Consider the following 56125-nt stretch of genomic DNA (forward strand, 5'->3'; position numbering starts at 1 on the left):
ACATAATGAACTCCTTAAGATTTTAATTAGGCTTGGTAGCTCAGTCGGTAGAGCAAAGGACTGAAAATCCTTGTGTCGGCGGTTCGATTCCGTCCCAAGCCACCATTTGCGGATGTAGTTTAGTGGTAAAACCTCAGCTTCCCAAGCTGAAGTCGAGGGTTCAATTCCCTTCATCCGCTCCAGCGAAACCGGGCCTATAGCTCAGCTGGTTAGAGCGCACGCCTGATAAGCGTGAGGTCGGTGGTTCGAGTCCACTTAGGCCCACCATGTATTCCGCAGTAGCTCAGTGGTAGAGCAATCGGCTGTTAACCGATCGGTCGTAAGTTCGAGTCTTACCTGCGGAGCCATTTGGAGAAGTACTCAAGAGGCCGAAGAGGCGCCCCTGCTAAGGGCGTAGGTCGGGTAACCGGCGCGAGGGTTCAAATCCCTCCTTCTCCGCCACTTATTGGCCCCTTGGTCAAGCGGTTAAGACACCGCCCTTTCACGGCGGTAACACGGGTTCGAATCCCGTAGGGGTCATTATAAAAGAGCAGCCAACCTTTACAGGGTGGCTGCTCTTTTTTGTTTCTTCAATTTTTATTCCTCATCAATCCGCTTGCCGGTGTAGCTGTCAATCGCTTTGTCGGGGATATCGCCGAGTGGGGACTCGATTCCCGCATCGTCCAGGTCTTCCTGGTAGTCCTCCAATGTATCAGAACGCATAAAGCCTTTTACAGTCCCTGTTTCATCAGTGCTTGCAAATTCCTCATAGGTTTCTGCCGTGCCCTCTTCCATCGGATCTGTATAAAGGTCATTGTAGTTGCCGTGGTCACCGCTCATATCGGAGGGGGTCTCAGAAGTGCCGTAGCGTGCCGCTTCCTGAAAGCTGTCTTGATAGTCTTCGATGTCTTCTTTTTTTCCGACTTCAAATGAGTCAGGCTGAACGGGTTCCGTTACTTCTTCCAGTACGTCTTCCTCTACCGGACGGTCCTCCGGAATCTCGGTGTCCGCATGCTCAATGCAGCGATTTGTGTAGGGGATGGCTTCCAGTCGCTCGAAGGGAATGTCTTTTTCGCATACTTCACAGATGCCGTAATTGCCATCGCGCAACGCATGAAGCGCTGCTTCGACTTTTCCGAGCTCATCTTCCGCATGGTTTTCAAGCGCCTGGTCCCGTTCGCGGTCAAACAGTTCGGTGCCCGCGTCAGCAGGGTGATTGTCCACAAATGAAAGTTCTCCTGTTTCATCACGCATACTATCATCACGGTCCCGTTCTTCCGCTGTTTCCCGGTATTGCTGCTGCATTCCGATTAGTTCCCGCTTAAGGATTGTCTTTTGCTGTTCTGTCAACATGGCTGTCACTTCCTTCTGTTATTCAATGATGGATGATCTGCTTGAATGAGTTCGTCCCATTGTCCCTCATCTTTTCCTTTTTGCCCTGAGCGGTAAACCTTGGACACCAATCAAAAACCGCCTGCAAGGTTGCAGACGGTTGACAATTATTTGATTCAATTTATCCAATATCCGAGAAGGATGCCGCAGCAGAGCAGAAAACCGAAGATCGTGTTGGTCTGGGCCGTCGCTTTCATGGCGGGCATGACTTTAAGCGGAACATGCTCGTTTCTGAAGACGCGGATGGCGCCGATCGGCTTTCCTATGCTGAGGAAGACGAGGAGTGCCCACGGTGTCAGGGAGCCCATCAGGACCATGCCGAGGATCCACAGATAAGATACTGCGAAAAACAGGAGTAGGATCGTAATGGCCTTTTTTCTGCCTGCCAGGATGGCAAGTGTTTTGCGGCCACCCTTTTTGTCGCCTTCCAAGTCACGGATGTTGTTGGACATCATGATCGCTCCGACCAGGATCATGCTCGGTACGGAAAGGGCAATTGCCCATCCGCTGACATAACCGGTCTGAATGAAGTAGGAGATGAGTACGATCGCCATACCCATCGTGACTCCGGAAAACAGTTCTCCGAGCGGCGTGTAGGCGATGGGAAGCGGTCCACCCGTATAAAGGTAGCCAATAGCCATGGCGATGCCTCCAATCGCGAGAAGCCACCAGGAAGTGCTTCCTGCGATATAGAGTCCCATCAATGCGGCGGCACCGTAGAGTGCCAGTGCGATGCCGAGAACTGTAGAGGGTTTGACACCGTTGCGGACAATCGTCCCGCCGATGCCGACGGACTGTTCATTGTCGAGTCCGCGTTTGTAATCATAATATTCGTTGAACATATTGGTTGCAGCCTGCAGGAACAGGGTGGCAAGCATCATGAGGATAAAAAGTAAGACGTTGGGACGGGTTTCGGCGAGCGCGATGATGGTCCCGAGAAGAACGGGCACAAAAGACGCAGTAAGCGTATGCGGGCGCGTCAGCTGCCACCAGATGCGCCATCCTTCATCAGCCTTGAGTGTTTGCTGCATATGGTTCTCTCCCTAATTTTCTTTTCCGCTCATCATTATAACGGAGAATAAAGGGAAAGGACAGGGAAGGAGCACGGAATCGCCCGGATGTTGGCGGATCGTGCAATGTGGTAAAATAAATGGGTAAGGAAAGACTGTAGCGAATAAGTTGGAGGGGTCTTGGATGAAACGGAAAACGACTCCGCATTCAATGGCGGAGACAGGCCGAATGATGGACGGGCTCCGGTTTTACACGGAAACTGTCGAATCGGACAGGCTGTCACCGCAGGCGTTTTTTGAAGCCGGCGAGATGGAGTTTGCCGGCAGGCGTTTTTATTGGGAGAACCGGGACAAGACGCGGAAGATGGCAGGAATTGGACATGCCGCCCGACTGACCAGCAAGGATGGAGATGCCCGGTTCGAAGATATCCGGACACAGTGGCAGCGCCTCTGTTCGGTGATCGTCAAGGAAGAGGGAGACCAGTCACCCGTTTTGTTCGGCGGATTTTCTTTTGATCCTGAAAATCGGCGGGAATCCGAATGGACAGGCTTCCCGGCCGCACTGTTTGTCGTTCCGCAGATCCAACTGGTGGAAAAGGACGGCCGTGCATTTGTGTCAATCAACCTGGTTTCGGATGATGGCTCGGCGGCAGGAGATTTTGAAAAGCTCCGGCTGATCCGGGATCGGCTGATCCACGAAGCCCAGGTAAAAGAACGGACACCTGCGTTAAAGCCGGATGTCCTTCGGCTCCATGAATATGCCAAGGCAGATTATGTGCGTGCTGTGGAAGGTGTCCGGGACGGAATCCTTGAAGGCGGGCCGGAAAAGGTTGTCATCGCCCGTTCCGTCGGACTTGAATTTGCGGCGCCGGTCCGTCATTCGGAAGTACTGGAACATTTGTCGGCCGAACAGCAGGAAAGTTATCTGTTTGGGCTGGAGAACGGAGACGGTTTCTTTTTCGGAGCCACGCCCGAGCGGCTCGTGAAGATGGAGGACGGCAAAGGCCTGACTGCTTGCGTGGCCGGTTCCATCCGCCGGGGCAAAACAGTGGAAGAAGACCGACTGCTCGGCGAAAGTCTTCTGAAGGATCCTAAAAACCGCGAGGAACACCAATTTGTGGTGCAGATGATCGGGGATGTCTTCCGCAGTTTGTGCAGTGACGTCAGGATCCCTGCAGGACCCCGGCTGTTGAAAGTGCGCGATATCCAGCATCTGTTCACTCCAGTGGAAGCAACACCGAATGTTGGCACTGATCTGCTCGATCTGGTTCAGGCACTTCATCCGACTCCGGCACTCGGCGGCACTCCGCGCGACGAAGCGCTTCGAATGATCCGTAAAAATGAAAAGATGGATAGGGGCTACTACGGTGCACCGATCGGCTGGATCGATGCGGAGGGTGACGGAGAGTTTGCCGTGGCGATCCGTTCCGGTCTGCTGAAAGGCGACCGGGCGCATCTGTATGCAGGCGGCGGCATTGTCGCCGGATCGGTACCGGAAGAAGAATATGAGGAGACATGGGTGAAGTTCCGTCCGATGATGCGGGCACTCGGGGGTGCGCTGCATGGATGAACGTAAGGTGCTGACCTCCTATGTCCTGAGAATCCGGGAATCACTGGTTCGCGCTGGTGTCCGCCAAGCGGTTGTGAGTCCCGGCTCCCGGTCGACTCCTCTGGCATATGCATTTGCCGACTCTGACAAGGTCAGGGTGCATCTGCAGACCGATGAACGCTCTGCTGCGTTCTGCGGGCTGGGCATGGCGAAGGCAACAGGAGAGCCTGTCGCCGTCCTCTGCACGTCCGGCACGGCCGCTTCCAACTATATGCCGGCAATCACTGAGGCGAAGTATGCACGGGTACCCCTGATCATCCTGACGGCAGACCGACCGCATGAATTGCGCGAGGTTGGAGCCCCGCAGGCGATCGACCAGCCGGGAATGTACGGCAGAATGGTAAAATACAGCGCCGACTTCCCCGTCCCGGAAGATCGGGTGGAATCCCTTGAATATATCGGCCGGCACGTTCAGCGCGCCGTCTCGGTCGCGACCGATGCACCGGCCGGTCCGGTCCATCTGAATGTTCCTTTCAGGGAGCCTCTGCTGATCGATTTCGGAGCGGAAGACCCCGGGCTTTCTTTCCGCAGTGTGCGAAGGGGAACGATGATTCCGGATCCTGAAATGGTGCGCTGGTTCACAGAGACAGCCTCTGCCGCGAAGCGGGGGCTTATCATCGCCGGTGAACTTCCTCCGGATTTCGACAAAGAGGCGTTCTGGAAATTTGCCCGTTCACTCGGTTGGCCGGTGCTGGCTGATCCGCTTTCCGGACTTCGAAGCGGCCAATTCGCTGAAGCGGAAGACCTCTGCATCGACCAGTACGATGCCGTTTTGAAAAATGAAAGGTTCAAGCAGGAGATGACGCCGGATACAGTGATCCGTTTTGGTCCCCAGCCGGTTTCAAAGCCGCTGACACTGTTCCTCAATGCAAACCGCCCGGACGTCTATATCGTAGTGGATGAAAGCCCGGCCTTCCGTGATCCTCATCATCTGGCTACGGATCATCTCCAATGTGCGCCTGACATGCTTCTCGGCATCAGAGCGGAAAATCCTCCGTCCAACTATGCCACGCTCTGGACGGAAGCCAACCGTATTGCAGCGGAGGAAACGAGGCGTGCGGTCATGGAAGGGACAGATGAAGGCGCGATGGCAGGTGTTTTGTTCGCAGACATCCCGGATGGCAGTGACCTGTTCGCAAGTTCCAGCATGCCGATCCGTGACGTCGACACCTACTTCCTGAATACTGGGCGCGATATTGGTATTTTCGCCAATCGCGGGGTGAATGGAATAGATGGTGTCGTGTCGACCGCATTCGGCGTACAGGCGGCAAGAAAGCGCCCGGCTTACCTGCTGATCGGAGACTTGGCGATGCTCCATGATATGAACGGGCTGATTTCAAGCCGTTTCGGGGAGACGGACCTCACTATCCTCGTCATGAACAATGACGGAGGCGGTATTTTCTCTTATTTGCCTCAGGCCGGGGCAGGCCGCTATTTCGAGGAACTGTTTGGCACGCCAACCGGGCTGAAATTCAAGAGCCTGGCGGAGATGTATGGCTGCCAGTATGATGCTGTAGATTCAGCTGACGGGCTCAGGCAGTCCCTCCTTCAGCCGAAACAAACCAGTGTCAGGATCATCGAAGCCTTTAGCGACCGCCAGGTGAATCTGAATGAGCACCGCAAGCTCTGGCAGGCAGTCGGGGAAAGGCTGGATGCCGAATGGAACCGCTGAAGGCGATGATCCGGGGAATCCGGATCGGCTACCGGGAGGCAGGGGACCCATACGGTGAACCGCTTGTCCTGCTGCACGGCTTCACGGGAAGTTCAGCATCATGGATCGAGTTTGCCGATGAGTTCGCGTCCTGCCGGCTCATCATGCCTGATCTGACCGGTCATGGCCATTCAGCCGCACCCGATGTTTCTGGGCGCTATGCGATGGAGGAACAGGTGGCGGACATGGATGCGCTTTTCACCCGGCTTGGGCTGGATCGCTTCAGTCTTCTCGGCTATTCGATGGGCGGGCGGATTGCAATCGGCTATGCTGCAAAACATCCTGAAAAAATTAGCCGACTGATCCTTGAAAGCACATCACCAGGTCTTGAGACAGAGGACGAGCGGCGGTCTCGCCGGGAATCCGACGAAAAGCTTGCCGCTTTCATTGAACGGGAAGGCATACGTGCCTTTACCGCCCGATGGGAGAACATTCCGCTTTTTGCTTCGCAGACACGGTTGCCGAAAGATGTCCGGGAACATGTCCGGAGCGGTCGCCTGGAGAATGATCCTGCGGGCCTCGCCGCAAGTCTCAGGGGCATCGGCACAGGGAGCCAGCCTTCATACTGGGATAACCTGGAGGAATTCAGAATGCCGGTGACGTTGATTACCGGAGCGCTGGACGAAAAGTATGTAAACATTGCAGAAGACATGGCGCGGCAGTTGCCGGATTCAAGTCATGTGACCGTTCCGGGTGCCGGACATACGGTGCACGTGGAAAATCCGGCGCGCTTTGCTACAATAGTAAAGGAAGCTTTAAAGCCATAGACAGGGGAGGAACCACATGACACGCCAATGGGAAACGATCCGTACATATGACGAGATCAAATATGAGAAATACAACGGCATCGCCAAAGTGACGATCAACCGTCCGCAAGTCCGCAATGCCTTCACACCGAAAACTGTAGAAGAAATGATCGATGCTTTCTCCCGCGCACGCGATGACGACAGCATCGGCGTCATCGTCCTGACGGGCGAAGGCGACATGGCCTTCTGCTCCGGCGGGGACCAGAAAGTACGAGGACACGGCGGCTACGTCGGCGAGGACCAGATTCCACGCCTGAACGTACTGGATCTGCAGCGCCTAATCCGCGTCATCCCGAAACCGGTTGTCGCCATGGTGGCTGGTTATGCCATCGGCGGCGGACACGTTCTGCACGTGGTCTGCGATCTGACCATCGCAGCGGACAATGCAATCTTCGGGCAGACCGGCCCGAAAGTCGGCTCGTTTGATGCGGGATACGGCTCCGGCTATTTGGCTCGCATCGTTGGGCACAAAAAAGCCCGTGAAATCTGGTACTTGTGCCGCCAGTACAATGCACAGGAAGCACTGGACATGGGACTGGTCAACACGGTCGTTCCGCTTGATCAGCTTGAAGACGAAACTGTCCAGTGGTGCGAGGAAATGCTCGAGAAGAGCCCGACTGCACTGCGTTTCCTGAAGGCAGCGATGAATGCCGATACAGACGGACTGGCAGGCCTTCAGCAGATGGCAGGCGACGCGACACTCCTTTACTACACGACGGAAGAGGCAAAAGAAGGCCGTGACGCATTCAAGGAAAAGCGCAAGCCGGACTTTGGCCAGTTCCCTCGTTTCCCTTGATGTTTGAAATTTTGAATGAGCCGCCTTATGGGGCGGCTTTTTATGATGGGAAGGTGATAGCATGATGACACCAAACTGGATTTTGCAGCGGGCGAATCTGACGCCGGACCGGATCGCCATCAGCTGGGAAAAGCAGCAGTGGACGTTCCGGGAAATGGCGGAACGGTCGATGGACATCGCAAGGAAGATGAGGGGCACCGGCCTGCAGGAAGGCGACCGTGTGGCACTTCTTACAACAGGAGGTCCGGAGACCGTCTTCCTGATCCACGGAGGACTGCTCGCCGGCTTTGAACTGGTCATGCTGAACAGCCGCCTGACAGCAGCGGAGCTCTCTTACCAAATCGAAGACTCGGAAGCCGTGTCTGTGTTTACCGATGATTCCCTGTTGGATCGCGTACCGGACAGCACATCTGTGAGCCGTCTCCTGTCCGGTAAGGCGGTAGACTTTAAGCCGGCCGAGCTCTGGCATGAAGATCGTACGCTGACGATCATGTATACATCAGGGACGACGGGCTTTCCGAAAGGGGTCCGTCAGACGGCCGGCAACCATTTGTCGAGCGCTTCGGCATCCGCCTTTAACATGGGCCTCCATGACGGAGATGTCTGGTTATGTGCGATGCCTCTTTTCCATATCAGTGGATTCTCAATTCTGAGCCGGTCGCTCATCTACGGAATGACGGTGCGCCTGCAGTCGAAATTCGATGCGGAAGCATCAGCCAGAGAAATTGCGGAAGGAAGCGTCACGACGATGTCTGCGGTTTCAGCCCAGCTTGTCAGGGTGCTGGATATCCTGGAGGGCCGGAAACAGCGGGCTGACGGGCGTTTCAGGCAGATCCTGGCTGGAGGAGGTCCCGTTCCTTCTCCGTACATCAGGAGGGCAGAGGCACTTGGCATTCAGATTCTCCAGACCTATGGTATGACCGAAACGTCCTCGCAGACAGCTACACTGGCAGCGGACGATGCCCTCAGGAAAACCGGATCTTCAGGCAAGCCGCTGTTCTTTAATCGTATCCGCATCGAAGGAGCGGAAAAGCCGGGGGATGAGGGGGAGATTCTCATCAGCGGCCCCCATGTGACTCCGGGCTATGTCGGTCGCTTCAGCGACAGCCCGGCCCAGGTGGATGGCTGGCTCCATACAGGCGATATCGGCAAGCTCGATGATGAGGGATTTCTTTATGTGCTCGACCGCAGGTCAGACCTGATCATCTCGGGAGGGGAGAACATCTATCCTGCGGAGATTGAACAAGTGCTGGTCGGCCATCCTGATGTGTCGGAAGCGGGAGTGGCCGGGGTGGAGGACAAACACTGGGGTCATGTCCCGGCAGCCTTCGTCGTGGTGAGGAAAACGATTGCCGCGGAGGAGCTTGAAGCGTTCTGTCGGGAGCGCCTGGCCCCTTATAAGGTTCCGAAGTACTATCGTTTCGTTGAAGAACTTCCGAGAAATGCCTCCAACAAGCTTCTTCGGCGAGAACTTAGGGCTGCGTTTGAAATTGAGAAATGACAAAAGCCATCCGGGTTGCCGGATGGCTTTTGCTATGGGCTTAATGGGTCAATGCATTTCCGAGCCGTTCGATGTTCTGTCTCATGAGGGAAAAATAATCTTCATCGTTTTCGATATCCTCTTCTGAGAGGACACTCAGATTATGGAGTGTATCGGATTCTGCTCCGATCTCATTCACAATCACCTGTGTGAGCTTTGATGTGATGTTCTGCTCAAAAAAGATGGTTTTGGCCTGCTTTTCACGGGCAAGATCCACGATACGGGCGAGCTCTTTTTGTGATGGTTCGCTTTGAGGATTCAGCCCTGCGATGGATACCTGTTCCAATCCATATTCATCAGCGATGTATCCGAATGCAGCGTGGGAAACAAAGAAAGTTTTCGTTTCGGCGCCTTGTGCCATCGCATGGAATTCTTCATCCAGCAGCTTAAGTTCATCCGAAAGTTCTTCGTAGCGCTCATTAAACTCCGCTTCCTTGTCAGGGAGTTCTTCTGAAAGGGCTTCTTTCACAGCAAGTGCCAACCGGTCGGCCAAGACAGGGGAGAGCCAGACATGCGGGTCCGCTCCCGAATGGTCATGGCCTTCATGGCCGGCTTCTTCCTCTTCATGTCCGTGTTCGTCTTCCTCCTCCTCATGGCTGTGGCCATGAAGAAGCTGATCATCAGAAATGTGCGCTGTTGCCGCGACAATCTGTACATCCTGGTCTGAAAGCGTCTGCTCGGCTTTGCTGACAAAGCCCTCCAGTCCGAGTCCGGTATGGATGAACAGATCACTTTCCGCCAGGCTGATCATATCTTTTTGTGTCGGTTCGAATGTATGGCTGTCTGCACCGGGAGGATAGATCGAGGAGACGCTGACGGAGTCTCCGCCGATTCTCTCTGTGAAATAGGCAAGCGGGTAGACGGTAGTCTTGATCGTGATTACGTTATCCGCTGAACCATCGCTTTCTTTTTTCTCGTTATTACTGCTGCCGCACCCGGCCAGAAAAAGCAGGGATGCAGACAGGATAATGATCAATCGTTTCATAATCCACCTCTAAATCGTAATGAGTACGATTTATAATACCCCAATAATAGATGGCTTGGCAACCCGTAATTCAATGATCTGCTTTTTTTCTTCCCGGCCACTTGTCAGGAACCGGGTCGAATCCGCCTTCGTGAAACGGATGGCATTTGGATATCCGGATAATTGTCATCAGGAAACCTTTGATGGCACCATGCTTTTCAAAAGCTTCGAGACCATATGAGGAACAGGTTGGATGAAAACGGCAGCTTGGGGGCGTGAATGGGGAAATGGCCTTTCTGTAGAATCGGATGATCCATATAAAAAGATGTTTCATTAATAAACACTCCAATCGCAACGCATGTTTATTGTAGCGCGGGGTGGGGAAGATGAACAGAAGAACGATTGATTAAGAAATGGAGTGTTGATGGATGTCTAAAGAACTGCTTAAAGAATTGAATGTCCAGGTGGCGACCTGGTCGGTATTTTACACGAAGCTTCACAATTATCACTGGTATGTGAAAGGGCCTCAGTTCTTCACTCTTCACGAAAAGTTCGAGGAACTCTATAATGAAGCGACCCTACATATGGATGAGATCGCGGAGCGTATGCTGACGCTTGGCGGCCAGCCGCTCGCGACACTGAAGGAACACCTCGAGAATTCCGTTGTTGACGAAGCAAGCGGAAAGGAATCCGCCAATGCGATGGTCAAGCAGGTGACGGAGGACTTCGACAAAATCATGGAATCACTCAAAAAAGGCATGGACCTTGCAGCAAAAGACGAGGACGACATGACTGAGGACCTCCTGAATTCGACCTATCAGAGCATCGAGAAACACCAATGGATGCTCAACGCCTTCCTCGGTGAAGAAAACAACTGAAGCAAATCAGAAAAAGCCGGTATATCCGGCTTTTTCAATTGGCTAAAGTTTTCCGGTTGCCGGCAGATTAGTCTTTTGCGCATGGAAAAGTTGGAGGACGCCATCCTAAGGAAAATCTTTTAGCCAGGAGGATGGCCATGAAAAACAAATTGTACGTATCAATTCTCCACAGACAGGTGTACCCGGCACCGAGCGCAGCGCCGTGGGAGTTCGCCATTGAGGCGGACAGCCGGGTGGAGGAAGCGTTCAGCAAACTGTTCAGCCAGATCAGCGATGTGGAATTTAACAACTTTGTCAGATCACATCTGCCATTTGTTCCATATCATTTGGACAAGGAAAACCATCAGATAGACCTACGCACCATGAAGCTGTATGCACTCGTCCACGAATTCGGGGATGAGGAGTCCAAGAAGTTCGTTGAGAGTCTCCCATATTTCCGTTGAAGGGCCGGTACCCTGTCCGCTACACTTGGTGGAGGAGGGGTGCCGATGTATACATATAAAGACAAGGCGGGACAGCGGGTCGATCTGTTCTGGGAAAAGGACAGGGCAGGGATGAAGCCGACCCATGTCATCGTCGCCTCTTTTGATAACAGTCAGTGGCTGATGACCATCCATCCGGAGAGGGGACTCGAGTGGCCGGGCGGAAAAGCAGAGCCGGGTGAGACGATTGAACAGGCGGCCGTCAGGGAAGTGTATGAAGAGACCGGGGCCAGCGCCGGCAATCTTGCGTTTATTGCCGATTATGTCGTCCATGCGGACCCGCCCTTCTGCAAAAGGGTTTTTGCAGCAGACATTATATCCGTTGATGAAGACATTCAGCTTCATGAAACAAAAGGCGCGGCTTATCTTTCTGAATCAGAATGGGAGAGCTCAAAAGAAAATTTGAGCCGCCACATGTCGGACGAGGGTATGGACAGGATCCGGAAGAAGGTGATGGATTATGAAAGACAACGGAACAATTGAATACACAAGACCCTATCCTTCACCCAACCCCAATGTTCGGATGAGCGAAGTCACCTATTGGTCCACGGGATACCGGGTGAAGGGGATGCTTGCGGAGCCGGCGGCAGAAGGAATCTATGATGGCATCGTTTACTTGCGGGGCGGCATCCAGCATGTAGGGATGGTCCGGCCTTCCCGGATCGCCCAGTTTGCACAGCAGGGATTTACCGTCTTTGCCCCATACTATCGGGGAAACCGCGGCGGCGAGGGTTTTGACGAATTTGGCGGCGAGGACCGGTTTGATGCTGTTCATGCGGTTGATGTGCTGAAACAGCACCAGAAAACCGACAGCGCGAGGATCCATCTGTTTTCCTTTTCCAGGGGCGGCATCATGGCTCTCTGGACGGCGATCATACGGAATGACATCACTTCCGTTGTGAACTGGGCCGGTGTGTCGGATGTTGTCTTCACCTATAAAGAAAGGAAAGAACTCCGCCGGATGATGAAACGGGTGATTGGCGGGTCACCGAACAGCGCACCTGATGAATACCGCAACCGGATGGCTCTTTTCCATGTGGATGAAATTGATGCCCCGTTCTTGCTTGTCCATGGCCGGCAGGATGTGAATGTATCCATTGAGCAGGCAATTATGCTTGAAGATGCGCTTAATGAAGCGGGGAAACCGGTCGAGACCTGGTATTTTTCCGATTACACTCATTTCTTTCCCCCGGCAGAATCCGCAAGAGTCACGCGTGATCTGTGCAATTGGATGAAAGGAAAGGGGAACTGAGGTCTGCTTGCACAAAAAAACACCATCGCATGAGTCGACATGCGATGGTGTTTTATGATAAGCCGATCAGATGACCGGGCCGCCTTTTTCAGCGATTTCTTTTGAGACAGAGCCGAATTTCTTGAAGTTTTCACGGAAAGCTGCCGTGAGCTCCTTGGCTTTTGCATCGTAAGCTTCCTTGTCCGCCCATGCATTGCGGGGATTGAGGACTTCGGAAGGGACGCCTTCGATTTCAACCGGCATGTTCAGGCCGAATACCTTGCCCTGTTCCATTTCAGCGTTGTCGAGTTTGCCCTCGATTGCTGCGCGGACCATGGCACGAGTATAGCTGAGTTTCATGCGCTGGCCGACGCCGTACTCTCCGCCGGTCCAGCCGGTGTTGACGAGGAAGACGTTGACATCGTGCTCGTCGATCTTCTTGCCGAGCATTTCCGCATAAACGGTTGCATGGAGCGGCAGGAACGGTGAGCCGAAGCAAGTAGAGAATGTCATCTGAGGCGAAGTGATGCCGCGCTCAGTTCCTGCAAGCTTCGATGTGAAGCCGCTCAGGAAGTGGTACATTGCCTGTTCTTTCGTCAGTTTCGAGATTGGAGGCAACACGCCGAAAGCATCAGCCGTAAGGAAGACGATCGTCTTCGGATGGCCCGCGACCGAAGGGATGACACTGCCTTCGATATACTCAAGCGGGTAAGCCGCGCGAGTGTTTTCAGTCAGGGAGCCGTCGTCGTAGTCAGGAATGCCTTCCTCGCCGACGACGACGTTCTCGAGAACAGAGCCTTCGCGGATGGCGCCATAGATCTGCGGCTCTTTTTCTTCGGAAAGATTGATGGTCTTCGCGTAGCATCCGCCTTCGATGTTGAAGACGCCGTCTTGCGACCAGCCGTGCTCATCGTCACCGATCAGGCGGCGGTGAGGGTCTGCGGACAGTGTCGTCTTTCCGGTGCCGGAAAGGCCGAAGAACAGGGCGACATCGCCTTCTTCTCCGACGTTTGCCGAGCAGTGCATCGACAGGATGTCCTGTTTCGGAAGCAGATAGTTCATGACGGAGAAAATGGATTTCTTCATTTCGCCGGCATATTCAGTGCCGCCGATCAGGACGATGCCGCGCTCAAGCGAGATCATGACAAACGCTTCAGAATTTGTTCCATCGACTTCAGGGTCGGCTTTGAAGGTCGGAGCGGAAACGATCGTGAATTGTGCTTCATGCTTTTTCAGCTCTTCTTCGGAAGGGCGGATGAACAGCTGCTGGCAGAACAGGTTGTGCCATGCAAACTCGTTGACCGACCGGATGTGCAGGCGGGATGCCGGGTCGGCACCTGCGAAACCGTCAAACACGTACAGCTCATTTTTTGCGCCGAGATGATCCAGCACTTTGTTGTACAGTTTTTCGAATACTTCAGGCTGGACCGGCTTGTTCACGCTTCCCCAATCGATGTCTTCCTTGGAAGGGGCCTCTTCCACGATGAAGCGGTCTTTGGGAGAGCGGCCTGTATACTTCCCGGTCGTGGCGCGGACTGCGCCTTTGTCCGTCAGCACGGCCTCACCGCGTTCAACGGCGATTTGTGTCAGCTCCTCGACGGAAAGCTGTGTGCGGATCGAACCTCCTGCCAGAAGATCATTCAGTTTATCGCTCAGTTTAGAAGACATCATCATCTGTACCACCCTTGTCTTGTAATCCCGCCCGAAAGCGGTTTGGATATGATGTGAATTAGTATAACACATTCTGCCCATTAGTCTATACTAATTAAAAGTTTGGCCGCAAACGTCCAGAAACCGTCATAATCCCTCGTTATTCTACATATAGTATTTGACATAAAGTGAGCAATTCATTACTATGAAGAATTGTACGGATACTCTTATCCCGAGCTGGTGGAGGGACAGGCCCTATGAAACCCGGCAACCTGCCGTTCTCCTTTTGGAGGCCGAGAAGGTGCCAACCTGAAGCAAGGCGTCTGCCTTGGACGATAAGAGTGAAAGGTGTCAGCGAATCCGGGCCTTTCCTCATGAATGTGAGCGGAAGGCCCTTTTTAAATGGATTGACCAAAACCTCAGTAAGCCCAAAACGGCTTGGAGTTCAACCCCGCGGGGAACGGACTTGACAGGGGAACGAGTACCGTAACACTTTCCGGTGATTTGCCGGAGCGGAGGAGGAATACCAATGACTAATCGTCGCCTGTTCACATCCGAGTCGGTCACTGAAGGCCACCCGGATAAAATCTGCGACCAGATATCAGATGCGATCCTGGATGCCATCATCAAGGATGATCCGAATGCCCGCGTGGCATGCGAAACGACCGTTACGACCGGCCTTGTGCTCGTCGCCGGCGAAATCACAACTACCACTTATGTGGATATTCCGAAGGTCGTCCGTGATACGATCAAGGAAATCGGCTATACCCGTGCAAAGTATGGTTTTGACAGCGAGACCACAGCCGTCCTTACGGCGATCGATGAACAGTCCCCGGACATTGCCGCGGGAGTCAATGAAGCCCTGGAATCCCGTGAAGGGACGATGACCGATGATGAGCTGGAAGCGATCGGAGCGGGGGACCAGGGGCTGATGTTCGGCTTTGCCTGTGATGAAACGCCGGAACTCATGCCGTTGCCGATCAGCCTGGCCCACCGGCTGGCGCGCCGCCTGACCGAAGTGCGCAAGGAAGAAGTTCTTCCGTATCTCCGTCCTGACGGCAAGACGCAGGTCACTGTCGAGTACGATGAAAACAACCAGCCTGTCCGTGTGGATACGATCGTTATTTCCACTCAGCATCATCAGGAAATTACGCTTCAGCAGATTCAGAAGGACATTCGTGAGCAGGTGATCGATGCCGTCGTTCCTGCAGAACTGATTGATGAAGAAACCAAGTTCTTCATCAATCCTACGGGCCGCTTTGTTATCGGAGGCCCTCAGGGGGACGCGGGACTCACCGGCCGCAAGATCATCGTCGACACCTACGGCGGATACGCGCGTCACGGCGGGGGAGCGTTCTCGGGCAAAGATCCGACGAAAGTCGACCGTTCGGCAGCATATGCGGCCCGCTACGTGGCGAAGAACATCGTCGCAGCGGGACTTGCATCCAAATGCGAAGTCCAGCTCGCCTATGCAATCGGAGTCGCGCAGCCGGTCTCGATCGCCATCGACACATTCGGCACCGGGAAGGCGGAAGAGTCCGCACTTGTTGAATGGGTGCGGGAGTTGTTCGACCTGCGTCCTGCCGGCATCAATAAGATGCTGGACCTGCGCCGCCCGATTTACCAGCAGACAGCAGCATACGGCCATTTCGGCCGCACCGATGTCGATCTCCCTTGGGAGCGTACCGACCGGGCTGACCAGCTAAAGGCCAAAGCGGCACAATAATCGGGATCAATATAGAAGGGAATCCGCGTTTGAATGCGGATTCCCTTCTTTGCAAATTGCCTCTGATTCACTTCTGCAGGCTCTTGTAATACTGGCCTTTCTCGGCATACTCCCGTACGATGCGTTCCATATCCCGGATATCCTCATCATTCAGCTCACGGACCACTTTTGCCGGAGAGCCGAACGCCAGGGTACGCGGCGGGATTTTCTTGCCCTGCGCGACGAGCGAACCGGCGCCGACAAAGGCACCTTCGCCGATTTCGGCACCATCAAGGATGATCGACCCCATCCCGATAAGTGCGTTTTTCCTGATGGTGCAACTGTGCAGGATGACATTGTGCCCGACAGTCACCTCATCTTCGATCAGAAGCGGAAAAGAGGGACTCTGGTGAAGCATGCACAGATCCTGGATATTCACTTTCCGGCCGATCCTTGTAGCGTTAACATCACCCCGGATCACTGTATTAAACCAGACAGACGAGTCCTTTCCGATCTCAACATCTCCGGTTACCGTCACATGGTCTGCAAGGAAAACGGACGGATCGATTTTCGGCTCCACGCCATTGAACGGGTAAATCATCGAAAAAACCTCTCTTCCATCGAAACTTGTAGTATCATAATCGTACTATATATCCCGTTTCCGGTGTTCGGGAAGCGGGAAAAAGATTGGCACGTCATGGAACCGGAAAGGGGGCACCGACATGTGGAAATGGGAAGCAGACGGGCAGGCGACGGCCACAGTAGTCCTGCTGCACAATGCATACGAACATCATGGACGGCATGCCTGGCTGATTGAACGCTTCAGGACCGCCGGCATGCATGTCATTGCCGGGGATCTGCCGGGCCATGGAAAAAATGGAACGGAAGTCCATGATGAGGGATTCCATGAATATCGGAGATATGCAAAGGAACTGATCCGCACGGGTATGGCGGAGAACCTTCCGCTTTTCGTTCTCGGTCACGGTCTGGGCGGAGTGCTGGCAGCGGATATGGCGAGAAATGACAGTCTGGCCTGTGCGGGGCTGATCCTCACTTCTCCTTGGTTCCGCCTGAAACATCTTCCTCCAAGGATGAAAGGTCCGCTTTCGGGGCTTGGGAAAATCGCGGGCGGCATCAAGTTCAACCACCAGATCGGCGAGGAACTGCTGACACGGAATCCGGATCCGGTGATGGCCGATTCAGAAAATCTCTATCATCCGGTGGCCACTGCAGCATGGTTCCGTGAATTGAATGCCTACGTCAAGGAGATCAGTGAGTCTGTTCCGAAGCCGGGAACGCCTCCAGTCCTCCTGCATGCAGCCGGAAGGGATGAGCTCGCAGATCTTGATGCGATGCACGCCTGGGTGACGATGAAGGGCAGGGACGAGTTTCAATATAAGGAATGGAAAAATGCCGGCCATGATATTTTCCGTGAGCAGGAGCAGGAAGAGGTCTTCCTCTATACAGAATCTTTCATCAGGGGCGTACTCCGCTCCCTCGGGTATATTGCCTGACTGCATGAGGGGATAGTGAAATGTCTTCCGGTTGGGAAGGGAACCTTGCGGGTATAGTAAGGGCAGACCCAATCAACTTTGAAGGAGGGACTCCCATGAGTGAACACAACAGCCGAACTCCCGAGCAGATGGCCAAGTCCTCAGCAGAATCGATGAACAAAAGCCGGGAACAGCAGGAATTCATCTCCAGGAAATCCGGCGGCACGACGGCCGGACAGCCCGGCAGCGCCTACTCCGACAAAGCACGAAAGACTGACCAGGTGGCCGCTACGGAATATTCGGATGGGGACGGCGGATTCGATCCCCGTGACAAACTTGAAACAGGTGAATGAAAGAAGGGCCGCAGCATTGCGCGGCCCTTCTTTTTTTGATTAGAATGAATGGATGCGAACAATGGAAGGAATGGATGCAATGGACTTTTTCGAGCGCAAGCATATGGAGACGGGTGTATTGCTGAATGACGTGCAGAAGCAGGTCGTCCTGAAGACGGACGGCCCGCTCCTCGTACTGGCATGCCCGGGCTCGGGAAAGACGACAACGATGATCATGCGGATCGGATTTATGATCGCGGAAAAGGGGATCGCCCCGGCGCGCATCAAGCCGATCACCTTCAGCAAGGCTGCAGCGGACGATATGCGCGGCCGTTTTACAAAACTTTTTCCGGGGCTTCAGCCGCCGGCTTTTTCGACGATCCACAGCCTGGCGCTGGATATCGTCCGACGCCATCTCGATCATATGGGGGTCGAGTGGGCACTGATCGAAGGAAAGACAGATCAGGTTCCGCCGAAACCGGTTCTTCTGAAGCGCAGTTTCCGCGAGGTTACAGGAGAAGACCCGACTGAAGACGAACTGAAGTCGGTCGGGACTTTCGCGAGCTTCGTGAAGAACCGCCTCATCCCCCAGTCGGAGTGGCCGGGGGTCAAAGGGCCTGTCGAGAGGGCCGGGGAAATTCTTCAGAAATATGAGTCGCATAAACGGAGCCGCCGGAGGCTGCAGCTCCTGGATTTCGATGACATGCTGACGATTGCGGAGGAAGCGCTCCGGACGGATCCTGACCTTTGTAAGAGGATGCAGGACCGGTTCGACTATGTGATCACTGATGAGAGCCAGGATACATCTCTCGCCCAGCACCGGATCGTTGAACACTTGGTCCGGCGCCATGGCAATCTCTGTGCTGTGGCGGATGATGACCAGTCCATTTATACATGGCGGGGGGCGGACCCGGAATACCTGCTGGATTTCCGGAGCCACTACCCGCAGGCCGAAATCCTCATGATGGAGACGAATTACCGCTCATCCGAGGAAATCACGGAGACTGCCGCCGGATTCATCAAGCGGAATAAAGAGCGCTATGAAAAGGGCATGAAGCCGGTGAACGGCAGTGCGGGCCCTGTCTCGCTAAAGAGATTCCATGACCGGGACGAGCAGGTCAGGTATGTGATCTACGAACTGCTGGCGATGGAAAACCCGGAAGAGGCGGCAGTCCTATTCCGCAACAACTCGTCATCAACGGCTTTTGTGTCCGAGCTGCACCGCCGGGGCATCCCGTTTTATATGAAGGATGCCGATGATCGGTTTTTCGATCACTGGGTCGTGGAGGACATCCTGAATTTCATGAGACTGGCTTACCTGCCGGAGAGGAAGGACCTGTTTGCACGTGTCGCCCTGAAGATGGATCTGTACATCAGCCGCGCCGCAGTGGAGGCCTTTGTCAGGAACGGTCCGGAAGGGAATGTTTTTGAGGTGTTCGCCCGGTCGGGAACACCACTTTCCGATGACCAGAAGCGCAAGCTGGCCTCCGCCGGGACGATCTATGAAGGCCTGAAAGAACGGCGTCCTGCGGATATCATCCGGACCATCCGGACGGATCTTGGCTACGAGGCTTCTCTGAAAAGCCGATCGGAAAAGTTCGGCTACCGCATTGACACCCTGACCGGCATGCTGGACACGCTCGCCGTGATCGCGGCGCCTCTTCGGACGATGACCGCTTTCGCGGAAAAACTGGCGGAACTGAAAGAGGCGGTCTCTGAGGCCAAGCGGAAACCCCGTGAAGGTGCTGTCACGCTGTCCACTCTTCACAGCGCGAAAGGCCTCGAGTTCAAACAGGTGTTTATGGTCGATCTGAATGAGGGCACGATTCCCGCGGCGGAAGATGTGAAGGATCCGGACATGATGGAAGAGGCACGGAGACTGTTTTATGTCGGCATGACCCGTGCCAAAGAGCGGCTGGAACTTATCAATTACTCGACTGACAGCGGAAAGGACCTCACGGAATCGCGTTTCATAAGCGAAGTTAGGGGTCTTCAGGCCATCGGCCGTCCAGTGGGGCAAAGGCGGGAGCCGGGAAGACAGCCGAAGCGGAGGCGGTCTGCGGCAGACCATAATCCTGATGCCATCTCAGACCGCGGGGCCTTTGTCCCCGGGCTGAGGGTCCGGCACAAAGTGTTCGGAAATGGGCAGGTGGAGGAAATCAGGGGAGACAGGATCCTTGTCAAATTTGCAAAACAGGAAAAAGAACTGGACATTGGCATGTGCATCAGCAGGGGGCTGCTTGAGGAAAGGGGTTAAATCTCATGAAGGAATGGATAGCGGTCGGACTGGCTGGAATGGCGGGTGCGGTTTCCAGGACAGCCGTCTCGCAGCTAATCGGGCATACAGAAAACTTCCCCTATGCGACATTGTTCGTGAACCTGGCTGGTTCATTCATCCTCTGCGCTCTCATTGCGGCGGCTCCGCTGCGACAGCCATGGAAAACCGCAGTACATACAGGGTTTCTTGGTTCGTTCACGACGTTTTCGGCGCTTAGTGCGGAACTTTCATCGATGCTGTTGAGCGGCCAGTGGGGCGTTGCATTCCTTTATACTGTTCTGTCGGTTGGAGGCGGACTGCTTTCCGGACTGGCCGGACTGAGGTTCGGATCACGGAGCGTGAAGTCATGACAGCCCTCGGTTGGCTGTGTGTAGCCGCAGGGGGGATGCTCGGTGCTGTGATCCGCTACTGGATCACTTCAAAGCTGAACCGCAAAGGAGGCTTCCCTGCCGGTACCTTCGCCGTCAATATGGCCGGCGCTTTTCTGGCCGGCATATTCTCCGGCCTGGCCGCAGGCAGTCCGGCACACGCATTTATCGTCTATGGCATTTTGGGTGCACTGACCACTTTCTCCACATGGAATTCTGAAATCCTGATTTTGTGGCGGGATGGGCGGCGTGCAGCTGCCGTCTTTTATGCGTTGTCGACACTCGTCCTGGGCATTGTCTTTTATATGGTTTCGTTTATATATGTAAGTTCCTGAATTGGCAAAATCCATCCAGTTTAGCGGTTTTCTCCAAGGGAAAGAGTGAAGCACAGCACTCTTCAGAAGGAGGATCACGATGGATAAAAGGCAACAGGGTAAACGTACGAGCAAGGATCTTCAACTGGATCAGTTCAGGACAAGCGACCGGAACAGGAAACTCACGACCAACCAGGGCCTGAAGATGGCGGAAGATGAACACTCCCTGACAGTGGGTGAACGCGGTCCTACGCTTATGGAAGACTTCCATTTCCGTGAGAAGATGACCCACTTCGACCATGAACGGATTCCGGAACGGGTAGTACATGCGAGAGGGTTCGCTGCGCACGGGGAGTTTGAGGCCTACCAGTCGATGGAAAAATACACGAAAGCGGACTTCCTGTCCGAAAAGGGCAAGAAAACCCCGGTGTTCGTACGGTTTTCGACCGTTGTCGGCCAGAAGGGATCCACGGATATACCGCGTGACGTCCGCGGGTTTGCGACGAAGTTTTATACCGAAGAAGGAAACTATGATCTGGTAAGCAACAATATGCCGATCTTCTTTATCCAGGATGGCATCAAGTTCCCGGATCTCGTGCACTCGATCAAGCCGGAACCGCATAATGAGATTCCCCAGGCAACCGGGGCCCATGATACATTCTGGGATTTCGTTGTCAACAACCAGGAGACGGCCAACCAGGTCATGTGGCTTATGAGCCCGAGGGCACTGCCGAGAAGTTTCCGGATGATGGAAGGTTTCAGTATCAACACGTTCCGCTTCGTCAATGCGGAAGGCAAATCCCGATTTGTCCGATTCAAATGGAAGCCAGTACTCGGCCTCCACTCTTTTGAATGGGATGAAGCTCAGAAGATTTCGGGGAATGATCCCGACTATAACCGCCGTGATCTTTGGATGAATATCGAGATGGGCAATTATCCCGAGTTTGAGCTCGGTGTCCAGGTGATTGAGGAAAAGGATGAGTTCAAGTTCGACTTCGACATCCTTGATGCCACGAAATTCTGGCCGGAAGAGGAGATTCCGGTCAAAGTCATCGGGAAAATGACATTGAACCGGAATGTGGACAATTACTTCTCGGAAACTGAGCAGGTCGCGTTCCATCCTGGACATGTCGTACCGGGGATCGATTTCTCCAATGACCCGCTCCTGCAGGGTCGGCTCTTCTCCTACACGGATACCCAGCTGATCCGTCTGGGCGGCCCGAACTTCCACGAAATTCCGATCAACCGACCGGTTTGCCCGTTCCACAACAATCAGCGGGATGGCTATCACCGGCAGACCATCAATGTCGGCAAAGTGGCCTACAATAAGAATTCACTGGCGGACGGCACGCCTGCACCGGCATCCGAGGAGGAAGGCGGCTATGTCCACTATCAGGAGAAAGTGGAAGGCCGCAAAGTGCGTGCACGAAGCGAATCGTTCAAAGACTTCTTCTCCCAGGCCCGGATGTTCTGGAATAGCCTGGCCGACTTTGAGAAGAACCACATCATCGAAGCTTTCAGCTTTGAAGTCGGGAAAGTCCAAAACCAGGATATCCGCCAGCAGGTGATTGAAATGTTCGCCAAAGTCGACAAGGATCTGATGACCCAGGTAGCCAAAAAGATCGGGGCGACCCCTCCGACGGAAAGCCATGTTAAAAACAACAAGAAATCCCCTGCGGTCAGCATGGCGAACACCGTCAGGAAGCCTCAGACACGCAGAGCGGGCATCATCGTCGGGGAAGGCTTTGACGGAAGCAGTCTCGGGGACATTCTGGACAAGCTGAAGGAAGCAGGCATTACAGCTGATTTCATCAGTGAGCGGCAAGGTACCATCAAAGGCCAGAACGGTTATAAAGCCGAGGCGAACCACACCTTCACGACGACCCATGCGGTGCTGTATGACGGCATCATCATCGCCGGCGGGTCAGGTGAGGACCAGTCGAAGTTCAAGATGGATGCTTCGGAGTTCATCAACGATACTTTCAAACACTACAAGACAATCGGCGTGACCGAAAGCGGCAACGATCTCTTTGCCCAATCGATGGCGAAAGAAGGTCCGGGCATCGTCATGGCCGGGGGCCGGGGCGACTTTGCAAATTCGCTTGTTGACGCTTTTGCCCAATACAAACATTACGACAGGCAATTCTGAAACGGCAATTGAGAAAACGCGGCGCTCACAGGAGTGCCGCGTTGCTCGTTGTCGGAGGTGGAGCCACCCGGTACAATAAAGGCCGGAAGGAGAGTTAAACGATGGCAAAGAGAAAAAAGACCACCATGTGGAAAAGTCCCGCGGGCGCCGTTGCAGTCATTCTTCTGATTGCCATTATTTATATTCTTGCCGAGCAGCCAGAAAATGACAGTCCTGGCAGTTCAACGGAGACAGGCGAACAGGTTCCTGCAGATGCCCCCGCAAAGGAGCTGATCCCCGTTGAACTTGTCCGCACAATAGACGGGGACACAATCAAAATCAGGTACGGAGGCAAAGAGCAGAATGTCAGATACCTGCTTATCGATACACCTGAGACGAACCACCCCCAGCTCGGAAAGCAGCCGTTCGGCGAACAGGCCAAGGAAAGGAACAGAGAACTTCTCGCCGACGGAGAAGTCGCCATCGAGTTTGATATCGGACAGCGCACCGACAAGTACGGGCGCCTACTTGCATACGTCTATGTAAACGGGGAAAGCGTTCAGGAAAACCTGCTTGAAGAGGGGCTTGCCCGGGTCGGATACGTCTATCCGCCGAGCACCCGTCATCTCGAACGTTTTGAACTGGCGGAAAAACGGGCAAAGGATAAGGGATTCGGGATCTGGTCGATTGAAGACTACGCGACCGAAAGCGGCTTTGATGCAGAAAAAGCGGAACAGTCAGGCGAAATCAGTGAAACCATTAACCGAAAAGGGACAGAAGGACCGTTCGCCAATTGCACGGAGCTGCGAGCTGTCCATCCGAAGGGCGTGAAAAAAGGACATCATGCCTACTCGGAACGGCTGGACGGGGACCGGGACGGAATGGCCTGTGAAGCGTCATAGGAGGAGGGACGGAAATGGAATTCGAGGATGTCTGGAAAGGCACTGTGGAGTCGGACGTCGATAAAAGCAGGTTTAAATATCATCAGGCGGTGACCGGGACGGATTCCGCGGATAAAGCGGATATTGCCATTATCGGCTTTTGTTGTGATGAAGGCGTGCGCAGAAACAACGGACGCCCGGGTGCCTTCAAGGCGCCGGATGCAATCCGGCAGGCACTGGCCCCGATGCCCTGGCATGGGGAAGATACGGTACTGTGCGATTATGGCAATGTATCGTGCCTGGACACCCAACTGGAAGAGGCTCAGGACGAACTCGCAGAAAAGGTGGCCGCCGCCTATGGACGCGGTTCAAAGGCGATCATCCTCGGGGGCGGACATGAGACCTTGTACGGGCATTATCTCGGACTGAGACTGCATCTGGGGCCGGAAGCAGGCATCGGCATCATTAATATCGATGCACATTTCGACCTTCGGCCGCATGACGGTGAATCTTCATCCGGCACTATGTTTCGTCAGATTCTGGAAGAAGATCAGAATACGGGATATTTCGTCCTCGGAATCCAGCGTTTCGGCAATTCACGTTCGCTCTTTGAAGCGGCAGGCGAATTTGATGTGGAATACATGCCGGAAGAAAAGGTTCGTCAATCGGATTCCGCTCAGTTGTCCAAGAGGATTCAGTCCTTTATCGGCCGCTATGATGCGGTCATCGTGACCCTCTGCATGGATGTGCTGGACATGGCAGCGGCGCCAGGGGTCAGTGCGCCTTCACCGTTCGGCCTCGATCCGCTGTCGGTCAGGACCATCATCCGTGCCGCCTGCAGCCATCCGGCTGTCCGGTCGTTTGACATATCGGAAGTGAATCCGGATGTCGATGAAGGCGGACGCACAGTACGGCTGGGAGCGGCGCTGACCAATGAGGCGATTCTGTCTCTGGTCGGAAAAAGTTCATAAATAAACGGTCCGGAAGCCTCATCGCTTTCCGGACCGTTTTATTTATGTTCTCGAGTTTCCGAGGCCGAACCGTTCACTGTAGTCTGTCGCTTCCCGGAGCGCGCGCTCTTCCGCCGGAATGCGGACTGATAGCATCCATGCATTCAGGACCATGAAAACCGCTGCTGTCAGATAGGCCTGGAAGATAAGCGGCAGAACAAGCAGTTCGGTCGTGACAATCACGTAGTTTGGGTGCTTCAGCCATTTATACGGCCCCCGCCTCACGACATTGGCCCCCGGCAGGATGATGATTTTGGTATTCCAGAACTCGCCTAGGGACGACAGGCACCAGAACCGCATTACCTGCATGGCAAGGAACACAGCGAGCAGCACCGGCCATATAGGAGAGAGGGGCCGGTCCGTGAGAAGCACCTCTGCCATAAGAGAAATGAAAAAGGCCGTATGCATCGCAACCATATACGGATAGTGGGAGGCGCCTGCCTCGAATGCCCCGCGCGCTTTTAGTTTTTGTTCATTGCGCTTCGCTACGCGGAGTTCGACAAGGCGCTGGATGACGACAAGTCCGATCAGAATCCAGAACAGCATGTTCATTCCTCCTTACTGCCATTCCAGGAGCAGAAGTTCCCCCGAGAAGCCCGGACCGAGTGCCGCCATCAGTCCCATTTCACCGGTTTCCGGGCGGGATCTCATGAATTGCTCCAGTACGAACAGCACAGTCGGGGAAGACATATTTCCATATTTTCTGAGTACATGCCTGGAGATGTCGGTCATGCCGGGGTCAAAACCAAGCGCTTCCTCATATGCGAGCAATACTTTCTTACCGCCGGGATGTGCCACGAAGTGTCGGATATCCGACTGTGTGAGCCCCTGATTCCCGAGAAATTCATGTACAAATGGACCGAGCCATTCCGTGATGACAGAAGGAATGCTTTTTGAAAAGATGACGTGAAGACCTGTGTCGTCCACGTCCCAGCCCATGACGTCTTCAGAGTCCGGCATCAGTTTTGAAAGCGTGGAGCGAATCGCCGGTACGGTGCCCGAAGACCGGAGGTAGACTTCGTCTCCGGCCACGACCGCGCAGGCGACTCCGTCTGCGAAAAGGGAGGCGCCGACAAGGTTGCTTTTCGTATAATCTTCCGCTTGGAATGTCAGGCTGCACAGCTCCACGCAGAGGACCAGCACACGGTGGTCCGGATGGGCGAGACAGTAATCGAATGCCCGGCTCATGCCCGAGACGCCTCCGGCACATCCCAGTCCCCAGATAGGGATCCGTTTGACATCATCCCTGAAGGGAAGGAGATTCATGATCCTGGCTTCGATGCTGGGGGTAGAGATGCCGCTGCTTGATATGTAAAAAATCGCATCGATCTCTTCGTAGCCGATATCCTCCCCAAGCATGCCAGGGTTTTGCAGGCAGCCTGTGATCGCCTCGGAGCCCAGGCGGACAGCATGTTCGATATACAGGTTGTTGCGCTCTCCGAACGGATGATTCTCCCCGTACCATTCAAGAGGCATGGCAATGTAGCGGGTGTCGATATCGCCGTTGTCGAAGACCCTGAGCAGCCGCTCCGTATCTCTGAACTTTCCGCTGAAAAGCTGTTTTGTCAGCCCGGCAGCATCTTTCTGACTGATTTCGTGGTCCGGGGTTAGCGTATAGATCGATTCAATGGCAGGCATTCCGTCTCCTCCTCGGTTTATCTTTTACCTTTATACCCTTGTCCTTCCAGGATATGCGGACGGGAGGCTACCTATCAGTCCAACAGTTCCGGTTTACTGAATTCTTTTTTCTTCTCGAATGTGACGAGAAAAGGCGGATGTCCTTTCTGGTTGATCAGTTCATAACGTGCCACGTCGACATCGGATTCCCGGAGACGGAGGGCATATGCGAGGAGAGCATCCCTTTCCAGGTCACCGCCTTCATGACCGTCATAAACACAAACTGTGATCAGCCCGCCTTTTTTTAGGAGGCCGAGAAGTGCATGCACAGCCCTGACGGTCGTTTCCGGCTTGGTCACGACAGTACGATCGCCTGTGTTCGGGAGGAATCCGAGGTTGAACATCGCACCGCCAACAACTCCTTCCGCATAGTCCGCCACATGGTCATGGCTGTCCAGGATCAGTTCAGCGCGTTCCGCCAGCTTTCCGAGGCGTGCCCTCGTCGCATTCAGCGCGGCCTGCTGGATGTCGAATGCCAGGACATGTCCCTCCGGACCGGTGAGTTCCGCCAGAAACAGGGTGTCATGCCCGTTGCCGGCAGTTGCATCCACGACTGTCTCCCCTGGCCGGACGGTCCGCTCCATCAATTTTCTCGCCTGCGCGAGTGCACGGCCGAGTTCCATGATGATCACTCCTTTAAAAGCCTATGTTTTCTCTATCCTATCATCCTGTCCGGCGCCGCTCCATTGAACAATGGATTGACAATGTTCCAACATCAGGCATCCGTATTGAAATACATGCGCAACGGGCATACAATCATTGAGTTGTAAATGAAAAACAGGGGGTGGGGACATGCCAAGAAGCGTCTGGCTCCTCGTCATCGGAATGTTTGTCAATACTGTCGGGAACTCGTTTATCTGGCCGCTCAATACCATCTATCTGCACGACCATCTCGGGAAGTCGCTGTCTGTCGCGGGGCTTGTCCTCATGGCCAACTCCGCTGCGGGGATCGTAGGAAATATGCTGGGCGGGTTTCTTTTTGACAGGATAGGAGGCTACCGGTCAGTCCTGGCCGGCATCCTGATCTCGCTTGTGGCACTTGTCGGGCTCGTGTTTTATCACGACTGGCCCCATTACGTCTGGCTTCTGGCGCTGCTCGGGTTCGGAGGCGGCATCGTATTTCCAAGCATGTACGCCATGGTCGGCACAGCCTGGCCTGAAGGCGGACGGAAAGCCTTTAATTCAATCTACCTTGCAAACAACGCAGGAGTCGCCATCGGACCGGCTCTGGCCGGACTTGTCGCTTCCTATAACATTGAATACATTTTCGTGGCCAACACCGTGATGTATGTTCTTTTCCTTCTGATCGCGGCTGTTGCCTACAGAGGCTTCAAAATCGATCCTGCGACACACACATCGGTCATTAAAGAAAAACGGACGATACGCGAAAAAGCGCCGCTCTACTCTCTGACGATCATGCTGTCCGGGTTCTTCCTGACATGGCTGGTATATTCGCAGTGGACAACCACCCTGTCGACCCATGCCATCGACATCGGTATCTCGCTGGGTGAGTACAGCCTGCTTTGGACGATCAATGGGGCACTCATCGTTCTTGGGCAGCCCCTGATCCGCCCGATCATCAAACGCTTCGAGGACCGGCTCAAGGTCCAGATGCTGATCGGCATCATCATTTTTACGGCTTCGTTTGTCGTCGTCGGCTTTGCAGAGTCGTTTGCGATGTTCGTGACGTCCATGGTCATCCTGACATTCGGTGAGATGTTTGTCTGGCCGGTCATCCCGACCATTGCCAACTCACTGGCACCGCCGGGAAGGGAAGGCTTTTATCAAGGCATCGTCAACAGTGTCTCGACTGGCGGCCGCATGGTCGGTCCGGTGATCGGCGGGGTCCTGGTCGACCTTTACGGGACCCATATTATGCTGATCATCCTGACCGCCATCCTCAGCTTCGCGATCCTGACAAGCCTTTTCTATGATGTCCCCCTTAAAAGGGAGGCGGCGAGGCAGTCGGTTGCCCACCGCCCTTAAAATAGGATTCTGACCGGCAGCATTCCGCTGCCGGTTTATTTATATCCTGGGCTTCCGGGGTTCGGCCTGAATTGTTCCGATTGCATTGCAACATTTGCAGTGTTCTGATTAAATGAAGTTAGAAACGCTTTCATTTAAGAGGACCGGAGGGGGATTTTATGAAACAGATCTATGACCAGGCGGCTGAAGCTGTCGCGGATATCAAGGACGGCGCCACGCTGATGGTCGGCGGCTTCGGCCTTGTCGGTATTCCGGAACAGCTGATCCTTGCGCTTGCGGACAGCGGGGTCAAGGACCTGACTGTCATTTCCAATAACTGTGGAATCGATGACTGGGGACTCGGGCTGCTGCTTAATAACCGCCAGATCAAAAAGATGATCGGCTCCTATGTCGGAGAAAACAAGGAATTCGAGCGCCAGGTGCTGAGCGGCGAGCTGGAAGTCGAGCTGACGCCTCAAGGGACGCTTGCGGAAAAGATCCGTGCCGGCGGAGCGGGCATTCCTGCTTTCTTCACACCTGCGGGGGTCGGTACGCCGATCGCGGAAGGCAAAGAGACACGGACCTTCAACGGGAAAGAATATGTTCTCGAAGAAGCGCTGACAGCCGATTTTTCACTTGTCAGGGCTGCAAAAGCGGACAAACTTGGCAACCTGGTCTACAACAAGACCGCCCAGAACTTTAACCCGATGATGGCTGCTGCCGGCGCAGTGACAATCGCCGAAGCCGAAGAAATCGTGGATGCCGGTGAGCTGGATCCTGCAACGGTCCACACGCCAAGCATCTATGTTCAGCGACTGATCCAGGCAGAACAGGAAAAACGCATCGAGCGGCTTACGACGCGCTGACGGAAAGGGGAGAGAACGAGAATGGATAAAGCACAGATGAGGGAACGCATCGCACGGCGTGCGGAGAAAGAGATCCATGACGGGGACTATGTCAACCTCGGCATCGGGATGCCTACGCTCGTGGCTAACTATATTTCGGATGACAAAACGGTCATCCTCCAATCGGAAAACGGTCTCCTCGGTATCGGGCCGTATCCGGAAAAGGACAAAGTTGATCCGGATCTCATCAACGCCGGCAAGGAAACTGTAACGGCGATCAGCGGAGCGGCTTATTTTGACAGCGCAGAGTCATTCGCGATGATCCGCGGAGGGCACGTGGATGTCGCCATCCTCGGCGGCATGGAGGTTTCTGAAAGCGGGGACCTGGCCAACTGGATGATTCCCGGAAAGATGATCAAAGGGATGGGCGGCGCGATGGACCTGGTTCACGGAGCCAAGAAAATCATCGTCATCATGGAGCACGCCGCCAAGGACGGTTCCGCGAAGATCAAGAAAGAATGCTCACTTCCGCTTACCGGAAAAGGGGTTGTCGACATGATCATCACCGAGCGCTGCGTGATCGAGGTGACAACGGAGGGACTCAAGCTGAAGGAAGTGTTTGAAGGCTTCACGGTTGACGACATCCTTGGCTCCACCGAAGCGGAACTCGACATCAGCGAAGTAAACCAAAAAGCATAAAAAAGAGCCGGAAAAGGAGACTTTTCCGGCTTTTGTCTGCGAAAGGGGTGGAAAACACGTGCATGACAACAAGTTATTGGAAGGCGGATGTGATGCTGACCGCACTAGGGGCAGGGAGACATGTGTTGCTTGAAGATGTGCCGGGCACAGGAAAAACACTACTCATCAAGACAAAGGCGGCGGTCAGTGATGCTGAATTCAGCCGGATCCAGTTCACGCCGGATGTCCTTCCGGGTGATGTCACCGGCATCCGGTTCTTTAATATGAAAACGCGAGTTCGAACATCGGAATGGGCCCGTCATGAGAAACGCATTATAGAAGCAATGCCCCGTGGTGGCGGGGCATTGCTCGTTCAAGGCAGTTCAGGGGAAACCGGAACGGTTTTTTCATCTCGGCCTGCTTTCAGACCGGCCAGGCAGAGGAGGACGATTGTCACAATGAACATCCAGAGGGATGCTGTCCAGTTTCCGTACAAGTCATGAAAAGCGCCAAAAAGAACCGGACCGGCCGACGCAAGCAGATAGCCGAACGATTGCCCCATGCCGGAAAGAGCAGCGGATTCGGAGGGTGTATTTGTCCGAAGCGCAAAGAACATCATCGCCAGTCCGAACGCAGCTCCGCCTGAAATGCCCATCAGGATCATCCAAAGAGGTGTAAGCGACAGGTTTTCCGAAAGCAGCCCGCCATACCCTGCCAGATAACCAGCGGTAATGAGGATGACAAGAATCCGTTGGTCTTTTATCCGGCCGGCAATGATCGGAATCATGAAAGTGAACGGGATTTGGGAAAACTGGACCAATGAAAACATCCAACCGGCCCGTTCCGCATCCATGCCCCGGCCTGTCAGAACTTCCGGGACCCAGGCTGCTGTCGTAAAGAACATGACGGACTGCAGGCCCATGAAGAGGGTGACACCCCAGGCGAGGGGGGATTTCCAAAGTGGTCTCGGTGCTGGCCCTTCCGCTGAACCTGAAGCGTTAAGGACCGGTTGTTTGATCACCTGTGGAAGCCAGATGATGGCCGCGACAACCGCAAGCACCACCCAAATGCCGAGGGACATCCTCCAGCCCAGTGGCGTGGCAGAGGCAAGAGGCGCGCTGACCCCGGCCGCCAGTCCTGCCGAGAGGTTCATGGATACGGTATAGATTCCGGTCATCAGGCCTACCTGCATCGGGAAGTTCATTTTGACAAGGCCCGGCAGCAGCACGTTGCCGAATGCGATGGCAACACCAAGAAGGATTGTTCCGGCAATCAGAAATTCCGTGCCGCCTGATGAACGCAGCATGATCCCGGTAGCCAGAATGAGGAGAGCGATGAACAGGCTACGCGCCATTCCGATCCGGTCCGCGATCTTGGGTACGGCAGGAGACACGGCGGCAAATGCCAGCAGCGGAATCGTGGTCAGGAATCCGGCTGTCGTGCCGGAAATCGAGAGGTCTTCCATGATTCTGGAGATGACGGGTCCGACGGATGTCAGCGGGGAGCGGAGCGTGAAGGCGATAAAGACCACACCGAAAAGCAGAAGAACTGTGGCCGGCTTTAAGTCGATCTTTTTCGAGCGGAATGAAGGGGTGTTACCGTCCAAGAAGAACGCCTCCCGACTGATTTGTGCAAATTTTGGGAAATAGATCAAACATCCTTAATCGTAACACCGGACATCCATATAGTAAACGTCCCGCAGACACTTGCGGCACACTCTCTGTTTCGGGTACAATGATGGCAATACTTGAGGGCGTCGAAGGGGAATAGTAGGCAGCCCGATCCTTCCAGAGAGCCGGCGGTTGCTGAGAGCCGGCAGGATCGGCATGCCGAACTCACCCCCGAGTCTGCATCACCGGCACGCAACTGCCGGGCGGTGCCGTTTTCCGCGTTAAGGATGAGCTGGACGGCTTGCCGTCAATGTGGGTGGCACCGCGGGAGGATCGACTCTCGTCCCTGACTTTTTTGGGGACGGGAGTTTTTTCATTTTAGGAGGGAGAAAAAAAGCATGAGCTACAAACACCAAGAGATCGACCGCAAATGGCGGACGTACTGGGAAGAAAACAAAACATTCAAGACGGTCGATGAGCCTGAGAAGCCGAAATTCTATGCACTGGATATGTTTCCGTATCCATCCGGCGCAGGACTCCATGTCGGGCACCCGCTCGGTTACATCGCTACCGATATCCTGAGCGGATTCAAGCGGATGCAGGGATATAATGTACTCCACCCGATGGGCTGGGATGCATTCGGCCTTCCGGCTGAACAGTACGCGCTAGATACGGGGAACGACCCGGCTGAATTCACCGCGAAAAATATCGCAACATTCAAGCGCCAGATGCAGGAGCTCGGCTTTTCGTATGACTGGGACCGGGAGATCAATACGACCGACCCGGACTACTATAAGTGGACGCAGTGGATCTTTATCCAGCTTTATAAAAAGGGTCTTGCCTACGTTGATGAAGTCCCGGTCAACTGGTGCCCGGCACTCGGTACGGTGCTCGCGAATGAGGAAGTCATCGATGGAGTTTCCGAGCGCGGCGGCCACCCGGTTGAACGCCGTCCGATGCGCCAATGGGTGCTGAAGATCACCGAATACGCCGACCGTCTGCTGGAAGACCTCGACGACCTCGACTGGCCGGACAGCCTGAAAGAGATGCAGCGGAACTGGATCGGCCGCTCGGAAGGCGCACAGGTCAAGTTCGGGATTGACGGAACCGCTCTGTCGTTTGAAGCGTTCACGACACGGCCTGACACACTTTTCGGTGCGACTTATGCCGTTCTTGCCCCTGAGCACAAGCTTGTGGACCAGATTACAACCGACGAACAGCGTAGCGCGGTCGAAGCCTACATCGATAAAGTGAAGACGAAGAGCGACCTTGAACGTACGGATCTTGCCAAAGAAAAGACCGGCGTCTTCACGGGAGCTTATGCGATCAACCCGGTAAGCGGCGAAAAGATGCCGATCTGGGTTGCGGACTATGTTCTCGCATCGTACGGGACGGGTGCCATCATGGCTGTTCCTGCGCATGACGAGCGCGACTACGAGTTTGCCAAAGAATTCGACCTCCCGATCGTCGAAGTCGTGGCCGGCGGAAACGTCGAGGAAGAAGCCTACATCGGCGACGGAGAACATGTGAACTCCGGCTTCCTGAACGGCCTCGGCAAGGAAGAGGGCATCACGAAGGCGATTGAATGGCTTGAAGAAAACGGCAAGGGCGAGAAGAAAATCACATATCGGCTGCGCGATTGGCTGTTCTCCCGCCAGCGCTATTGGGGCGAGCCGATCCCGGTCATTCACTGGGAAGACGGTTCTATGACGACCGTTCCGGAAGAAGAGCTTCCGCTCATGCTTCCGAAAACGGACAATATCCGCCCGAGCGGCACCGGTGAATCTCCGCTTGCCAACATTGAAGAATGGGTGAACGTCATTGATCCGAAGACCGGCATGAAGGGCCGCCGCGAAACAAACACGATGCCGCAGTGGGCCGGCAGCTGCTGGTACTACATCCGCTATATCGATCCTAATAACTCCGAACAGATCGTCGATCCTGAACTGGCCGAGCGCTGGCTGCCGGTCGACATTTATGTCGGCGGCGCTGAACACGCGGTGCTCCATCTGTTGTATGCCCGGTTCTGGCACAAGGTGCTTTACGATATCGGCGTCGTCAAGACAAAGGAGCCGTTCCAGAAGCTCTTTAACCAAGGTATGATCCTTGGCGAAGGCAACGAGAAGATGTCGAAGTCGAAGGGCAATGTCGTCAATCCGGACGATATCGTTGAAAGCCACGGCGCGGATGCGCTCCGCTTGTACGAAATGTTCATGGGTCCGCTGGATGCGTCGAAGGCCTGGTCGACAAACGGCCTCGACGGCTCCCGCAAGTTCCTCGACCGGGTATGGCGCCTGTTTACAGAAGCGGACGGCACGCTCGCATCGAAGATCACCGAAGAAAACGACGGCACACTTGATAAGGTCTACAACCAGACCGTCAAGAAAGTGACCGAGGATCTTGAGAACATGCACAACAATACCGCGATCTCGCAGATGATGGTATTCATCAACGAAGCGTACAAGGCCGACAAGCTTCCGAAGGAATATGCGGAAGGCTTCGTCAAGCTGCTGTCGCCGATCTGCCCGTTCATCACGGAAGAACTGTGGCACATCCTCGGGCACAGCGACACGATCAAGTACGAAGCTTGGCCGACATACGATGAGTCGAAATTGGTCGATGACGAAGTGGAAATCGCTGTCCAGATCAACGGCAAGGTCCGTTCGAAAGTCGTCGTGCCAGCAGATGTCACGAAGGAAGACCTCGAAGCGGCTGCACTTGCGGAACCGCGCGTCAAGGAGCTTACGGAAGGCAAAGACATTAAGAAAGTCATCGCCATCCCGGGCCGCCTTGTAAATATTGTTGCTAAATAAAAACTGAACACTGCAGACCCGGAGCCGTTATGCTCCGGGTCTTTTTAAAGCGTGAGCGCACATAGGGTTAGCCGCAAGCGCACATAGAACCTGCACGAGCGCACATAGAATGGTGCAGCGCACACAAAACCGCCCGCTGACAGTCAGCGGGCGGTTATTATTCTTCTTCTTTCCCTATAGCCAATTTGCCGGCACTCATGCCGGCAATTCGGCCGGTGACGAGGGCGGATGTGATGTTGTAGCCGCCGGTGTAGCCATGGATATCAAGCACTTCACCGCAGAAGAAGAGGCCTTCCTTTTTCTTCGAAGCCATCGTCTTTGGCCCGATTTCTTTGACCGACACGCCGCCGCCCGTGACAAATGCCTTCTCGATCGGCTGTGTGCCGTTCACGGTCATTTCAAAAGCATGAAGGGATTGCGCAAGTTTTCTCAGTTTGTCGTGGGCGATCTGGCCGGCAGGGGCAGCCGGATCGATGTCGGCGCGGTCCATGAGGAATAGCAGCCAGCGTTCCGGGACGAGACCTTTCCACAGATTTTTCGCAGCTTTCTTCGGCTCTTCCTTGCCGGTGCGGACAAGCTGCTGGAACGTTTCTTCCGCGTTTTGGTCAGGCATCGCGTCAATCCGCATCGCGACCGGCTTGCCGCCGTTTTTCTTTCGTTCCTTCACGACGAACTGGCTGCATCGGAGGATCGCAGGTCCGCTCAGACCAAAGTGGGTGAACAGCATGTCCATCCGGTGGGTGACGAGTGTCTTGCCTTTTTTGTTCAGGACGGAAACGGCCGTATCACGCAATGCCAGCCCCTGAAGTTCCCTTGAGCGGATAAACGGCTCATCGGAGAGGAGGGGAACTTCCGTCGGATACAGTTCCGTAACGGTATGGCCCGCGCGCTCTGCCCATGGATAGCCATCACCGGTCGATCCTGTCTGAGGGACGGCTTTGCCGCCGGTCGCGACAATGACCGCTCTGGAACGGATCTCCTCGCCATCTTCCAGACGGACGCCGAGAATATGCTCGTCGTCCATGAGAAGTTTGGCCACGCGTGCCCCAAACCGGACCTTTACCCCGAGTTTGTTCAGTTCACCCGTCAGGGCGTTCACGACATCCATCGCCTGGTCAGACACCGGGAACATCCGGCCGTGGTCTTCTTCCTTCAAGGGCACGCCGAGGCCCTCGAAAAAGCGGATAATATCCCGGTTATCGAAAACGGAAAACGGACTGTAAAGGAACCGCCCGTTGCCGGGGATATGCCGGATGATTTCGTCGTATTCGAGGTTGTTCGTCACATTGCAGCGGCCGCCGCCGCTGATGGCGAGCTTTTTGCCCAGTTTATTTCCTTTTTCAATCAGCAGCACGCGGGCGCCTTCCGCACCGGCTGCCGCTGCGGCCATCAGGCCGGACGGCCCGCCGCCGATCACAATTACATCTTGCATATGAAAATGCTCCTTTCGGATGCTGCGTACTTTATTGGTTGTCTTTACCCGCTCTGGCCCTTGGCCCGGCCACCATTATACACCGTTTCCCCCAAAAGAATTTGAGATATTGGCCCGGGCGGAGTAAACTGGTCTTTAGCTTATAAGAATGGAAGGGTCACATGTCATCGAATCTAGTCAAAGGAACGGCGATTTTGTCGATCGGCCTGTTCCTGTCCAAGGCACTCGGTCTTTTGTATGTCATTCCGCTCTATGCAATGGTCGGAGAGGAGAACCTTGGCCTCTACCAGTATGCCTACATACCCTATAACATCATGCTTTCATTTGCGATTTCGGGCATGCCGATCGCCGTTTCAAGATATGTATCGAAATACAATGCGCTCGGCGATTACCAGGCGGGCAGGAAACTGCTCAAATCCAGTCGTCGAATTATGCTTGGGTCCGGTATCGTCTCGTTCCTCCTGTTGTTCTTCCTGGCAGAACCGATCGCCCAGATTGTCCGGGCCAGTGATGAACAGGTATTCACAGTTGATGAAATCGCGGGAGTCATCCGCCTCGTCAGCTTTGCGCTGATTATCGTGCCGTTCATGAGCCTGACGCGCGGTTTCTTCCAGGGGTACCAGCAATTCACCCCTACTGCGGTCTCCCAGCTGATCGAACAGATTGTGAGGATCCTATTTGTCCTTGCCGGCGTGTATATTGTCCTCAATTTCACGGAAGGCTCTGAGAAGACCGCGATATCATATGCGGTATTTGCAGCGTTTGTCGGGGCTGTCGCCGGCCTTGCCGTGCTTTATTTCTACTGGAGGCGGGAAAAGCCGCAGATGGACAATCTGCTTGCGGAAAGCACCGGTAATGCGGACATCCGGCTCAAGGATATGTACCGTGAACTGATCGTCTACATCTTCCCGATCGTCCTGGTCGGTCTGGCAAACCCGCTGTTCCAGCTCGTGGATATGCTTACGTTCAACCAGGCGATGCAATCAATCGGGCTTGCATCGGTTTCCGACGGGCAGCTCGGGATGCTGAACTTCTCCACACATAAGATCGTTATGATTCCGGTTATGGTAGGGACGGCGTTCTCCATGGCGATCATCCCGATTGTGACCGGCTATTACACGAAAGGCGACCGGCTCGGCATGACCCGATCGCTCGACCAGGTATTCCAGATTGTCGCGTTCCTGACACTGCCGATGATCACTGGCCTGATGATTCTTTCTGACGAGCTTTATCATCTGCTGTTCGAGCAAAGCCGCGTGGGGGCAGATATCCTGAGGACATACGCGCCGGCGTCTCTGCTGTTTGCGCTCTACTCGGTGTCGGGTGCGATTCTCCAGTCGATCGACCGCCACAAATGGATCATCCTGAACCTGATGATCGGGCTTTTCCTGAAGCTCGTCCTGAACATCCCGCTGATTCGCATGTTCGAGGCGGAAGGCGCGATCTACGCCACGGTAATCGGCTACGGCGCTGCCGTGGCACTGAACATCGGCGTGGCGATCTACACGCTCCGATACCGGTCCCGAATGGTCATCCGCAGGCTGATGCTGATTCTCCTGTTCAACGCCATTATGGGACTGGCTGCCTGGTCAGTGCTGAAAGGGCTCTATCTTTTCGGACCGGCAGACGGAAAAGGGGATGCATTCCTCTATACACTGATCACAGCTGTGATCGGTGCCGTGGTATATGCAATCCTTGCTTTCCGTTCGGGACTTGCGCAGAAGTTGTTCGGTGACCGCCTGAAGCGGATCACCAAAAAGTTTGGAATGTGAGGTGCCGGAATGAGAATCGATAAGTTGCTGTCAAATTCAGGATTCGGTTCGCGAAAGGACGTCAAGGCTCTGCTCAAGCAAGGGGCGGTGTCCGTCGATGGTGTTCCCGTTAAGGATCCGGCGCTCCATGTCGACCCGGACAGCGGGGAAGTGACGGTGTATGGCGACCCCGTTGATTACAGGGAATTCATCTATGTAATGATGCATAAGCCTCCCGGGGTGATCTCTGCGACTGAAGACACAAGGGATCGGACGGTGGTCGACCTCCTCCCGTATGAATACCGCCGATTCAAACCGTTTCCGGTCGGCAGGCTCGACAAAGACACAGAAGGACTCCTGCTTTTGACCAATGACGGAAAGCTGTCCCATGAGCTGCTGTCTCCCAAGAAGCATGTCGGAAAGACGTACTATGCAGTGATCGAAGGGGAAGTGACCGAAGCTGACGGCGATGCATTCCGGCAGGGGGTCGAGCTGGATGACGGCTATGTGACCAAGCCGGCGGAATTGAGCATCCTGCGAAGCGGTCCCGAATCCGAAATCGAGCTCACCATTACAGAGGGAAAGTATCACCAGGTAAAACGGATGTTCGAATCGAGGGGAAAGCAAGTCACTTATCTGAAGCGCCTGACGATGGGGCCGCTTGAACTTGATCCGGCTCTCGGGACAGGAGACTGGCGGGAGTTGTCGGAGGATGAACTGGCAGCCCTGAAAAACAGATAAAGTACGGCGAAACAAAAAAGGACGGCCCCGAATCTCGTTCGGGGACCGTCCTTTTTAGTATGTGTACACACTTATGAAGACAGCTTCACACGTTTCTTCGTCGTTGTCCATTTGCCCCGGCTTGGACTGCTCACCAGGCCATTGAAGGCAAGCACGCTCAAATCTCGTTGCACCGTGCGCGGAGTGATGCCGAATGCGTCGACCAGGTCATCGGTCGTTACGGTGCCGCGATCACGGATGTATAAATAAACATCCTTAATACGGATCAGCATCCGGTCGGTAGTCGGTTTCAAATTACAACCACTCCTTCATCATATTCTCCATGGCAAGACCAGCGGACGACCTAAAGCTTCGAGCGCTGCTCGATACTTTTCGGTTGAGGGCGTACACATCCTTTTGTCGTTTTGAGCTAGGGCTCGCTATCATTATACAATAATAGTTTGACTATTCCAATGCATCTAACATTTTTTACATCTTCTTTACAGCACTGTAACAAAGGGCCGCGTGCTTTCAATTTATCCCTGATTGTGTAGAATGGCAGTATAAAAACGAGAGGCGGGTGCCGCATGGAATGGAACAGGAAAGCGGAACAGTCCGAAGAAAAGATGGTCTCCGATCTGAAGACTCTGATCTCAGTCGAGAGTGTGCTTGATGAATCGGCAGCAACCCTGGAAGCACCATTCGGGCCGGGCCCGAAAAAAGCGTTGGACTGGCTGCTGGAGCAGGGCAGAAAAGCGGGCATGGCGATCAAAGAGGTAGGGGGTGCAGCCGGCCACATTGAGATCGGCCAAGGAGACGGGCTGCTCGGCATCCTTTGTCACGTGGATGTTGTGCCTGCCGGTGATGGCTGGCAGACGCCGCCTTTTGAAGGCCATGAACGGACCGGGAGAGTGTATGGCAGAGGGGCCATTGACGACAAAGGACCTACCATCGCGGCATTCCATGCCATGAAGTTGGTCAAGGACGCCGGTGTCCCCCTCAACAAAAGAGTCCGGCTGATTGTCGGAACAGATGAGGAAAGCGGATTCCGCTGCATGAAGCGTTATTTCGAAAGCGAGGAAATGCCGGAGATGGGGTTCGCACCTGATGCGGACTTCCCGATCATCAATGCCGAAAAAGGGATTGCGGATCTTGTTTTTTCCCATTTGCCCGGCGAAGATGCCGGACCGCTCCGCTCATTCAGTTCAGGAGACAGGACGAACATGGTTCCCGACCTTGCCCGTGCAGAACTGGCAGTCCCGGCTGCGGAAATCGGGGAGGCCTTCCGGGTGTTTCTCGACGGGCGGGGCATAACAGGAAATCTGGACGGCGACGAAAATTCCTGCACAATCAGTATTCGGGGGAAAGCCGCACATGCCATGGAACCGGAAGACGGAATTAATGCCGGTGTCCTGCTCGCGGAGTTCCTTGAACCTTATCTGAACGGGGCATCGGCCCGCTTCGCTTCCTTTGTCTCACAGGCCTTCGGTGAAGATTCCAGGGGTCGGGCACTGGGATTGGATTTTTCCGATGAAATTTCCGGCGAGACCACACTCAATCCGGGGATTCTGACGTATAATGGGGCAAAGGGAGGCGAGGTCTCCGCCAGCATGCGATATTCCGTTACTTACCCGAAAAAAGAGAAACTGGCCGCGTGCCGTGAAGCGCTTGAAGGATCCGGCTTCACAATGGATATTGCTTCGGATTCCCCGCCCCACCATGTGGATGCCGGTGATCCGCTGATCCGTACACTCCGCGAAGTGTACGAGCGGCAAACCGGACAGAAAGCGGAACTGCTTGCAATCGGCGGAGGCACCTATGCCCGGACGCTTGAAAAAGGCGTCGCTTTCGGCATGCTTTTCCCGGGCCGGCCGGATGTTGCCCATCAGGCTGATGAATATGTGGATATCGAAGATCTTGTGAAGGCAGCCGCGATCTACGCGGATGCGATTGCGTCTCTAGCCGGTGAACAGCCAACGGACAAAAACAACTAATTCGTATGAAAGAAGGATTAAAAACATGTCCATGTATCTGATGAATGACCGCTTTGTGAAAAACGATGAAGTGTCGATTTCGATTGAAGACCGGGGATATTACTTCGGTGACGGTGTCTATGAGGTGATCCGCGTCTATGGCGGTATCATGTTCACTGCCGAAGAGCATATCGGGAGGATGTACGAGTCCGCCGAGAAGATCCGGATGACGCTCCCGTACGGGCCGGAAGAGATGCTTTCGAAACTGACCCGCCTGATCGAAGAAAACGGCATTAGGGAAGGCCACGTCTACATCCAGGCCACACGTGGCTCCGCGCCGCGCGTTCACCAGTTCCCGGGAGAGGACACCATCCCGGTCATCACGGCCTACACAAAATCGTATCCGGATGTCCCGGCAGCGCCGGAACCGGCCAAGCTTAAGTCCGTGGATGATGTCCGCTGGCTGCGCTGCGATATCAAGAGCCTGAACCTCCTTGCCAATGTCATGGCAAAGCAGGAAGCCTATGAAGCGGACTGCTTTGAAGCGCTGCTTCACCGTGACGGAACTGTAACAGAAGGCTCGTCATCGAATATGTTCGGTGTGAAAGACGGCGTCATCTACACCCATCCGGTGTCCAACTTCATCCTCAACGGCATCACGCGCCGCGTGATCATGCAGTGCTGCGAAGAACTCGGCCAGCAAGTCAAGGAAGAACCGATGTCTCTTGAGGATGTGTATTCGATGGATGAATTCTTCATGTCCTCGACGACCAACGGAATTTTGCCGGTCAGTGAGATCGATGGGCGGACCATCGGCGAAGGGACTCCGGGCCCGGTCACACAGCGGCTGATGGCTGCATTTGAGGCGAAGCTTCCGGAGCCGGCCCCGACGCGCTAAGCGGATGGAGGCGGTCTTTATCGTCAACCCTGCCGCTCGGGGAGGCAAAGCACTCGGGCGGTGGAATTCATTCAGAGAGACGGCAGCTTTTCCCTATCAGGAATTCATGACGGACGGCCCCGGGCATGCGACGGCAATTGCCCGGGGTTTTGCCGAAAGGCGGGAGGAAGGGATGTTCCTTCTGATTGCATTTGGCGGAGACGGAACGGTTCATGAAATTATCACAGGCGCAGCCGGTGCTGATCACATTGTGGTCGGATCGGTCGGGGCCGGTTCCGGAAATGACTTTGGCCGCGGGTTTCGCTCATTTGCCTCGGCGGCGGAGATCGGCTGGTATCTGGGCGGGGCCCATGACTCCGTGGCTTTTGATCTTGGGTCGGCGGACGGAGATTTTTTCGTCAACAGTTCAGGGATCGGGTTTGATGCGGTGATCTCAAAGGACACAGGCCGGTCATTTCTGAAGCCGCTCCTGAACCGGCTGGGCCTGGGAAAACTGGTCTACGCCATCTACATTGTGCGGACACTTTTTACGTTCCGCACATTCAACCTGGAGGTGAGCGCCGGCGAAGAGAGGCGGCAATACCAAGATGTCTGGTTCGCCACTGTCAGCAACCAGCCGTACTTCGGGGGCGGCATGAAAATCTCACCGGCTTCGGATCCGTCTGACGGTCTTATTGAACTGACGGTCGTCAGCCGTCTTTCACGGGTAAAGCTGCTGCTTGTCTTCGGCAGTGTGTTTTTCGGGGCCCATACAGTCTTCAGGGAAGTGGACAGTCTTCAGGGCCGCTCATTTTCTCTGACAGCAGACCGCAAAGTGCCGCTGCATACCGACGGCGAAGATGCCGGAGACACAGATCCGGAACATCCGGTTGTGTTTAAGGTCCTGCCGGGTGCCTGGCGGCTTGCGGAACAACAACGAATAGGAAGGTAAGGGATCAAATATGAGAGCACGCCATAAACCATGGGCGGAATCGTATATTAATGAAAATCCGGATATCGTCATCCAGGAGCCCGAGCGGCTAAAAGGCCGATGGGAGGAAGAATTTGGAAACGACCGGCCGATCCATATCGAAGTCGGCACCGGGAAGGGCCGTTTCATTACGGGAATGGCAGAGAAGAATCCCGACATCAACTATATCGGTATTGAAATGTTCCGTGACATCATCGTCACGGCGGTCCAGCGGGTGACCGAGGCGGACAAGCCTGCCAACCTCCGCCTGCTGAATGTAAATGCGGAGCGGATGGAAGAGATTTTCGCTCCTGGAGAAGTCGCCCGTGTCTATCTGAATTTCTCCGACCCGTGGCCAAAGGCGCGCCACGCGAAGCGCCGGCTGACCCATGACAACTTTCTCGTCCGGTATGAAAGGATTCTGCCGCCGGAAGGAGAAGTACATTTCAAGACGGACAACCGCGGACTGTTCGAGTACTCCCTCATGAACATGACCGACTATGGCATGAAGCTTGCGGACGTATCGCTCGACCTCCATGCAGACGAGCCGGAGTGGAACATCATGACGGAGTATGAGGAGAAATTCTCCTCCAAGGGCCAGCCGATCTACAGGCTGGAAGCCGCGTTCAGGAACGAAGGGAAGTAAGATTGAATAGGGGGAAATATCATGGACCACTACGAATTTCACGGAATTGAACTGAATTGGCTGGATGGGGGATTCAACCGGCTGGATGGGGGCGCGATGTTCGGCCCGGTGCCGAAGGTGCTCTGGTCGAGGAAATACGAAGCCGACGGGGATAACAAGATTCCGCTCGCGACAGAGCCGATCCTCGTGAGGACTCACGGGAAGAACATCCTGATCGAAGCGGGGCTCGGATCCGGGAAACTGTCCGAAAAACAGATCCGCAATCTTGGCGTGACCCGAGAATCAAGGATCGAAGAAAGTTTGGGGGAACTGGGCCTGACGCCTGACGATATCGACGTCATCCTCATGACGCATCTTCATAATGACCATGCGGCAGGGCTTACGCGCCTTGATGGGGATGGATATGCGTCCGTTTTCCCTAACGCGGAAATCCATGTATCGCAGATCGAGTGGGATGAAATGCGCGAACCGAATATCCGGTCGCGGAATACATACTTCCGGGAAAACTGGGAGCCGGTACAGGACCAGGTCAAGACATTTGAGGACCGGGTGGAAGTCGTGCCGGGGATCGAGATGGTCCATACAGGCGGCCACAGCGCAGGCCATGCGGTCATCAAAATCACGAAAAACGGCGAGACTCTGATTCATATGGCGGACCTGATGCCGACCCATGCTCACCAGAATCCTCTTTGGGTCATGGCGTTTGATGATTATCCGATGGATTCCATCTTTTCAAAAGAGCGCCTCATGAAAGAAGCGCTCGAGAACGGGTACCGGTTTATCTTTTATCATGATGCGTTTTACCGGATGATCCAGTGGGACAAAACTGGAAAGGAAATCACGGACAGCCTGGAGCGGACTCCATTCGATGCGCCGGTAGGCACGGCATCCGAACAGAAGAAATAAACGAGCACGAAAAAGCTGCAGGCCGGCATCCGGTCTGCAGCTTTTTTATAGCTGATGAAATGATAAAACGTTTACTTTAGGAATCAGCCTCAGCCAGCTCCAGCGCCCAACAACTAGCAAACTTCACACTTCTCCACTACGATAAGTCAACATCGGTTCGTTCCTCACCGTGTTTCCTCTCCTTGCGCAGTGCTCCAGTTTGTACGTTGCTTATCGGGCGCTTGCGCTCTTGCATCAGATTTTAGTGATTTCAACGACGGTGCCGGTCCTGGCGTCCGCAGCGAACTCATACTGTTCGTAGGAACCTTCAATCTCACGCGACAAGCCACCGCGGTAAACATCGAGCTCAACGGCTTGCTGATGGAAAGGTTCCGTCTTCATGACAATCCAGGCCCCGTCAATCGGACCTTCTTTCTTGAAAGCATTCTTTACATTTTCAAGGACCTTATCCGGCGAAACATTGCGGTCCGCGCGGTTCACTGCTTCCACGACGGCTGCACCAGCCACGGCGCCTGCAACTGCACCAATGGCAAAATCACGAACGTTCATCCCATTTCCCTCCTGTAGACCGCATTTTCACCAAGTATAACAACCGGGGCGGCGATAGAGCAAGTTTTCATTCAAGCGCCTTTTCGGAATCCGAAAGAGTTTCTATGGAAACCCCGGCCCCCTTCGTCTACAATAAAAAGAGCGACAAAAGGGGAGGCCGACACGAATGAAAAACGAGACACTCACAATGTTTAAAACTCTGACTGAACTGCCTGGCGCACCGGGCAATGAGCACGCCGTCAGGAAGTATATGCGTGGAGAGCTTGAAAAATATTCGGATGAAGTGATCCAGGACCGGCTCGGGGGGATTTTCGGAGTCCGTCACGGCGGTGAAGGCGCTCCAAAAATCATGGTTGCCGGCCATATGGATGAAGTCGGATTCATGGTATCCGGAATCACTGACAACGGAATGATCCGTTTCCAGCCGCTTGGCGGCTGGTGGAGCCAGGTGCTCCTTGCCCAGCGGATTCAGATCATTACTGATGAAGGCCCGGTGATCGGCGTGGTCGGGTCGATCCCGCCGCATCTGCTGAGCGATGCAGTTCGCAAAAAGCCGATGGACATCAAAAATATGCTGATCGACATCGGGGCTGACGATAAAGAGGACGCCGAAAAGATCGGCATCCGGCTGGGCCAGCAGATTGTTCCGGTCTGCCCGTTCACGCCGATGGCCAATGAGAAAAAAATCCTCGCGAAAGCGTGGGACAACCGTTATGGCTGCGGCCTGGCGATCGAACTCCTCAAAGAAGTGCATGGCGAGGAACTGCCGAACACGCTGTACTCCGGGGCAAATGTCATGGAAGAAGTGGGCTTGCGCGGTGCGCAGGCAGCGGCGAATATGATCAATCCGGATCTCTTTTTCGCGCTCGATGCCAGTCCGGCAAACGATGCATCCGGCAACAAGGATGAATTCGGCCAGCTTGGAAAAGGGACGCTGCTGCGAATCTTTGACCGCTCGATGGTGACCCACAGAGGGATGCGGGAATTCGTCCTGGATACGGCAGAAACGAACAATATCCCGTATCAATATTTCATTTCTCAGGGCGGGACCGACGCAGGCCGCGTCCATCTCTCCAATGAAGGCGTCCCAAGCGCCGTCATCGGAATTTGTTCCCGCTATATCCATACGTCGGCCTCCATCATCCATACCGATGACTATGCGGCAGCTCGGGAACTTCTTGTGAAGCTGGTCCGATCGCTGGACCGGACGACTGTCGAGACGATCCGAAGCCAGGCATAATAGAGAAAGGGGCCGATGCGGCCTCTTTTTTCTTCTTACATAATAAATTGATCGGAGGGATCTGCATGAAAATTATCGTCGGCTCTGCCAACCGCTCAAAGATGGCGGCGGTCAGGGAAGCATTTGCCTCGCTGGACATGGACGTGGAAGTATTCGGAGCTGAAACAGAGTCCGGTGTCCCGGGTCAGCCTGTTGGAGACGAAGAAACATTGGCAGGAGCCAGGAACCGTGCCCTTGCAGCACTGAAGGCCGGAAAGAATTGTGATCTGGCCATCGGTCTTGAAGGCGGTGTGAAGGAACTCGACGGCCGGCTTTTTATCTGTAACTGGGGAGCACTCGCTTTTCCGGACGGTACCGTGTTGACGGCAGGGGGTGCCCAGATCCCGCTGCCCGGGGAAGTGGCTGAACCCGTGCGTATGGGAAGGGAGCTTGGCCCGGTCATGGAGGAGTACACTTCAAGAAGCGATATCCGGCAGAGCGGTGGCGCGGTAGGAGTCTTTACTGCCGGAACAGTCGGCCGCCCGGAGATGTTCCGGCATGTCGTCCTGCTTCTCGCAGGCCAGTGGAGATTTGCTGCGGACCAGGAAGAAGCCGCTCCGGAGCAGTAAGTTGCAAGCCGCCCCGAACAACTTTAAAATAGTGGGGATGAACTAACGGAAGCGGGGGAACAAAATGGGCAAGGGGCTTCGCCTCATAGCAGGATTCACGCTGGCGGCGCTGCTCGCCGGCTGTTCGGCAACAATCGAAGAACGGGCCGCAGAAGGAATAGAAGTTGCCGGCAAGGCGTTTGAGGATAAAGCAAAGAATCCGAACACGGAAATCGGCAATGCCAGTTTCTATAAGCCATTCGGCTTCGAGATTCAGGAAGGCTCTGATGAACAGAACATCGTGCTTGAAAAGGGTGGCGATACATATGTACTGTTCATCAACCCTAATGAAGGAAAAGAAAGCCGGCTGTTTTATGACCTTCTTTATGCAGACCCATCCAAGGAAATCCTCGAAACCGGTACGTTTGAGCGCCATAACACATTCGGCTTTGCTGGAGCGGCAGTTGGGGCCGGAGAACGTGTGGAACTGGTGGCCGGAAGCGGCGGAAGAAAAATCACGACGCTCTCTGAAGAGGGAGAAGTCAGGAAGAATCTCAAGACGATGATGGAGATTGTCCGTTCTGTCGAGTATGATGACGGCGCGGTCGCGAAGGAATAAACCGGGACAGGAAGCTTCTGTCCGGGAAGGAGGCATGTTCATGAAAGCATCCGAATTGGTGCGGGAACTAAAGCAAAGGCTTGGAGAATCCAGGTTCAACTGGGACTTCGACCGGCAAAACAACCGGCTGCGGATGAAGCATCAGACACTCGGCAAGGGACTTGAGCTGAGCCTGCCGCCGCTGCTTGCGAAAATTGAAAACAATCCGGCCACGGCGCTGGACGAAGCGGTCTATACGATCAATGAGACATTCACTGCGATGGAGCGCGAAGCAGAGGAAGGGTTCAGCGGTGAAGATAGGATTTATCCGGTGATCCGCTCGACCTCTTTCCCGCAAGAGTCAAAAGAGGGAAAAAGGTTCGTGACATCGGAACATACGGCGGAGACCCGTATTTTTTATGCGCTGGACCTGGGCCAGACCTATCGCCTGATCGATGAGTCGATGCTGCAGGATCTCGGCCTGACAGACCAGGCCTTAAAGGAGTCCGCGCGCTTCCGGGTACGGCAGCTGCCAACTGACTTTAAAAGGGATGAAGTCGCCGGGAACGTCTATTACTTTGTAAACAATAATGACGGCTACGATGCTAGCCGGATTTTGAATGAGCCCTTCCTAAAAGAGATGGAGCAGAAGTCTGAGGGTGTCATGACAGTCTCTGTGCCCCATCAGGATGTCCTTATCATCGGAGACATCCGCAATGACACAGGCTATGATGTACTGGCACAGCTGACAATGCACTATTTTACTGTCGGTCGGGTACCGGTGACCTCGCTGTCGTTTATTTACGAGAACGGAGAACTCGAGCCGATTTTCATTCTTGCGAAAAACCGGCCTGAAGGAAAGGAAGAAAAGGAATGAATGCATTCTATAACCTAACGGGTGTCGGTGACGTGCTGATGGTTCAGCTTGTGCCGGATACACCCGCGGAAATCATGTCGGAAACGATCGGTGATGTCACACTGATCCGTGATACGGCATCCGGCGATGTGGCGGGCTTTAACCTGTTCCGCGCTTCGGAATATGTGCAGCTGCAGGGCGAAGGCAAGATTGAAGCAGATGAAGCGTTTCTTGATCAGCTAAAGGAAGCCTTCACGAAAAACGGAACAGAGTTCAACTTTGATGTCGATCTTTCACCGAAGTTTGTCGTCGGCCATGTGTTATCCAAAGAAAAACATCCGAATGCAGACAAGCTCAGCGTCTGCAAGGTTGATGTCGGTGAGGAAACGCTTCAGATCGTCTGCGGTGCTCCGAACGTGGGCGAAGGCCAGCATGTCGTCGTGGCGAAGCCGGGTGCTGTTATGCCATCGGGAATGGTCATCAAGGATGCTGAACTGCGTGGGGTTCCATCGTCCGGAATGATCTGTTCCGCAAAGGAGCTCGCACTTCCGGATGCTCCTCAGGAAAAGGGGATTCTCATTTTGAATGGTGATCAGACTCCGGGAGAGCCTTTCCGGTTCTGAAGCCCTATTTTCATCTTAGCAATCTATGGTTTAAACGGATCAGCAGCGGTGCGCAAGTCTTCTGTTAAGAAGGCTTACGATAACCGCTGCTGTTTATTTTTTCGTGAGAGGGGGGCTATTTACCTATCAGGGGACTGTTTGATTGAAACCACCTATGCTGATAGAATAAAGTGATTGATCTTGGAAAGAGTGATAACTATTGAACTGGTTTAAACGGCTGCTAAACAAAGTCACAGAAGAAGAGCCGATGGATGATCTCGGGAAAACCGATTACATAGAACGAAAAGAAGAGGCTCCGGAAAAGGTGGAGGTCGGACGTCCGAAGTTCCGTTTCCCGCTTATTCCTGATGAAGGTGAGGCAACAGAAACCGAGCCTCTTCCGGCTCCGCCGCCACCAAAAGAAATCCGTGCTCCAAGAGAGCAGTTTGCTCCGTCCGGCGGCGGACGTCTGCCGCTGCCCAAACATCTGCGGGACGTCGGTCAGCAAAGCAGGAGAACCTGGGAAGAACGCCCTCCTGTGCGACGCGACCCAATGAAGACCAAATTCCGTGAAGTGCCGGAGAGTACAGTACGGGCAGCAATGTCCGCGCTGGAAGAGCGTCCGCAGCCACCAAAGCAGACACGGGGGTTCAGGCCTTCCGCCGTACCGTCTCCGGTATACGGATTCAAGAAACCGGCACCGCCGGAAGAAAAGCCGGACCCGCTTCCGGTCGAAGCTCCCGAGACGGGGCTTGCCGATCGGATCCGCGAAAGGGAAGAACCGGACGGCGGACGCAGTGCTGAAAAAGTGATCAACGAGCATGCCGCCGGCTCAGAATTGCCGCTGCCGCAAGCCAAGAAAGAAACGTCTGGCTCCATACAGAATAATGCCCGCGCGGAAAATGTCCGCGTTTCCGAATTTGAAGTGAAGAAGGAAAACCAAAAAACGGAGAAGCCCTCAGAACTTGTCATCACCCGGGTTTCGGACCTAAAGACATCAGCGGAAGCGGCTTCGGCAGAACAGCCGAAAACGGCAGTAACCGAGGAACAGCCCGCTGAAGTACTTGTGCCGGAACGTAAGGAAACATCGGCAGAGCCAATAGTGGAAGAGCGTATTGTACAGACGGAAGTGAAAACGGAAGAAGAAGCTGCCGTCCCGCGGACATCCCGGCACACACGCAAGTCGGGTACGCCGTTTAATGTTGTGATGCTGAAATCCGATAAACAGAAGCTCGAACAGCTCGAACAGCTAAAGGGCCTCAAGCCATCAGTGAATCAGGGCAGCGCCCGCAGACAGGAAAAAGACCCGGCGGTCGATCAGCCTTCAATGACTGACGGAAGGGAAGAGCCTGAAGCAGCTGCCCGGAAACCGGAAAACGGCATCCATGTGGAGCAAGTCCGGAATGAAGCGCCGCCGGTCCTGGAAAGCAATGCGGAAAGTCATTCCGGCCAGGAGTCCACCGATGAAGAAGACTTGCCGCACTACGTGTTCCCGGACAAAGAATTCCTCATCGAGCCGGAAACCAATACGAAAGATTCGGAATGGATGGAATCCCAGGCGGCCAAACTGGAAGAAGCACTGTCTTATTTCTCAGTCAAGGCAGAAGTGATCGGCATGGTCCAGGGACCTGCCGTTACACAATTTGAACTCAAGGTAGGACATGGAACGAAAGTAAGTAAAATAAGGAATCTGCAAGACGACCTGAAGCTTGCCCTGGCTGCCAGGGACATTCGCATCCAGGCGCCGATTCCGGGGAAAAGCTCGATCGGCATTGAGATTCCGAATCGTGTGTCCAGACCGGTCAGGATTTCAGAAGTGATCAATTCCGAGTCATTCGAGACTTCAGAATCTCCTCTTGAAGCGGTGCTCGGACTTGATCTTGCGGGCCGTCCATCGACCATTGATCTCCGGAAGATGCCACATGGGCTCATCGCCGGTGCGACAGGTTCCGGAAAATCGGTGTGCATCAACTCGATCCTTACAAGCCTTCTTTATAAGGCCTCTCCGGAAGAGCTGAGACTGTTGCTCATCGATCCGAAAATGGTCGAGCTTGCCCCGTACAACAGGATTCCGCATCTTGTCAGCCCGGTCATCACCGATGTCAAAGCTGCGAATGCCGCACTAAAATGGGCAGTAGGGGAGATGGAGCGCAGATATGAACTGTTTGCGCACGGAGGCGTAAGAGATATTGCCCGGTATAACCAAAAGGCAGAAGAACATCGCGAGTTCAGCAAGAAGCTGCCTTACCTGCTTATTGTCATTGATGAGCTGGCGGACCTGATGATGATCGCGCCGGCGGAAGTCGAAGAATCGATCTGCCGTATTGCACAGAAAGCCCGGGCCTGCGGCATTCATCTCGTAATTGCCACACAGCGGCCTTCAGTGGATGTCATCACCGGCCTGATCAAGGCGAACGTGCCGACAAGAATCGCTTTCTCGGTGTCTTCCCAGGTAGATTCGAGGACGATCATCGATGTGCCCGGTGCGGAGCGGCTGCTCGGAAAAGGGGACATGCTTTATCTTGGCAACGGCATGTCCGCACCCGCCCGCCTTCAGGGAACGTTCGTCACAGATGATGAAATCGAACGTGTCATTGAATTTGTCCGCCACTCTGGCGAGCCGGATTACCTGTTCCGTCAGGAAGAACTGATCAAGCAGGCGGAATCGCATGAATCCGAGGATCCGCTTTTTGAAGACGCGTGCCGGTTTATCGCCGAAGCAGGAAGCGCATCGACATCCATGCTCCAGCGCAAGTTCAGCATCGGATATAACCGCGCTGCGCGCCTGATTGACATGCTGGAAGATAGGGGATACGTCTCTCCGCAGAAGGGGAGCAAGCCCCGGGACGTTTATTTGACAGAAGAAGCAGCATCGGTCATCGAACAGCCGGGCGGACCCGCGCATACGATATGATCGGATGGAGAAAAATAACGTAAGTGGAGCTTTCCGAAGCTGACTTGTTTGATGGTATAATTGGATTATGGCTTTGTTTTGGCCGTACACAGGGATTTCAATCCCGGGAGGTTTAGCATGACAGTTTATCATTTCACCGGAATCAAAGGGTCGGGCATGAGTTCGCTCGCCCAGATCCTGCATGACACCGGGCATGAAGTTCAAGGTTCTGATGTCGACAAATATTTCTTTACCGAAGAACCCTTGAGGGCACGGAATATCCGTATCCTTCCGTTTGATGCGGAAAATATTCAGGAAGGGCTGACGGTCATTGCCGGCAACGCTTTTCCGGACGACCATTCCGAACTGGTCCGCGCACGGGAGATCGGTCTGGATGTCATCCGCTATCATGAGTTCCTCGGCGAGTACATCGATTCCTTTATTTCAGTCGCGGTGACCGGTTCACACGGCAAGACTTCGACGACAGGGCTTCTGGCCCATGTCCTGGCAGGTTACGGCCCGACATCGTACCTGATTGGCGACGGGACCGGAAAGGGAGACCCCGACGCCAAATTCTTTGCGCTTGAAGCCTGTGAATACAAGCGGCATTTCCTGGCCTATGACCCGGACTATGCCATCATGACGAACATCGACTTCGACCACCCGGATTACTTTGCCGATGTCGATGATGTGTTTGATGCGTTCCAGGAAATGGCCTACAAAGTGAAAAAATGTATCATTGCCTGCGGGGATGATGAGCAGCTCCAGCGCATCCAGGCCAATGTCCCGGTTGTTTATTACGGTTTTTCTCCGGAAAATGATTTTGTTGCCCATAATTTGCAGCGCAGTGAGTCGGGCACAACATTTGATGTCCGGGTCAGGAATGAGGCATACCACTCATTCCATGTGCCGCAGCCGGGTGATCATGCCGTGCTGAACGCACTGTCCGTCATCTCGCTATGCAAGTATGAGAACATTCCCGCAGACATCATCCAGGAGCGCCTGGATACGTTCGGGGGAGTCAAACGGCGGTTCACGGAGACGGTCATCGGGAACCGGGTCATCATTGATGACTATGCCCACCATCCTACCGAGATCCGGGCTACCCTCCAGTCTGCCAGACAAAAATATCCCAGCCGTGAAATCGTGGCGATCTTCCAGCCGCACACCTTCTCCAGGACTGCGAAGTTCATGGAGGAATTTGCGGAAAGCCTCAGCGCTGCGGATGCAGTTTATATTTGTGAAATCTTCGGCTCCGCCCGTGAACAGAACGGCGACCTGAAAGCAGCAGATCTCGCGGATAAGATAGGGGGAGGCCGTGCGATCCATGACGGCGAAGTCGCACAGCTTCTCGTACACGAAAATGCCATTCTCCTTTTCATGGGAGCCGGCGATGTGCAGAAATATGAAAAAGCCTTCACGGAACTCGCTAAGGACGGTAAGACAGTCTAGGCATTAAATAAATGCATAGCAAGAGCCTTCACCCAGATAACTGGGTTGAAGGCTCTTATTGCGAAATTCGGCGGTTGCAGAGTTTTGCGCATGAGAAGCATTGGCTGACAGTTCTGCCTTTTTGATTTACCCGTACAAAATCCATGTTTGGGAAGGACTCGAACTGGTGCATGTTGAATAGGGAGAAGAAGCGTTTATTCCCAGTATTACAGGGGTACAACGTTAGTATGAAACAGGCATTATGAATAGGAGGATATGGCATGGAGAATTTGTTGTACATCGCGGCAATCGTGGCGGCCGTTGCTTTTCTGATTTTATGCATCGCCCTGGCCGTGACCCTCAATTCCGTTAAAAAGACGCTAAATAACGTCGCATCTACGGTAGACGGTCTAGAAGGCCAGATCCAGGGACTTACAAAGGAATCGACCGAACTGCTTCATAAGACGAATCTGCTTGCAGAAGACATCCAGCAGAAGAGTGAGAAAATCAATACCGTTGTCCAGGCTGTCCAGGGCGTCGGAGAATCTGTCGGCAACCTCAACACGTCGGTGCGCCGGATCACATCATCCGTAGCAGCCGAAGTCGAGCGTAATGAAGACAAGATCGCACAGGTCGTCCAGTGGAGCAATGTGGTCATGGAGATCCGTGATAAATGGAAAGAGCGTTCCGGAACGGGCAAGGACAAGGACGGATGGAACCGCTATTCGGTACCGGCCCAGAAGCGCCTGCCTGAACCTGAAAGGATCAAATCCTGACTGATAGAATTCTGTCCGGAACCGATCATCAAATTTGAGGAGGAATTTAAATGAGCAAAGACAAACACCTGAAACCGAATTATAATGAACCGGGTACAAACCGTGATTACTACGAGGCTCAGGAGCAGGCAGCGGCATCAGGCGTCAACAGCGACTATGCCACAGACTACCCCAGCAGCAAGCCTGCAACCTACGACATGTACAACCCGAACCAGTACGACTACAGCTACCGCAACAACTACAGCGACTCTTTCTATCATGATGGGTATGAGAAGGAAGACAGCGGTAGCGGCTTTATTGCTGGCGCGCTGATCGGAGCACTGATCGGTGCGGGTGCTGCACTTCTCCTTGCTCCGAAGACAGGGAAGGAACTTCGCACGGACGTGACGAACCAGGCGGGCACAATCAAAGAAAAAGGCATTGAACTCACACACGTCGCCAAGGACAAGACGTCCAATATCACCGGATCGGTGAAAGAAAAGACAGGTGACATCACGAAAAAGGTCCAGGACCAGACGAGCAAGGTTGTCGACAAGGTCAAGTCGAAAAAAGGACAGAACGCACCGATGGATGATGGCACCGCTTCTTCCGAAGGGGAAGAGCCGATCGAACTGATCGATACCGTCGCAGAAAAGGTGGAATCGGCCATCGAAAGCGGGCAGGAAAAAGCCAATTCTACTGCGGAAGCCCTAAAAACAGCTGTTGAGGAAAAAGAAAAAGAAGCCAAGGACATGGCCAAGAAATCCGAAAAGGACAGCAAATCGAATAAAGGTACCAAAAAAGTAGGCAGCAATAAAAAGCCGGATACGAACGCCAACAACACCCCTAATGATCCGAGCACGAAAGATCAGCACAGCGGCAACACGCCGTACAGCTATGACAACTCGGAAAATGCGGGTGACAACAAGGTCATGGCGATGAACCACATCTCCAAAATTGAAAACGACAAAAAAGACAACAAAAATACTTAAGGAAAAAGCCCGCTTAGGCGGGCTTTTCTTTACATACATATGTAACCGTTTACATTTCAAAAGAAAAATTATTCAGCAAATAAGACGTGACAAAACAGTGCATCCTCTACTATAATGGGTTCATTATCTGTAAAAGGCGTCACCAACCGCCACAGTTAATCCAATAAGAGAGGGGATACGGGAATGGGCCTGAATGATTTGGAAAGCCTTCGGGGCAAAGTAGACGAACTGAACCTGGAAATCCTGCGCCTGATCAATGAGCGTGCGGAAGTTGTACAGGAAATCGGGAAAGTTAAAGAAAAGCAGGGTGTCAACCGTTATGACCCTCTCCGTGAGCGCCATATGTTGAACCTTCTGAAAGACAATAACAACGGTCCTGTCCCACAGTCGACTGTTGACCATATTTTCAAGGAAATCTTCAAGACAGCACTCGAGCTTCAGGAAGACGATCACCGTAAAGCGTTGCTCGTCTCCCGCAAGAAAAAGCAAGAGGATACCATTGTCGAGGTGAACGGTGCGCGCGTAGGCAAGGATGTGCCGACGTTCATTTTCGGACCATGTGCAGTCGAATCTTACGACCAGGTGTCCACGGTCGCGTCCGCACTTGCCGCGAAAGGTCAGAAGCTGATCCGCGGCGGTGCATACAAGCCGCGTACATCGCCATATGACTTCCAGGGTCTCGGCCTGGAAGGGCTGAAAATTCTCAAGCGTGCAGCTGACGAAAACGGCCTCGCAGTCGTATCTGAAATCGTCACGCCGGGCCACCTTGAGGAGGCACTCGACTATGTCGACGTCATCCAGATCGGTGCCCGCAATATGCAGAACTTTGAGCTCCTGAAAGCGGCGGGGCAGGTCAATAAGCCAGTACTCCTGAAGCGCGGGCTTGCTGCAACGATCGACGAGTTCATCAATGCAGCTGAATACATTATCTCCCAAGGTAACGACCAGATCATGCTATGCGAACGGGGCATCCGCACGTACGAGAAGGCGACCCGCAACACGCTGGATATCTCAGCTGTTCCAATCCTTAAACAGGAAACACATCTGCCGGTCTTTGTTGACGTGACCCACTCAACAGGACGACGGGATCTCCTGCTTCCGACGGCCAAGGCAGCGATTGCGGTCGGTGCGGATGGAGTAATGGCGGAAGTTCACCCGGATCCGGCTGTTGCACTGTCTGATTCGGCTCAGCAGATGAACCTCGAACAGTTTGACGAGTTCTACAGCGAGCTTCAGAAATTCATGAAAACTCATGCTGTAATGGCATAATGAAGGGCCGGAACGAAAAGTTCCGGCTTTTTCGTTTAAGTTCGAGAGAATCTGTCGTAAAATGAAAGTAACAAGTAGCGTTTTCAGCGGAGGGATCTTTTATGACAGTGACGATTTATGATGTGGCGCGGGAAGCCAACGTTTCGATGGCGACCGTTTCCCGTGTGGTCAACGGCAACCCGAACGTCAAGCCGGCCACAAGGAAGAGGGTAAAGGAAGCCATCGAGAAGCTGGGCTATCGTCCGAATGCGGTTGCCCGCGGCCTGGCCAGCAAAAAGACGACAACAGTGGGCGTCATCATCCCGGACATTTCGAAAGGGTTCTATGCGGAGTTGGCCCGCGGCATCAGCGACATTGCCACGATGTATGAATACAACATCATCCTGTCGAACTCCGACCAGAGTGAGGACAAAGAGATCCGTCTGATCGAAACGATGCTGGGCAAGCAGGTGGACGGCATGGTCATCATGAGTGATCAGATTTCTCCTGCCCTCCGTGAAGAAATCAGCCGATCGACCGTACCGGTCGTACTCGCCGGAACGGTTGACGAAACCGGTTTGATTCCATCGGTGAACATTGATTACCGTGAGGCGGCACGTGAGGCAGTTTCGCGACTGCTTAAAAACGGGCACGAGGAAGTTGCGCTTGTCACCGGCCCTCTTGATACGACAATCAACCGCGACCATCTCCTTGAGGGGTATAAGGATGCCCTGCAGGATGGGGGCGTAGATTACGACGAGGGGCTTGTATTTGAGGTGGAAGATTCCTATGATGCTGCGCTGGAGGCATGGCATGCGACCGATCGCCGTCCGACGGCGGTCTTTGCCGGCAGCGATGAGCTGGCGATCGGCGTCATTCATGGTGTGATGGACGCGGGACAAAGCGTGCCGGATGATGTGGAAGTCGTGGCGTTCGAGAACACAAAGCTTGCGA

53 protein-coding genes, 6 tRNA genes, 1 pseudogene, 1 riboswitch and 1 other annotated feature (1 of these 62 cut by a window edge) are annotated in these 56125 nt (G+C 54.2%); of the genes and pseudogenes, 47 read left to right on the forward strand and 13 right to left on the reverse strand.

Features of this window, described 5'->3' with window-relative positions; genetic code table 11:
• The first annotated feature begins 29 nt into the window (after positions 1-29).
• The 6 genes from AC6CHQ_RS07095 (at position 30) to AC6CHQ_RS07120 (ending at position 519) form a co-directional block, all read left to right on the forward strand.
• Positions 30-105 (forward strand) — tRNA-Phe (locus AC6CHQ_RS07095).
• Between the two features lie 3 nt (positions 106-108).
• Positions 109-182, forward strand: a tRNA-Gly gene (locus AC6CHQ_RS07100).
• Positions 183-190: 8 nt separating this feature from the next.
• Positions 191-267, forward strand: a tRNA-Ile gene (locus AC6CHQ_RS07105).
• A gap of 5 nt (positions 268-272) precedes the next feature.
• Positions 273-347 (forward strand) — tRNA-Asn (locus AC6CHQ_RS07110).
• A 3-nt stretch (positions 348-350) separates the two neighbouring features.
• Positions 351-441 (forward strand) — tRNA-Ser (locus tag AC6CHQ_RS07115).
• Between the two features lie 6 nt (positions 442-447).
• Positions 448-519: transfer RNA gene (locus tag AC6CHQ_RS07120), tRNA-Glu, on the forward strand.
• A 57-nt stretch (positions 520-576) separates the two neighbouring features.
• Here AC6CHQ_RS07120 and AC6CHQ_RS07125 read toward each other — a convergent pair.
• The gene (locus AC6CHQ_RS07125) at positions 577-1332 is read right to left on the reverse strand and encodes a TraR/DksA C4-type zinc finger protein (RefSeq protein ID WP_498081188.1); all 756 of its coding nucleotides are present in this window, start codon (positions 1330-1332) and stop codon (positions 577-579) included.
• Positions 1333-1487: 155 nt separating this feature from the next.
• A complete protein-coding gene (locus tag AC6CHQ_RS07130; protein ID WP_251238359.1) occupies positions 1488-2402 on the reverse strand; it encodes a 1,4-dihydroxy-2-naphthoate polyprenyltransferase in 915 nt (304 codons plus the stop codon).
• A 163-nt stretch (positions 2403-2565) separates the two neighbouring features.
• Between AC6CHQ_RS07130 and AC6CHQ_RS07135 the strand changes: the two genes are divergently transcribed.
• The 5 genes from AC6CHQ_RS07135 (at position 2566) to AC6CHQ_RS07155 (ending at position 8804) form a co-directional block, all read left to right on the forward strand.
• The gene (locus AC6CHQ_RS07135) at positions 2566-3951 is read left to right on the forward strand and encodes an isochorismate synthase (RefSeq protein WP_251238360.1); all 1386 of its coding nucleotides are present in this window, start codon (positions 2566-2568) and stop codon (positions 3949-3951) included.
• The gene (gene menD / locus AC6CHQ_RS07140; RefSeq protein ID WP_498081189.1) at positions 3944-5662 is read left to right on the forward strand and encodes a 2-succinyl-5-enolpyruvyl-6-hydroxy-3-cyclohexene-1-carboxylic-acid synthase; all 1719 of its coding nucleotides are present in this window, start codon (positions 3944-3946) and stop codon (positions 5660-5662) included. The genes AC6CHQ_RS07135 and menD overlap by 8 nt, the downstream gene beginning before the upstream one ends.
• Entirely contained in the window at positions 5650-6468 is an 819-nt protein-coding gene (gene menH / locus AC6CHQ_RS07145) for a 2-succinyl-6-hydroxy-2,4-cyclohexadiene-1-carboxylate synthase (RefSeq protein WP_251238362.1), read from the forward strand. Before menD ends, menH begins: the two co-directional genes overlap by 13 nt.
• A 16-nt stretch (positions 6469-6484) precedes the next feature.
• Positions 6485-7303: a 1,4-dihydroxy-2-naphthoyl-CoA synthase gene (menB, locus tag AC6CHQ_RS07150; protein ID WP_251238363.1), complete on the forward strand. Its 819-nt coding sequence runs from the start codon at positions 6485-6487 to the stop codon at positions 7301-7303.
• Positions 7304-7364: 61 nt separating this feature from the next.
• Positions 7365-8804 (forward strand): o-succinylbenzoate--CoA ligase, encoded by a 1440-nt coding sequence (locus tag AC6CHQ_RS07155; RefSeq protein ID WP_251238364.1) that lies wholly within the window; start codon positions 7365-7367, stop codon positions 8802-8804.
• Positions 8805-8844: 40 nt separating this feature from the next.
• On the opposite strand, the gene AC6CHQ_RS07160 is transcribed toward AC6CHQ_RS07155, so the two are convergent.
• Both AC6CHQ_RS07160 and yidD read right to left on the reverse strand, forming a co-directional pair.
• Positions 8845-9828: a metal ABC transporter substrate-binding protein gene (locus tag AC6CHQ_RS07160; RefSeq protein ID WP_498081190.1), complete on the reverse strand. Its 984-nt coding sequence runs from the start codon at positions 9826-9828 to the stop codon at positions 8845-8847.
• Between the two features lie 70 nt (positions 9829-9898).
• A complete protein-coding gene (gene yidD, locus AC6CHQ_RS07165) occupies positions 9899-10141 on the reverse strand; it encodes a membrane protein insertion efficiency factor YidD (RefSeq protein ID WP_092052064.1) in 243 nt (80 codons plus the stop codon).
• A 94-nt stretch (positions 10142-10235) separates the two neighbouring features.
• Here yidD and AC6CHQ_RS07170 point away from each other — a divergent pair, with 94 nt between their 5' ends.
• From AC6CHQ_RS07170 to AC6CHQ_RS07185, 4 genes are all read left to right on the forward strand, one after another.
• Positions 10236-10685: a Dps family protein gene (locus AC6CHQ_RS07170; protein WP_251238366.1), complete on the forward strand. Its 450-nt coding sequence runs from the start codon at positions 10236-10238 to the stop codon at positions 10683-10685.
• Between the two features lie 137 nt (positions 10686-10822).
• A complete protein-coding gene (locus AC6CHQ_RS07175; protein ID WP_251238367.1) occupies positions 10823-11128 on the forward strand; it encodes a transposase in 306 nt (101 codons plus the stop codon).
• 45 nt (positions 11129-11173) lie between these two features.
• Positions 11174-11650 (forward strand): NUDIX domain-containing protein, encoded by a 477-nt coding sequence (locus AC6CHQ_RS07180; RefSeq protein WP_251238368.1) that lies wholly within the window; start codon positions 11174-11176, stop codon positions 11648-11650.
• Positions 11628-12419: an alpha/beta hydrolase family protein gene (locus AC6CHQ_RS07185; protein ID WP_498081191.1), complete on the forward strand. Its 792-nt coding sequence runs from the start codon at positions 11628-11630 to the stop codon at positions 12417-12419. The genes AC6CHQ_RS07180 and AC6CHQ_RS07185 overlap by 23 nt, the downstream gene beginning before the upstream one ends.
• Before the next feature lie 66 nt (positions 12420-12485).
• On the opposite strand, the gene pckA is transcribed toward AC6CHQ_RS07185, so the two are convergent.
• Positions 12486-14069, reverse strand: coding sequence for a phosphoenolpyruvate carboxykinase (ATP) (pckA, locus tag AC6CHQ_RS07190; protein ID WP_251238370.1), 1584 nt, complete (start codon positions 14067-14069; stop codon positions 12486-12488).
• A gap of 203 nt (positions 14070-14272) precedes the next feature.
• A riboswitch (SAM riboswitch) is annotated at positions 14273-14390 on the forward strand.
• A gap of 187 nt (positions 14391-14577) precedes the next feature.
• Between pckA and metK the strand changes: the two genes are divergently transcribed.
• Positions 14578-15774, forward strand: coding sequence for a methionine adenosyltransferase (gene metK / locus AC6CHQ_RS07195; protein ID WP_498081192.1), 1197 nt, complete (start codon positions 14578-14580; stop codon positions 15772-15774).
• 67 nt (positions 15775-15841) lie between these two features.
• Here the strand turns inward: metK and AC6CHQ_RS07200 are convergent, their stop codons facing one another.
• Entirely contained in the window at positions 15842-16354 is a 513-nt protein-coding gene (locus AC6CHQ_RS07200; RefSeq protein ID WP_498081193.1) for a gamma carbonic anhydrase, read from the reverse strand.
• Between the two features lie 121 nt (positions 16355-16475).
• On the opposite strand from AC6CHQ_RS07200, the gene AC6CHQ_RS07205 reads away from it, so the two are divergent.
• The 8 genes from AC6CHQ_RS07205 to hutG all read left to right on the forward strand — a co-directional run bounded on the left by AC6CHQ_RS07205 (position 16476) and on the right by hutG (position 24518).
• Positions 16476-17267: an alpha/beta hydrolase gene (locus tag AC6CHQ_RS07205; protein WP_251238373.1), complete on the forward strand. Its 792-nt coding sequence runs from the start codon at positions 16476-16478 to the stop codon at positions 17265-17267.
• 95 nt (positions 17268-17362) lie between these two features.
• Positions 17363-17599: a hypothetical protein gene (locus tag AC6CHQ_RS07210; protein ID WP_251238374.1), complete on the forward strand. Its 237-nt coding sequence runs from the start codon at positions 17363-17365 to the stop codon at positions 17597-17599.
• A gap of 61 nt (positions 17600-17660) precedes the next feature.
• On the forward strand, positions 17661-19835 hold the full coding sequence (locus AC6CHQ_RS07215; RefSeq protein ID WP_251238375.1) for an ATP-dependent helicase: 2175 nt from the start codon (positions 17661-17663) through the stop codon (positions 19833-19835).
• Between the two features lie 5 nt (positions 19836-19840).
• A complete protein-coding gene (locus AC6CHQ_RS07220) occupies positions 19841-20206 on the forward strand; it encodes a fluoride efflux transporter FluC (protein WP_092052046.1) in 366 nt (121 codons plus the stop codon).
• Positions 20203-20559, forward strand: a complete 357-nt coding sequence (crcB, locus tag AC6CHQ_RS07225) for a fluoride efflux transporter CrcB (RefSeq protein ID WP_251238376.1) — start codon at positions 20203-20205, stop codon at positions 20557-20559. Before AC6CHQ_RS07220 ends, crcB begins: the two co-directional genes overlap by 4 nt.
• Before the next feature lie 79 nt (positions 20560-20638).
• Complete coding sequence (locus tag AC6CHQ_RS07230; protein WP_251238377.1) at positions 20639-22687, forward strand: catalase; 2049 nt, start codon at positions 20639-20641, stop codon at positions 22685-22687.
• A gap of 101 nt (positions 22688-22788) precedes the next feature.
• Complete coding sequence (locus tag AC6CHQ_RS07235; protein ID WP_092052037.1) at positions 22789-23568, forward strand: thermonuclease family protein; 780 nt, start codon at positions 22789-22791, stop codon at positions 23566-23568.
• A gap of 14 nt (positions 23569-23582) precedes the next feature.
• Positions 23583-24518: a formimidoylglutamase gene (gene hutG, locus AC6CHQ_RS07240; protein ID WP_092052034.1), complete on the forward strand. Its 936-nt coding sequence runs from the start codon at positions 23583-23585 to the stop codon at positions 24516-24518.
• Positions 24519-24560: 42 nt separating this feature from the next.
• On the opposite strand, the gene AC6CHQ_RS07245 is transcribed toward hutG, so the two are convergent.
• The 3 genes from AC6CHQ_RS07245 to mnmM all read right to left on the reverse strand — a co-directional run bounded on the left by AC6CHQ_RS07245 (position 24561) and on the right by mnmM (position 26857).
• On the reverse strand, positions 24561-25103 hold the full coding sequence (locus AC6CHQ_RS07245; RefSeq protein ID WP_285858547.1) for an isoprenylcysteine carboxyl methyltransferase family protein: 543 nt from the start codon (positions 25101-25103) through the stop codon (positions 24561-24563).
• 12 nt (positions 25104-25115) lie between these two features.
• Positions 25116-26195, reverse strand: a complete 1080-nt coding sequence (locus tag AC6CHQ_RS07250) for a type III polyketide synthase (RefSeq protein ID WP_498081194.1) — start codon at positions 26193-26195, stop codon at positions 25116-25118.
• A gap of 74 nt (positions 26196-26269) precedes the next feature.
• Positions 26270-26857 (reverse strand): tRNA 5-(aminomethyl)-2-thiouridylate-methyltransferase MnmM, encoded by a 588-nt coding sequence (gene mnmM, locus AC6CHQ_RS07255; protein WP_251238379.1) that lies wholly within the window; start codon positions 26855-26857, stop codon positions 26270-26272.
• A 169-nt stretch (positions 26858-27026) separates the two neighbouring features.
• On the opposite strand from mnmM, the gene AC6CHQ_RS07260 reads away from it, so the two are divergent.
• From AC6CHQ_RS07260 to AC6CHQ_RS07275, 4 genes and pseudogenes are all read left to right on the forward strand, one after another.
• The gene (locus tag AC6CHQ_RS07260) at positions 27027-28220 is read left to right on the forward strand and encodes an MDR family MFS transporter (RefSeq protein WP_251238380.1); all 1194 of its coding nucleotides are present in this window, start codon (positions 27027-27029) and stop codon (positions 28218-28220) included.
• A gap of 158 nt (positions 28221-28378) precedes the next feature.
• On the forward strand, positions 28379-29065 hold the full coding sequence (locus tag AC6CHQ_RS07265) for a CoA transferase subunit A (RefSeq protein ID WP_498081195.1): 687 nt from the start codon (positions 28379-28381) through the stop codon (positions 29063-29065).
• A gap of 21 nt (positions 29066-29086) precedes the next feature.
• Positions 29087-29743 (forward strand): CoA transferase subunit B, encoded by a 657-nt coding sequence (locus tag AC6CHQ_RS07270; protein WP_251238382.1) that lies wholly within the window; start codon positions 29087-29089, stop codon positions 29741-29743.
• 62 nt (positions 29744-29805) lie between these two features.
• A pseudogene (locus AC6CHQ_RS07275) lies at positions 29806-30058 on the forward strand (AAA family ATPase); the annotation flags it as partial.
• Positions 30059-30095: 37 nt separating this feature from the next.
• Here the strand turns inward: AC6CHQ_RS07275 and AC6CHQ_RS07280 are convergent.
• A complete protein-coding gene (locus AC6CHQ_RS07280) occupies positions 30096-31328 on the reverse strand; it encodes a CynX/NimT family MFS transporter (RefSeq protein ID WP_251238383.1) in 1233 nt (410 codons plus the stop codon).
• A 141-nt stretch (positions 31329-31469) separates the two neighbouring features.
• Positions 31470-31683: a binding site (T-box leader), on the forward strand.
• 47 nt (positions 31684-31730) lie between these two features.
• Between AC6CHQ_RS07280 and leuS the strand changes: the two genes are divergently transcribed.
• Positions 31731-34145: a leucine--tRNA ligase gene (leuS, locus tag AC6CHQ_RS07285; protein ID WP_251238384.1), complete on the forward strand. Its 2415-nt coding sequence runs from the start codon at positions 31731-31733 to the stop codon at positions 34143-34145.
• 157 nt (positions 34146-34302) lie between these two features.
• Here leuS and AC6CHQ_RS07290 read toward each other — a convergent pair whose 3' ends face one another.
• Positions 34303-35577: a BaiN/RdsA family NAD(P)/FAD-dependent oxidoreductase gene (locus AC6CHQ_RS07290; protein WP_498081196.1), complete on the reverse strand. Its 1275-nt coding sequence runs from the start codon at positions 35575-35577 to the stop codon at positions 34303-34305.
• Between the two features lie 161 nt (positions 35578-35738).
• Here AC6CHQ_RS07290 and AC6CHQ_RS07295 point away from each other — a divergent pair, with 161 nt between their 5' ends.
• Both AC6CHQ_RS07295 and AC6CHQ_RS07300 read left to right on the forward strand, forming a co-directional pair.
• Positions 35739-37349 (forward strand): putative polysaccharide biosynthesis protein, encoded by a 1611-nt coding sequence (locus AC6CHQ_RS07295; RefSeq protein WP_498081197.1) that lies wholly within the window; start codon positions 35739-35741, stop codon positions 37347-37349.
• Positions 37350-37358: 9 nt separating this feature from the next.
• Positions 37359-38069: a pseudouridine synthase gene (locus AC6CHQ_RS07300; RefSeq protein ID WP_498081198.1), complete on the forward strand. Its 711-nt coding sequence runs from the start codon at positions 37359-37361 to the stop codon at positions 38067-38069.
• A gap of 71 nt (positions 38070-38140) precedes the next feature.
• On the opposite strand, the gene AC6CHQ_RS07305 is transcribed toward AC6CHQ_RS07300, so the two are convergent.
• Positions 38141-38362, reverse strand: a complete 222-nt coding sequence (locus AC6CHQ_RS07305) for a DeoR family transcriptional regulator (RefSeq protein WP_092051998.1) — start codon at positions 38360-38362, stop codon at positions 38141-38143.
• Between the two features lie 273 nt (positions 38363-38635).
• On the opposite strand from AC6CHQ_RS07305, the gene pepV reads away from it, so the two are divergent.
• Genes pepV through AC6CHQ_RS07330 form a run of 5 tightly spaced genes read left to right on the forward strand, consistent with a single transcriptional unit; the run spans position 38636 to position 43420 of the window.
• A complete protein-coding gene (gene pepV, locus AC6CHQ_RS07310) occupies positions 38636-40042 on the forward strand; it encodes a dipeptidase PepV (RefSeq protein ID WP_498081199.1) in 1407 nt (468 codons plus the stop codon).
• A gap of 25 nt (positions 40043-40067) precedes the next feature.
• Positions 40068-40919, forward strand: a complete 852-nt coding sequence (gene dat, locus AC6CHQ_RS07315) for a D-amino-acid transaminase (protein ID WP_251238389.1) — start codon at positions 40068-40070, stop codon at positions 40917-40919.
• A 4-nt stretch (positions 40920-40923) separates the two neighbouring features.
• Positions 40924-41850, forward strand: a complete 927-nt coding sequence (locus AC6CHQ_RS07320) for a diacylglycerol/lipid kinase family protein (protein WP_498081200.1) — start codon at positions 40924-40926, stop codon at positions 41848-41850.
• Positions 41851-41860: 10 nt separating this feature from the next.
• Positions 41861-42514, forward strand: a complete 654-nt coding sequence (gene trmB, locus AC6CHQ_RS07325; protein WP_251238391.1) for a tRNA (guanosine(46)-N7)-methyltransferase TrmB — start codon at positions 41861-41863, stop codon at positions 42512-42514.
• 21 nt (positions 42515-42535) lie between these two features.
• Positions 42536-43420, forward strand: coding sequence for a YtnP family quorum-quenching lactonase (locus tag AC6CHQ_RS07330; protein WP_251238392.1), 885 nt, complete (start codon positions 42536-42538; stop codon positions 43418-43420).
• Between the two features lie 234 nt (positions 43421-43654).
• On the opposite strand, the gene AC6CHQ_RS07335 is transcribed toward AC6CHQ_RS07330, so the two are convergent.
• Entirely contained in the window at positions 43655-43969 is a 315-nt protein-coding gene (locus AC6CHQ_RS07335) for a PepSY domain-containing protein (RefSeq protein ID WP_092051981.1), read from the reverse strand.
• Between the two features lie 166 nt (positions 43970-44135).
• Here AC6CHQ_RS07335 and AC6CHQ_RS07340 point away from each other — a divergent pair, with 166 nt between their 5' ends.
• From AC6CHQ_RS07340 to ccpA, 11 genes are all read left to right on the forward strand, one after another.
• On the forward strand, positions 44136-45209 hold the full coding sequence (locus tag AC6CHQ_RS07340) for a M42 family metallopeptidase (protein ID WP_251238393.1): 1074 nt from the start codon (positions 44136-44138) through the stop codon (positions 45207-45209).
• A 65-nt stretch (positions 45210-45274) separates the two neighbouring features.
• Complete coding sequence (locus AC6CHQ_RS07345; RefSeq protein WP_498081201.1) at positions 45275-45817, forward strand: DUF84 family protein; 543 nt, start codon at positions 45275-45277, stop codon at positions 45815-45817.
• A gap of 64 nt (positions 45818-45881) precedes the next feature.
• A complete protein-coding gene (locus tag AC6CHQ_RS07350; RefSeq protein ID WP_251238395.1) occupies positions 45882-46415 on the forward strand; it encodes a hypothetical protein in 534 nt (177 codons plus the stop codon).
• 40 nt (positions 46416-46455) lie between these two features.
• The gene (locus tag AC6CHQ_RS07355; protein ID WP_092051972.1) at positions 46456-47271 is read left to right on the forward strand and encodes a DUF1444 family protein; all 816 of its coding nucleotides are present in this window, start codon (positions 46456-46458) and stop codon (positions 47269-47271) included.
• Positions 47268-47873 carry a YtpR family tRNA-binding protein gene (ytpR, locus tag AC6CHQ_RS07360; RefSeq protein ID WP_498081202.1) on the forward strand — a complete coding sequence of 202 codons (606 nt, stop codon included), beginning with the start codon at positions 47268-47270 and terminating at the stop codon, positions 47871-47873. The genes AC6CHQ_RS07355 and ytpR overlap by 4 nt, the downstream gene beginning before the upstream one ends.
• Before the next feature lie 199 nt (positions 47874-48072).
• On the forward strand, positions 48073-50766 hold the full coding sequence (locus AC6CHQ_RS07365) for a DNA translocase FtsK (protein WP_251238397.1): 2694 nt from the start codon (positions 48073-48075) through the stop codon (positions 50764-50766).
• A gap of 117 nt (positions 50767-50883) precedes the next feature.
• Entirely contained in the window at positions 50884-52197 is a 1314-nt protein-coding gene (gene murC / locus AC6CHQ_RS07370) for a UDP-N-acetylmuramate--L-alanine ligase (RefSeq protein ID WP_498081203.1), read from the forward strand.
• Between the two features lie 260 nt (positions 52198-52457).
• Positions 52458-52952 carry a DUF948 domain-containing protein gene (locus AC6CHQ_RS07375; protein WP_092051966.1) on the forward strand — a complete coding sequence of 165 codons (495 nt, stop codon included), beginning with the start codon at positions 52458-52460 and terminating at the stop codon, positions 52950-52952.
• 50 nt (positions 52953-53002) lie between these two features.
• A complete protein-coding gene (locus tag AC6CHQ_RS07380; protein ID WP_498081204.1) occupies positions 53003-53923 on the forward strand; it encodes a YtxH domain-containing protein in 921 nt (306 codons plus the stop codon).
• A 183-nt stretch (positions 53924-54106) separates the two neighbouring features.
• Positions 54107-55192 (forward strand): bifunctional 3-deoxy-7-phosphoheptulonate synthase/chorismate mutase, encoded by a 1086-nt coding sequence (locus AC6CHQ_RS07385; protein WP_092051963.1) that lies wholly within the window; start codon positions 54107-54109, stop codon positions 55190-55192.
• A gap of 101 nt (positions 55193-55293) precedes the next feature.
• On the forward strand, positions 55294-56125 hold the 5' portion of the coding sequence (gene ccpA, locus AC6CHQ_RS07390; RefSeq protein ID WP_251238399.1) for a catabolite control protein A. It continues 167 nt past the right edge of the window; only the first 832 of its 999 coding nucleotides appear in the window; the start codon lies at positions 55294-55296; the stop codon falls past the right edge of the window.

This window comes from Bhargavaea sp. GQ12 (assembly GCF_059758705.1).

Coding starts and splice junctions, on each gene's coding strand:
- AC6CHQ_RS07125 (WP_498081188.1), bottom strand. CDS start 1,332: ATGTTGACAGAACAGCAAAAGACAATCCTTAAGCGGGAACTAATCGGA.
- AC6CHQ_RS07130 (WP_251238359.1), bottom strand. CDS start 2,402: ATGCAGCAAACACTCAAGGCTGATGAAGGATGGCGCATCTGGTGGCAG.
- AC6CHQ_RS07135 (WP_251238360.1), top strand. CDS start 2,566: ATGAAACGGAAAACGACTCCGCATTCAATGGCGGAGACAGGCCGAATG.
- menD (WP_498081189.1), top strand. CDS start 3,944: ATGGATGAACGTAAGGTGCTGACCTCCTATGTCCTGAGAATCCGGGAA.
- menH (WP_251238362.1), top strand. CDS start 5,650: ATGGAACCGCTGAAGGCGATGATCCGGGGAATCCGGATCGGCTACCGG.
- menB (WP_251238363.1), top strand. CDS start 6,485: ATGACACGCCAATGGGAAACGATCCGTACATATGACGAGATCAAATAT.
- AC6CHQ_RS07155 (WP_251238364.1), top strand. CDS start 7,365: ATGATGACACCAAACTGGATTTTGCAGCGGGCGAATCTGACGCCGGAC.
- AC6CHQ_RS07160 (WP_498081190.1), bottom strand. CDS start 9,828: ATGAAACGATTGATCATTATCCTGTCTGCATCCCTGCTTTTTCTGGCC.
- yidD (WP_092052064.1), bottom strand. CDS start 10,141: ATGAAACATCTTTTTATATGGATCATCCGATTCTACAGAAAGGCCATT.
- AC6CHQ_RS07170 (WP_251238366.1), top strand. CDS start 10,236: ATGTCTAAAGAACTGCTTAAAGAATTGAATGTCCAGGTGGCGACCTGG.
- AC6CHQ_RS07175 (WP_251238367.1), top strand. CDS start 10,823: ATGAAAAACAAATTGTACGTATCAATTCTCCACAGACAGGTGTACCCG.
- AC6CHQ_RS07180 (WP_251238368.1), top strand. CDS start 11,174: ATGTATACATATAAAGACAAGGCGGGACAGCGGGTCGATCTGTTCTGG.
- AC6CHQ_RS07185 (WP_498081191.1), top strand. CDS start 11,628: ATGAAAGACAACGGAACAATTGAATACACAAGACCCTATCCTTCACCC.
- pckA (WP_251238370.1), bottom strand. CDS start 14,069: ATGATGTCTTCTAAACTGAGCGATAAACTGAATGATCTTCTGGCAGGA.
- metK (WP_498081192.1), top strand. CDS start 14,578: ATGACTAATCGTCGCCTGTTCACATCCGAGTCGGTCACTGAAGGCCAC.
- AC6CHQ_RS07200 (WP_498081193.1), bottom strand. CDS start 16,354: ATGATTTACCCGTTCAATGGCGTGGAGCCGAAAATCGATCCGTCCGTT.
- AC6CHQ_RS07205 (WP_251238373.1), top strand. CDS start 16,476: ATGTGGAAATGGGAAGCAGACGGGCAGGCGACGGCCACAGTAGTCCTG.
- AC6CHQ_RS07210 (WP_251238374.1), top strand. CDS start 17,363: ATGAGTGAACACAACAGCCGAACTCCCGAGCAGATGGCCAAGTCCTCA.
- AC6CHQ_RS07215 (WP_251238375.1), top strand. CDS start 17,661: ATGGAAGGAATGGATGCAATGGACTTTTTCGAGCGCAAGCATATGGAG.
- AC6CHQ_RS07220 (WP_092052046.1), top strand. CDS start 19,841: ATGAAGGAATGGATAGCGGTCGGACTGGCTGGAATGGCGGGTGCGGTT.
- crcB (WP_251238376.1), top strand. CDS start 20,203: ATGACAGCCCTCGGTTGGCTGTGTGTAGCCGCAGGGGGGATGCTCGGT.
- AC6CHQ_RS07230 (WP_251238377.1), top strand. CDS start 20,639: ATGGATAAAAGGCAACAGGGTAAACGTACGAGCAAGGATCTTCAACTG.
- AC6CHQ_RS07235 (WP_092052037.1), top strand. CDS start 22,789: ATGGCAAAGAGAAAAAAGACCACCATGTGGAAAAGTCCCGCGGGCGCC.
- hutG (WP_092052034.1), top strand. CDS start 23,583: ATGGAATTCGAGGATGTCTGGAAAGGCACTGTGGAGTCGGACGTCGAT.
- AC6CHQ_RS07245 (WP_285858547.1), bottom strand. CDS start 25,103: ATGCTGTTCTGGATTCTGATCGGACTTGTCGTCATCCAGCGCCTTGTC.
- AC6CHQ_RS07250 (WP_498081194.1), bottom strand. CDS start 26,195: ATGCCTGCCATTGAATCGATCTATACGCTAACCCCGGACCACGAAATC.
- mnmM (WP_251238379.1), bottom strand. CDS start 26,857: ATGGAACTCGGCCGTGCACTCGCGCAGGCGAGAAAATTGATGGAGCGG.
- AC6CHQ_RS07260 (WP_251238380.1), top strand. CDS start 27,027: ATGCCAAGAAGCGTCTGGCTCCTCGTCATCGGAATGTTTGTCAATACT.
- AC6CHQ_RS07265 (WP_498081195.1), top strand. CDS start 28,379: ATGAAACAGATCTATGACCAGGCGGCTGAAGCTGTCGCGGATATCAAG.
- AC6CHQ_RS07270 (WP_251238382.1), top strand. CDS start 29,087: ATGGATAAAGCACAGATGAGGGAACGCATCGCACGGCGTGCGGAGAAA.
- leuS (WP_251238384.1), top strand. CDS start 31,731: ATGAGCTACAAACACCAAGAGATCGACCGCAAATGGCGGACGTACTGG.
- AC6CHQ_RS07290 (WP_498081196.1), bottom strand. CDS start 35,577: ATGCAAGATGTAATTGTGATCGGCGGCGGGCCGTCCGGCCTGATGGCC.
- AC6CHQ_RS07295 (WP_498081197.1), top strand. CDS start 35,739: ATGTCATCGAATCTAGTCAAAGGAACGGCGATTTTGTCGATCGGCCTG.
- AC6CHQ_RS07300 (WP_498081198.1), top strand. CDS start 37,359: ATGAGAATCGATAAGTTGCTGTCAAATTCAGGATTCGGTTCGCGAAAG.
- pepV (WP_498081199.1), top strand. CDS start 38,636: ATGGAATGGAACAGGAAAGCGGAACAGTCCGAAGAAAAGATGGTCTCC.
- dat (WP_251238389.1), top strand. CDS start 40,068: ATGTCCATGTATCTGATGAATGACCGCTTTGTGAAAAACGATGAAGTG.
- AC6CHQ_RS07320 (WP_498081200.1), top strand. CDS start 40,924: ATGGAGGCGGTCTTTATCGTCAACCCTGCCGCTCGGGGAGGCAAAGCA.
- trmB (WP_251238391.1), top strand. CDS start 41,861: ATGAGAGCACGCCATAAACCATGGGCGGAATCGTATATTAATGAAAAT.
- AC6CHQ_RS07330 (WP_251238392.1), top strand. CDS start 42,536: ATGGACCACTACGAATTTCACGGAATTGAACTGAATTGGCTGGATGGG.
- AC6CHQ_RS07335 (WP_092051981.1), bottom strand. CDS start 43,969: ATGAACGTTCGTGATTTTGCCATTGGTGCAGTTGCAGGCGCCGTGGCT.
- AC6CHQ_RS07340 (WP_251238393.1), top strand. CDS start 44,136: ATGAAAAACGAGACACTCACAATGTTTAAAACTCTGACTGAACTGCCT.
- AC6CHQ_RS07345 (WP_498081201.1), top strand. CDS start 45,275: ATGAAAATTATCGTCGGCTCTGCCAACCGCTCAAAGATGGCGGCGGTC.
- AC6CHQ_RS07350 (WP_251238395.1), top strand. CDS start 45,882: ATGGGCAAGGGGCTTCGCCTCATAGCAGGATTCACGCTGGCGGCGCTG.
- AC6CHQ_RS07355 (WP_092051972.1), top strand. CDS start 46,456: ATGAAAGCATCCGAATTGGTGCGGGAACTAAAGCAAAGGCTTGGAGAA.
- ytpR (WP_498081202.1), top strand. CDS start 47,268: ATGAATGCATTCTATAACCTAACGGGTGTCGGTGACGTGCTGATGGTT.
- murC (WP_498081203.1), top strand. CDS start 50,884: ATGACAGTTTATCATTTCACCGGAATCAAAGGGTCGGGCATGAGTTCG.
- AC6CHQ_RS07375 (WP_092051966.1), top strand. CDS start 52,458: ATGGAGAATTTGTTGTACATCGCGGCAATCGTGGCGGCCGTTGCTTTT.
- AC6CHQ_RS07380 (WP_498081204.1), top strand. CDS start 53,003: ATGAGCAAAGACAAACACCTGAAACCGAATTATAATGAACCGGGTACA.
- AC6CHQ_RS07385 (WP_092051963.1), top strand. CDS start 54,107: ATGGGCCTGAATGATTTGGAAAGCCTTCGGGGCAAAGTAGACGAACTG.